Annotated in this window: 47 protein-coding genes; 25 read left to right on the top strand and 22 right to left on the bottom strand. The window is 67.2% G+C overall.

The features are described 5' to 3' along the window. Positions 1 to 15: 15 nt before the first annotated feature. Both ACQKIE_RS07220 and ACQKIE_RS07215 read right to left on the bottom strand, forming a co-directional pair. Positions 16 to 483: a tRNA (cytidine(34)-2'-O)-methyltransferase gene (locus ACQKIE_RS07220; protein ID WP_427457311.1), complete on the bottom strand. Its 468-nt coding sequence runs from the start codon at positions 481 to 483 to the stop codon at positions 16 to 18. Between the two features lie 6 nt (positions 484 to 489). Continuing rightward, positions 490 to 687, bottom strand: coding sequence for a hypothetical protein (locus tag ACQKIE_RS07215; protein WP_427457309.1), 198 nt, complete (start codon positions 685 to 687; stop codon positions 490 to 492). Positions 688 to 930: 243 nt separating this feature from the next. On the opposite strand from ACQKIE_RS07215, the gene ACQKIE_RS07210 reads away from it, so the two are divergent. The 3 genes from ACQKIE_RS07210 to ACQKIE_RS07200 all read left to right on the top strand — a co-directional run bounded on the left by ACQKIE_RS07210 (position 931) and on the right by ACQKIE_RS07200 (position 7214). Beyond that, positions 931 to 3819 (top strand): M16 family metallopeptidase, encoded by a 2889-nt coding sequence (locus ACQKIE_RS07210; protein WP_427457307.1) that lies wholly within the window; start codon positions 931 to 933, stop codon positions 3817 to 3819. 82 nt (positions 3820 to 3901) lie between these two features. Next, positions 3902 to 4309 carry a DUF4156 domain-containing protein gene (locus ACQKIE_RS07205; protein WP_427457305.1) on the top strand — a complete coding sequence of 136 codons (408 nt, stop codon included), beginning with the start codon at positions 3902 to 3904 and terminating at the stop codon, positions 4307 to 4309. 94 nt (positions 4310 to 4403) lie between these two features. Then, positions 4404 to 7214, top strand: coding sequence for a M16 family metallopeptidase (locus ACQKIE_RS07200; RefSeq protein ID WP_427457303.1), 2811 nt, complete (start codon positions 4404 to 4406; stop codon positions 7212 to 7214). A 10-nt stretch (positions 7215 to 7224) separates the two neighbouring features. On the opposite strand, the gene ACQKIE_RS07195 is transcribed toward ACQKIE_RS07200, so the two are convergent. Continuing rightward, entirely contained in the window at positions 7225 to 8118 is an 894-nt protein-coding gene (locus tag ACQKIE_RS07195) for a LysR family transcriptional regulator (protein ID WP_427458409.1), read from the bottom strand. A gap of 136 nt (positions 8119 to 8254) precedes the next feature. Between ACQKIE_RS07195 and ACQKIE_RS07190 the strand changes: the two genes are divergently transcribed. The 6 genes from ACQKIE_RS07190 (at position 8255) to ACQKIE_RS07165 (ending at position 13870) form a co-directional block, all read left to right on the top strand. Beyond that, positions 8255 to 8998, top strand: a complete 744-nt coding sequence (locus ACQKIE_RS07190) for an SDR family oxidoreductase (RefSeq protein ID WP_427457301.1) — start codon at positions 8255 to 8257, stop codon at positions 8996 to 8998. A 28-nt stretch (positions 8999 to 9026) separates the two neighbouring features. Beyond that, complete coding sequence (locus ACQKIE_RS07185; protein WP_427457299.1) at positions 9027 to 9920, top strand: SDR family oxidoreductase; 894 nt, start codon at positions 9027 to 9029, stop codon at positions 9918 to 9920. 97 nt (positions 9921 to 10017) lie between these two features. Continuing rightward, positions 10018 to 10509, top strand: coding sequence for a MarR family winged helix-turn-helix transcriptional regulator (locus ACQKIE_RS07180; protein WP_427457297.1), 492 nt, complete (start codon positions 10018 to 10020; stop codon positions 10507 to 10509). A 16-nt stretch (positions 10510 to 10525) separates the two neighbouring features. After that, positions 10526 to 12652: an FUSC family protein gene (locus tag ACQKIE_RS07175; protein ID WP_427457295.1), complete on the top strand. Its 2127-nt coding sequence runs from the start codon at positions 10526 to 10528 to the stop codon at positions 12650 to 12652. Then, the gene (locus tag ACQKIE_RS07170; protein ID WP_427457293.1) at positions 12642 to 12839 is read left to right on the top strand and encodes a DUF1656 domain-containing protein; all 198 of its coding nucleotides are present in this window, start codon (positions 12642 to 12644) and stop codon (positions 12837 to 12839) included. Before ACQKIE_RS07175 ends, ACQKIE_RS07170 begins: the two co-directional genes overlap by 11 nt. Before the next feature lie 11 nt (positions 12840 to 12850). Next, positions 12851 to 13870 (top strand): biotin/lipoyl-binding protein, encoded by a 1020-nt coding sequence (locus ACQKIE_RS07165; protein ID WP_427457291.1) that lies wholly within the window; start codon positions 12851 to 12853, stop codon positions 13868 to 13870. Between the two features lie 7 nt (positions 13871 to 13877). On the opposite strand, the gene ACQKIE_RS07160 is transcribed toward ACQKIE_RS07165, so the two are convergent. Continuing rightward, positions 13878 to 14474 carry a GNAT family N-acetyltransferase gene (locus tag ACQKIE_RS07160; protein ID WP_427457289.1) on the bottom strand — a complete coding sequence of 199 codons (597 nt, stop codon included), beginning with the start codon at positions 14472 to 14474 and terminating at the stop codon, positions 13878 to 13880. A gap of 7 nt (positions 14475 to 14481) precedes the next feature. After that, the gene (locus ACQKIE_RS07155; protein WP_427457287.1) at positions 14482 to 14688 is read right to left on the bottom strand and encodes a YdcH family protein; all 207 of its coding nucleotides are present in this window, start codon (positions 14686 to 14688) and stop codon (positions 14482 to 14484) included. Positions 14689 to 14783: 95 nt separating this feature from the next. Between ACQKIE_RS07155 and ttcA the strand changes: the two genes are divergently transcribed. The 4 genes from ttcA to ACQKIE_RS07135 all read left to right on the top strand — a co-directional run bounded on the left by ttcA (position 14784) and on the right by ACQKIE_RS07135 (position 18703). Then, positions 14784 to 15656 (top strand): tRNA 2-thiocytidine(32) synthetase TtcA, encoded by an 873-nt coding sequence (gene ttcA / locus ACQKIE_RS07150; protein WP_427457285.1) that lies wholly within the window; start codon positions 14784 to 14786, stop codon positions 15654 to 15656. Positions 15657 to 15692: 36 nt separating this feature from the next. Then, positions 15693 to 16880, top strand: a complete 1188-nt coding sequence (locus ACQKIE_RS07145; RefSeq protein ID WP_427457283.1) for an amino acid aminotransferase — start codon at positions 15693 to 15695, stop codon at positions 16878 to 16880. Between the two features lie 76 nt (positions 16881 to 16956). Then, positions 16957 to 17865 (top strand): recombination-associated protein RdgC, encoded by a 909-nt coding sequence (locus ACQKIE_RS07140; protein ID WP_427457281.1) that lies wholly within the window; start codon positions 16957 to 16959, stop codon positions 17863 to 17865. Between the two features lie 70 nt (positions 17866 to 17935). Then, positions 17936 to 18703, top strand: a complete 768-nt coding sequence (locus ACQKIE_RS07135) for a M48 family metallopeptidase (protein WP_427457279.1) — start codon at positions 17936 to 17938, stop codon at positions 18701 to 18703. Between the two features lie 43 nt (positions 18704 to 18746). Here ACQKIE_RS07135 and ACQKIE_RS07130 read toward each other — a convergent pair whose 3' ends face one another. From ACQKIE_RS07130 to ACQKIE_RS07100, 7 genes are all read right to left on the bottom strand, one after another. Further along, a complete protein-coding gene (locus ACQKIE_RS07130; protein WP_427457277.1) occupies positions 18747 to 19745 on the bottom strand; it encodes an alpha/beta fold hydrolase in 999 nt (332 codons plus the stop codon). Between the two features lie 95 nt (positions 19746 to 19840). Next, complete coding sequence (locus tag ACQKIE_RS07125) at positions 19841 to 21691, bottom strand: M1 family metallopeptidase (RefSeq protein ID WP_427457275.1); 1851 nt, start codon at positions 21689 to 21691, stop codon at positions 19841 to 19843. Between the two features lie 106 nt (positions 21692 to 21797). Next, complete coding sequence (gene ubiE, locus ACQKIE_RS07120) at positions 21798 to 22547, bottom strand: bifunctional demethylmenaquinone methyltransferase/2-methoxy-6-polyprenyl-1,4-benzoquinol methylase UbiE (RefSeq protein ID WP_427457272.1); 750 nt, start codon at positions 22545 to 22547, stop codon at positions 21798 to 21800. A 47-nt stretch (positions 22548 to 22594) separates the two neighbouring features. After that, positions 22595 to 25996 (bottom strand): dermonecrotic toxin domain-containing protein, encoded by a 3402-nt coding sequence (locus ACQKIE_RS07115; protein WP_427457270.1) that lies wholly within the window; start codon positions 25994 to 25996, stop codon positions 22595 to 22597. Between the two features lie 154 nt (positions 25997 to 26150). Continuing rightward, a complete protein-coding gene (gene plsB, locus ACQKIE_RS07110) occupies positions 26151 to 28763 on the bottom strand; it encodes a glycerol-3-phosphate 1-O-acyltransferase PlsB (protein ID WP_427457268.1) in 2613 nt (870 codons plus the stop codon). A 17-nt stretch (positions 28764 to 28780) separates the two neighbouring features. Further along, the gene (locus tag ACQKIE_RS07105; protein ID WP_427457266.1) at positions 28781 to 29764 is read right to left on the bottom strand and encodes a hypothetical protein; all 984 of its coding nucleotides are present in this window, start codon (positions 29762 to 29764) and stop codon (positions 28781 to 28783) included. Between the two features lie 250 nt (positions 29765 to 30014). After that, positions 30015 to 30926 (bottom strand): 5'-nucleotidase, lipoprotein e(P4) family, encoded by a 912-nt coding sequence (locus tag ACQKIE_RS07100; protein WP_427457264.1) that lies wholly within the window; start codon positions 30924 to 30926, stop codon positions 30015 to 30017. Positions 30927 to 31096: 170 nt separating this feature from the next. Here ACQKIE_RS07100 and ACQKIE_RS07095 point away from each other — a divergent pair, with 170 nt between their 5' ends. Together ACQKIE_RS07095 and ACQKIE_RS07090 are read left to right on the top strand one after the other, a co-directional pair. Then, a complete protein-coding gene (locus ACQKIE_RS07095; protein ID WP_427457262.1) occupies positions 31097 to 32116 on the top strand; it encodes an AI-2E family transporter in 1020 nt (339 codons plus the stop codon). Between the two features lie 48 nt (positions 32117 to 32164). Next, complete coding sequence (locus tag ACQKIE_RS07090; RefSeq protein ID WP_427457260.1) at positions 32165 to 33184, top strand: AI-2E family transporter; 1020 nt, start codon at positions 32165 to 32167, stop codon at positions 33182 to 33184. A gap of 4 nt (positions 33185 to 33188) precedes the next feature. On the opposite strand, the gene ACQKIE_RS07085 is transcribed toward ACQKIE_RS07090, so the two are convergent. Continuing rightward, positions 33189 to 35183: a UvrD-helicase domain-containing protein gene (locus ACQKIE_RS07085; protein WP_427457258.1), complete on the bottom strand. Its 1995-nt coding sequence runs from the start codon at positions 35181 to 35183 to the stop codon at positions 33189 to 33191. A 137-nt stretch (positions 35184 to 35320) separates the two neighbouring features. Between ACQKIE_RS07085 and ACQKIE_RS07080 the strand changes: the two genes are divergently transcribed. Further along, complete coding sequence (locus ACQKIE_RS07080) at positions 35321 to 35974, top strand: thymidine kinase (RefSeq protein WP_427457256.1); 654 nt, start codon at positions 35321 to 35323, stop codon at positions 35972 to 35974. Continuing rightward, positions 35971 to 36744, top strand: a complete 774-nt coding sequence (locus ACQKIE_RS07075) for a hypothetical protein (protein ID WP_427457254.1) — start codon at positions 35971 to 35973, stop codon at positions 36742 to 36744. Before ACQKIE_RS07080 ends, ACQKIE_RS07075 begins: the two co-directional genes overlap by 4 nt. A gap of 18 nt (positions 36745 to 36762) precedes the next feature. On the opposite strand, the gene ACQKIE_RS07070 is transcribed toward ACQKIE_RS07075, so the two are convergent. Continuing rightward, a complete protein-coding gene (locus ACQKIE_RS07070; RefSeq protein WP_427457252.1) occupies positions 36763 to 37707 on the bottom strand; it encodes a hypothetical protein in 945 nt (314 codons plus the stop codon). Between the two features lie 213 nt (positions 37708 to 37920). On the opposite strand from ACQKIE_RS07070, the gene ACQKIE_RS07065 reads away from it, so the two are divergent. After that, positions 37921 to 41220 (top strand): dermonecrotic toxin domain-containing protein, encoded by a 3300-nt coding sequence (locus tag ACQKIE_RS07065; protein WP_427457250.1) that lies wholly within the window; start codon positions 37921 to 37923, stop codon positions 41218 to 41220. A 23-nt stretch (positions 41221 to 41243) separates the two neighbouring features. Here the strand turns inward: ACQKIE_RS07065 and mutM are convergent, their stop codons facing one another. The 5 genes from mutM to ACQKIE_RS07040 are packed head-to-tail and all read right to left on the bottom strand — an operon-like array spanning position 41244 to position 45402. Further along, the gene (gene mutM, locus ACQKIE_RS07060) at positions 41244 to 42056 is read right to left on the bottom strand and encodes a bifunctional DNA-formamidopyrimidine glycosylase/DNA-(apurinic or apyrimidinic site) lyase (RefSeq protein WP_427457248.1); all 813 of its coding nucleotides are present in this window, start codon (positions 42054 to 42056) and stop codon (positions 41244 to 41246) included. A gap of 40 nt (positions 42057 to 42096) precedes the next feature. Continuing rightward, positions 42097 to 42570: a hypothetical protein gene (locus ACQKIE_RS07055; RefSeq protein ID WP_427457246.1), complete on the bottom strand. Its 474-nt coding sequence runs from the start codon at positions 42568 to 42570 to the stop codon at positions 42097 to 42099. A 2-nt stretch (positions 42571 to 42572) separates the two neighbouring features. After that, positions 42573 to 43919, bottom strand: a complete 1347-nt coding sequence (locus ACQKIE_RS07050; RefSeq protein ID WP_427457244.1) for a GldG family protein — start codon at positions 43917 to 43919, stop codon at positions 42573 to 42575. After that, the gene (locus ACQKIE_RS07045) at positions 43919 to 44674 is read right to left on the bottom strand and encodes an ABC transporter permease (protein WP_427457242.1); all 756 of its coding nucleotides are present in this window, start codon (positions 44672 to 44674) and stop codon (positions 43919 to 43921) included. Before ACQKIE_RS07045 ends, ACQKIE_RS07050 begins: the two co-directional genes overlap by 1 nt. After that, entirely contained in the window at positions 44671 to 45402 is a 732-nt protein-coding gene (locus tag ACQKIE_RS07040) for an ABC transporter ATP-binding protein (protein WP_427457240.1), read from the bottom strand. Before ACQKIE_RS07040 ends, ACQKIE_RS07045 begins: the two co-directional genes overlap by 4 nt. Before the next feature lie 234 nt (positions 45403 to 45636). On the opposite strand from ACQKIE_RS07040, the gene ACQKIE_RS07035 reads away from it, so the two are divergent. After that, a complete protein-coding gene (locus tag ACQKIE_RS07035; RefSeq protein WP_427457238.1) occupies positions 45637 to 46830 on the top strand; it encodes a DesA family fatty acid desaturase in 1194 nt (397 codons plus the stop codon). 176 nt (positions 46831 to 47006) lie between these two features. Here the strand turns inward: ACQKIE_RS07035 and rpmG are convergent, their stop codons facing one another. Further along, positions 47007 to 47171, bottom strand: coding sequence for a 50S ribosomal protein L33 (rpmG, locus tag ACQKIE_RS07030; protein ID WP_036109728.1), 165 nt, complete (start codon positions 47169 to 47171; stop codon positions 47007 to 47009). Positions 47172 to 47183: 12 nt separating this feature from the next. Beyond that, positions 47184 to 47420 (bottom strand): 50S ribosomal protein L28, encoded by a 237-nt coding sequence (gene rpmB / locus ACQKIE_RS07025; protein ID WP_036109731.1) that lies wholly within the window; start codon positions 47418 to 47420, stop codon positions 47184 to 47186. A 303-nt stretch (positions 47421 to 47723) separates the two neighbouring features. Between rpmB and secB the strand changes: the two genes are divergently transcribed. The 4 genes from secB to ACQKIE_RS07005 all read left to right on the top strand — a co-directional run bounded on the left by secB (position 47724) and on the right by ACQKIE_RS07005 (position 52780). Continuing rightward, positions 47724 to 48215, top strand: coding sequence for a protein-export chaperone SecB (secB, locus tag ACQKIE_RS07020; RefSeq protein WP_427457235.1), 492 nt, complete (start codon positions 47724 to 47726; stop codon positions 48213 to 48215). A 3-nt stretch (positions 48216 to 48218) separates the two neighbouring features. Beyond that, positions 48219 to 49256 carry an NAD(P)H-dependent glycerol-3-phosphate dehydrogenase gene (locus ACQKIE_RS07015; RefSeq protein WP_427457233.1) on the top strand — a complete coding sequence of 346 codons (1038 nt, stop codon included), beginning with the start codon at positions 48219 to 48221 and terminating at the stop codon, positions 49254 to 49256. A gap of 125 nt (positions 49257 to 49381) precedes the next feature. Further along, positions 49382 to 52390: a DEAD/DEAH box helicase gene (locus ACQKIE_RS07010; protein WP_427457231.1), complete on the top strand. Its 3009-nt coding sequence runs from the start codon at positions 49382 to 49384 to the stop codon at positions 52388 to 52390. Between the two features lie 105 nt (positions 52391 to 52495). Next, positions 52496 to 52780 carry an addiction module antidote protein gene (locus ACQKIE_RS07005; protein ID WP_427457229.1) on the top strand — a complete coding sequence of 95 codons (285 nt, stop codon included), beginning with the start codon at positions 52496 to 52498 and terminating at the stop codon, positions 52778 to 52780. Between the two features lie 14 nt (positions 52781 to 52794). Here the strand turns inward: ACQKIE_RS07005 and glk are convergent, their stop codons facing one another. Further along, positions 52795 to 53835, bottom strand: coding sequence for a glucokinase (glk, locus tag ACQKIE_RS07000; protein ID WP_427457227.1), 1041 nt, complete (start codon positions 53833 to 53835; stop codon positions 52795 to 52797). 214 nt (positions 53836 to 54049) lie between these two features. On the opposite strand from glk, the gene ACQKIE_RS06995 reads away from it, so the two are divergent. Together ACQKIE_RS06995 and hemB are read left to right on the top strand one after the other, a co-directional pair. Then, on the top strand, positions 54050 to 55144 hold the full coding sequence (locus ACQKIE_RS06995) for an ABC transporter ATP-binding protein (RefSeq protein ID WP_427457225.1): 1095 nt from the start codon (positions 54050 to 54052) through the stop codon (positions 55142 to 55144). Positions 55145 to 55250: 106 nt separating this feature from the next. Further along, entirely contained in the window at positions 55251 to 56240 is a 990-nt protein-coding gene (hemB, locus tag ACQKIE_RS06990; protein WP_427457223.1) for a porphobilinogen synthase, read from the top strand. Positions 56241 to 56310: the final 70 nt, after the last annotated feature.

Here is a 56310-nt window from a genome sequence, read left to right as displayed (position 1 = left end):
GATTGTAGCTTGGGCTTACGTGGCCGCGCCGTCGAATCCCGTCTGGCGCCACGCCTCGAACACCGCGACGGCGACCGCATTGGAAAGGTTGAGGCTGCGGTTGCCCGGTCGCATCGGCAGGCGGATACGACGCTCTTCCGGCATGGCATCGATCACGGCGTCGGGCAGGCCGGCGGTCTCGCAACCGAACAGCAGCGCGTCGTTCGCTTTGAAGGCCACGTCGGTGTGCAGCCGCCTTCCTCGGGTCGAGAAGGCGAAGACGCGGGGATGGCCGATGGCGACGAGGCAGGCATCGAGGTCGTCGTGGACCGCGACGCGGGCGAACTCGTGGTAATCCAGTCCGGCGCGACGCAGGCGGGTGTCGTCCAGCTCGAAACCAAGCGGTCGCACGAGGTGCAAAGCCGCGCCGGTATTGGCGCAGAGGCGGATCACGTTGCCCGTATTGGGCGGAATCTCAGGTCGGAACAGGATGACGTGGGGCATGCCCCATTATGAGGCCGAGAACGGGCAGACGACGCCGTCGGGAGGCAACGTGCAGCCTGAGGCGGTGACCACCACGTTGCCGGCACCCAGGTTGGCGAGCTGGATGGGTTCGCCGGCGTAGGTGAGCATGTTGCCGAGGATCAGGCCGCAGACGAGCAGCGAGGCCACCAGCAGGCTGCGGAGCATCAGGAGTTCGTGTTTCATGGTTCGGTTCCTTGGATCGGGCAGGACTAGTAACGCAAACCCCGTGCCAGCCTGCGAGAGTGTGCAATCATCTGATTCGCATGAGGTTTGTCAGGTCGGCCTGCGGCGATCGATTGTCCGCGGACAGTGACCACGACCGACCGGACACCGTCCGTGTCCGCAGGCGGGTATGGATTGCGCGCGCGGGACGGCGCGGGCTAGCCTCACGGGAGTCGAGGCCGCGGTGGCCCTGAGGAGCCGTACATGAAGAAACGCTATGCCCTGCTTGTTGCCGGGCTGATGTCCCTTGTTGGTGCTGTATCGGCTACTCCCGCCTCGTCCGACGCCATTCCCGATATCCCCTACACCCGGTTCCAGCTCTCCAACGGGCTGACCGTGGTGGTGCACGAGGATCACAAGGCGCCCGTGGTGGCGGTGAGCATCTGGTACCACGTGGGATCGGGCGACGAGCCGGCAGGCAAGACGGGCTTCGCCCACCTCTTCGAACACCTGATGTTCTCCGGCTCGGAAAACCGCAAGGGCACGTACTTCCAGCCGTTCGAGCTGGCTGGCGCGACCGACATGAACGGCACGACCTGGTTCGACCGCACGAACTATTTCGAGACCGTGCCCACCACGGCGCTCGACATGGCGCTGTGGATGGAGTCCGACCGCATGGGCCACCTGCTCGGTGCCATCGGGCAGAAGGAACTCGACACGCAACGCGGCGTCGTGCAGAACGAGAAGCGCCAGGGCGAAAACCGTCCTTACGGCCGCGTGGACGAGAATATCCTCGTAAACACTTATCCGGCCGACCATCCCTACCACCACGACACGATCGGTTCGATGGCCGACCTCGACGCGGCGTCGCTCGCCGACGTCAAGAAGTGGTTCCACGACTATTACGGCGCGGCGAACACCACGCTCGTGCTCGCCGGCGACATCACCGTCGCGCAGGCGAAAGCCAAGGCCACGAAGTATTTTGGTGACATCCCCGCCGGTCCGCCCGTGCCGCGCCAGCAGCCGTGGATCACGCCTCTCCAGACCTCCACGCGCGGCACCCAGCACGACCAGGTCGCGCAGGTCCGGATCTTGCGCACGTGGATCGTGCCGCAGCTGGGCACCGACGACGCCATCCAGCTCGACCTCGCGACGACGGTCCTCGGTGGTGGCAAGACGTCACGCCTTTACCAGCGGCTCGTCTACCAGGACAAGCTCGCCGACGACGTCAGCGTGGGTATCGCTCCGTTCGCGCTCGCGAGCCAGGTGCAGCTCAGTGTCGACGTACGGAATGGCGTGGACCCCGCCAAGGTCGAAGCCGCCATCGCCGACGTGTGGAAAGAGTTCCTCGCCAGCGGTCCGAGCGACGACGAACTGGCACGCGCCAAGGTCGCCAACAGCGCGGCCTTCATTCGCGGCGTGGAAAAGGTTGGTGGTTCCGGCAAGGCCGCGATCCTCGCCGAGGGCCAGGTGTATCGGAACGACCCGGGCGCCTACAAGAAGGATCTCGCGCGTGCACAGGCCGCGACCGTCGCGTCGGTGCTGACGGCGTCGAAGACCTGGCTTGCCAAGGGCGATTACACGCTCACCGTGCTGCCCGCCGCCCCCGGTTTCGATCCCGCCGCTGAAGACAAGGCCGTCGTGGGCCTCGGCCCATCCGGAAAGAAGCCGGCTCCGATCCTCCCCAAGCCGGGCAATTACACGGTCGCGACATCCGACGTGGACCGCGCGAAGGGCGTGCCGCCGGTGACGAGTTTTCCGGATCTCGTCTTCCCGACCCTTCAGCGGGGCAAGCTGAAGAACGGTGTCGAAGTGGTGCTCGCCGAGCGCCACACCGTTCCCGTGACGCAGGTCCAACTGCTGTTCGACGCAGGCTACGCCGCCGACCAGGGGCGCAAGCTCGGTACGGCGAGCTTCACGTCCACCCTCCTGGAGGAAAGCACGACCTCGCTGGACTCCGTCGAGGTGGCGCGGCGCAAGGAGCGCCTCGGTGCCTTCGTCAACGCGAGTTGCTCGCTGGACACCTGCGCCGTCGGCCTCGACGCGCTCAACGCGCAGCTGAAGCCTTCGCTGGAACTGTTCGCCGATATCGTGCGCCATCCCGCGTTCAAGTCGGACGACATCGAGCGCATCCGCGGCCAGTGGCTGGCGGGCATCGCGCAGGAGAAGACGGAGCCGACGGGGCTGGCATTGCGCACGCTTCCGCCGCTGCTCTACGGGCGAAACCATGCCTACGGCATTCCGTTCACGGGTAGCGGTACCGAAGACGCCATCGCCTCGCTGAAGGCCGATGACCTTAAAGCGTTCCAGCGCGACTACCTGCGTCCGGACAACGTGCGCATCCTCGTCGCGGGCGACACGACGCTGGCGAAGATCCTGCCGCAGCTCGACGCCGTCTTCGGCGACTGGACGCCACCGGCGACGGCGATTCCGAAGAAGAACGTGGGCAAGGTCGCGATCCAGGCGAAGCCGCGCGTTTTCCTCATCAATCGCACCGACGCCCCGCAGTCGCTCATCCTCGCGGGCCTCGTCGCGCCGTCCACCAAGGCCAAGAACGCCCTCGACCTCGGCATCGCCAATGGCGCGTTCGGCGGCACCTTCACCTCTCGCCTCAACATGAACCTGCGCGAGGAGAAGCGCTGGGCGTACGGTGCCGGCAGCATGCTGTCGGATGCCCAGGGGCAACGGCCCATGCTCATCTACGCGCCGGTGCAGACGGACAAGACGGCCGAATCGGCAGAGGAAATCCTCAAGGAAGCGAAGGCCGTCATTGCGGCGAAGCCGCTGACGGACGACGAGGTGGCGAAGATCCGCGCCCAGCGTGTCCGGGCGCTGCCGGGCAGTTTCGAGACCACGGGTGCGGTGCTCGGCGCGATGACCGGTATCGTGGTCTACGACCGGCCCGACGATTATGTGCAGACGCTGAAGTCGCGCATCGAAGGTGTCGATCGCAAGGCGGCCGAGGATGCGCTGTCCGCCGTGATCCACCCCGACGCGCTCACCTGGGTGATCGTCGGTGACCTGCGCAAGATCGAGGCGCCCGTCCGTGCGTTGAACCTGGGCGAGGTGCAGGTGATCGATGCCGACGGCCATCCCGTGAAGGCGGCGTCGGCGGGCAAGGGCAAGCCAGTGGCGGCGAAAGCCGCGCGGTAATCCGGAGGAGGCGCGATCGATGGATCGCGCCTCCACGCTCATCCGGATAGCATAGGCAACGAACGTTCTACCGGAGCCACCCATGCGCAAGATCCTCATCCTTCTCATTCCGCTCGCCCTCTCGGGCTGCGACTGGGGCATCAAGCTCGACGACAGCGCGCGGAACGTGCGCACGGCGTGGAACGGCGACGTCGGCAGCTGCCGCGAACAGGGCAAGGTCACCGTATCGGTCACCAGCCGCGTCGGCCCGGTGGACCGGAGCGACCTGAAGGTGCGTGACGAGCTGGAAGTCATGGCGCGTAACGAAGCCGCGAAGATGGGCGCCGACACGGTGAAGCCGCTGGGCGAACCCCATGACGGTTCGCAGGAGTGGGGCGCCTACACCTGCGGCAGCCGCAACATGGCTCCCGCGCGTGGCAACACGCCACCGCCGCCGCCGGCGAACACGACGCCGCAGGGCGGTTTCGAAACGGTTCCCCTCAAGAACTGACGCCTGAGTCGCACCCGTGTGGGGGGCGCCGGCCGATACGGTCGTCGTCGCCCAACGCCTAACGTCCATGCTCCCCTTGCATGGAGTCATCGGCGTGAACACACCTACCTACGGCGCGGCCCTGTTGCGTGCCGCGCTTCTCGCTTCGCTCGGCGCGCTGTCCGCGTTCCCACTCGCTTCCCACGCGGAAGGCATCGACCAGCGGAGCTTCCGCCTGCCCAACGGCCTGACGGTCGTCGTGCACGAGGACCATAAGGCTCCCATCGTTTCGCTCGCCGTGTGGTACCGCGTCGGTTCCGCCGACGAGCCGGCCGGCCGCACCGGTCTCGCCCACCTGTTCGAACACCTCATGTTCTATGGGTCGAAGCACTACGACGCACCCTTCATGGACGCGGTCAAGGAATTGGGTGGCCGGAACATCAACGGCGAAACCTGGTTCGATCGCACCGCCTACTACGAGACCGTGCCGACGGGTGCGCTGGACAAAGCGTTGTGGCTGGAATCCGATCGGATGGGCCACCTCCTCGATACGCTCGACGAGGGGAAGCTGGAGAGTCAGCGCGCCATCATCCGCAACGAGCACCGCGATACGCTGGAAACACCGTATGCGCGGACACACGCGCATATCCTTCGCCATCTTTTCCCGGCGAACCACCCCTACCACCACGACGCCTACGGAAAGCCGGCGGACCTCGAACGGGCCACGCTCGACGACGCCCGTGCGTGGTTTCGCGATCACTACGGTGCGGCGAACGCCACCGTGGTCATGGCCGGCGACATCACGCCGGAACGCGCGCGGGAAAAAGCCATGGCGTACTTCGGCGACCTCGCGCCAGGGCCGGATCTGGCGCGGCGGCAGCCGTGGGTCGTGCCCTTGGCGGCCCCATCCCGCGGCGTGATGCACGACAAGGCGTCGACGCGCCGTATCGTCCGGGCCTGGCCGGTACCGGAAGCGGGAACGCCTGCCGCGACGGATCTCGACCTGGCCGCCCGCATCCTCGGCGACGGAGCGACCTCCCGGCTGCACACCCGGCTCGTCGGCACCGGGCTCGCCAGCAAGGTCGACGCGGACGTGCACGCGCTCGCCCTCGCGGGCGTTTTCACCATCACCGTGGACGTCGCCGACGCGGCCGACCTTGCCGTCGTCGAATCCGCCCTCGACGACGAACTGCGTCGCTTCATCGCGGACGGTCCCGATAGCGACGAGCTGTCCCTTGCCCAGCTTCGGGACAACACGGCGTTCCTCGCCGGCACGGAACGCATGGATGCCAAGGCGCACCAACTGGCGGACGGCCTGGCGCTGCACGGCGACCCGGCCGCGGCGTGGGCGTTCCAGGAGCGTGTGGGCGAGTCGACCGCCGCCACGGTCCGTCACGCGGCATCCGCCTGGCTGGCGCAGCCGGGCTACACCCTGACCGTGCTGCCTGCGCCGGAGGATTTCGACGCGGCGGCTGAAGATGCGTCGGACGTCGGCCTCGCTCCGCGGGAGGGAGAGCCGGCCGGCAGCCTCGTTTCGACGCGCGACCTTCGTGCCACGCCCGATTGGGCCATCGACCGGACGAGTGTCCCGAGCGTTGCCGACGGCCCCGGCGAATTCTTGTTCCCGGTCGTGAGCCGCTCGCAGCTTCCGAGCGGCGCCAGGCTGGTCTCCACACACCGGACCGGCTCCGGATTCGCCCATGTCCGCTTCCTGTTCGGCGGCGGCAGCGCCGCCGACCACGGACGCTTGGCCGGCACCGCCCGGTTCACCATGGCGATGCTCGACCGGGGTGTCGAGACGAAGGCGGCACGACTCGGTGCCACGTTCGAGACAGGCTGCGAAGCCGACGCGTGCTTCATCGACCTGCGCATACCGCGTGCACGATTGCAGGCAGGGCTCGCACTGGTGGTCGAGGCCGCACGCCACGCCGCGTTCCGCGCGGAAGACATCGACATCCTTCGCACGCAGTCGCTGGCGGCCATCGATGCCGGGCAGATGTCGACGTTCGCCCTGGCGAACAACCTCATCTCGCATCGTCTCTTCGGTGAGCATCATCCCTACGGTGCAGCCGCCTTTGGCCAAGGCACGCGTACGTCGCTCCTTGCGATGAACGTCGAGGCACTACGCGCGTATCGGCGTGACTACCTTCGCCCGGACAACCTGAGCGTCCTGCTGGTAGGCGATGTCGTGCATGAGGACGGCGTCCAGATGTTGAACGAGGCGCTCACTGGCTGGACCGCGCCCGCAACGCCGGTCGTGCTTCCCTCGATCGGCCTCGCTCCTGCCGGCGGCGGCGATGTGGCGTACCTCGTCGATCGTCCGGGTGCGCGGCAAGCGCATGTCGCGTTCGGCGTCGTCGCCCCGCCTGTCGGCGATTCCCTCGATCTCGAGGTCGCCAGCCAGGTCTTCGCCCAACTTCCCGGCTCGCGCCTCAATGCCAACCTGCGCGAAGGAAAAGGATGGAGCTACGGCGTGGTCGGCGGGCTGTCGCGCCAGGGTGGCGTGCGTACGTTGACGGTGCATGCGCCGGTCCAGGCCGATCGTGCGGGGGAGGCCATTGTCGAGATCCGTCGCGAGATCGAAGCGTTCATCGGTGGGGAGTCGCCCCTTGACGACGCGGAAGTCGGCAGCGTCCGAACGGGTCTGGCGCGTTCGCTGGCGGCCGCACTCGAGACCGACGCCGCGGTGCTGACCTATCTCTCCACATCGGCGCGGCTCGGTCGCGGCGACGATTTCTGGCCGAACGCCCTCGCCATGCTCCGCCGGACCAGCGCGGCGAAGGTCGGCGGCGCGTTCGAGGATCTGCTGCGAACGCAGGGCAAGACGTGGGTGATCGTCGGCGACCGGAACCTCATCGAAACGTCACTGCGGGAGCAGTTCCCATCGTTGCGCCTCGTCGATGGCGAAGGTCGCGCCATCGAATGAGCGGCAGGGGTCACGACATCGTGACCCCGTCCCCACCGCGTGCGCGGAACGCGTCGGCCAGCCAGTCGATGAACACGCGCACGCGTGGCGACAGCTGGCGACTGTGCGGATAGAGCAGGGAGACGGGTGAAGGCCTCGGGGGCAGGTCGGGCAGGACCTGCACCAGCGTGCCGGCGGCAAGGTCCGCCGACACGTGGTAGCGAGGCACCTGGGTCAAGCCCAGGCCGAGCAGGGCCAGCGTCGCATTGGTCTCCGCGCCGGAGACGGTGACCACGGACGGCAAGGTCACGTTGCGCAGTTCGCCCCCCTCGATGAATTCCAGGGGGAGGATGCCGCCGGTGGCTGTCGACAGGAAGCCGATGGCGACATGGCCTTCCAGATCGGCCAACGTGCGTGGCGTGCCGTGCCGCGCCAGGTAGTCGGGGCTGGCGCAGGTCACCTCCTCCAGCATGGCGAGGCGTCGTCCCACCATGCTGCTGTCGTGCAGGTCGCCGACGCGCAGCACGCAATCCACGCCCTCGCGCACCAGGTCCACCCAACGATCGCCTTCGCCGATGTGCACGCGCAGACCCGGGTATCGCGCCAGGAAGTCCGGTAGCGCGGGAAGCACGAACGTCCGCGCCAGGGTGCCGTGCATGTCCACGCGCAGCAGGCCCGTCGGGCGAGCGTCGACGAAAGCCGCTTCGGCGTCTTCGATGTCCGCCAGGATCGCGATGCAGCGCCGGTGGTATGCCTCGCCGTCGAGGGTCGGACTGACCTGGCGGGTGGTGCGCTGGAGCAGGCGCACGCCCAGCCGGGTTTCCAGCCGCTTGATGGCCTGGGTCGCCGTCGAACGGGGCAGGTCGAGGTCGTTCGCGGCCAGGGTGAAGCTGCGCCGCTCCACGATTCGCACGAAGAGCCGCATGGTGTCGAAGCGGTCGAGTGCCACGTCGTTTGTTCCGTTGCATGGAATAGTCTTGCCTGATTCTGCAAGATTATCCGGCGTCGAACAACGAGCATGCTTTCTTCGCCCGGCAATCCAGCCGGTAACGGAGAACGACATGAACGCGACTTCCCAGGCCAAGATCGCCCTCGTCACGGGCGCCTCCCGCGGTATCGGTGCCGCCGTTGCCAGGCGCCTCGCACGCGACGGCTTCACGGTGGTGGTGAATTACGCCGGCGGTACCCAGGCGGCGGAGAACGTGGTCCGCGACATCGAGGCAGCCGGCGGCAAGGCCATCACCGCGCAAGCGGATATTTCCAAGGCCGCCGACGTGCGGCGCATGTTCGACACGGTCGAAGAGGTTTACGGCGGCATCGACGTCCTCGTGAACAACGCCGGCGTGATGAACCTCTCGACCATCGCCGACCTGAAGGACGAAGACTTCGACCGGCTTTTCGCCGTCAACGTGAAGGGCAGCTACAACACGATGCGCGAAGCGGCACGCCGCCTGCGCAGCGGCGGGCGAATCATCAACTTCTCCTCGAGCGTCGTCGGCCTGTTGCAGCCGACTTACGCGGCGTACGCCGCCACCAAGGCGGCGATCGAGGCCACCACGACCATCCTCGCCCGCGAACTGCGCGGCCGCGAGATCACCGTGAACGCCATCGCCCCCGGCCCCACCGCCACGGACCTTTTCCTGGACGGCAAGTCGGCGGAACTGGTCGACCACCTCGCCAAGCTGGCTCCGCTCGAGCGTCTCGGCACGCCGGACGACATCGCCGCGGCGGTCGCCTTCCTCGCCGGCCCGGACGGTGCCTGGATCAATGGGCAGGTGCTGCGCGCCAATGGCGGCATCGTCTGATTCCCTCGCCCCTTACCGGAGAAACGCCATGAAACAGATCGTCCTCATCACCGGTGCGTCCAGCGGCTTCGGCCTGATGACCGCGCGCGCCCTTGCCGATGCCGGCCACACCGTCTACGCGAGCATGCGCGATATCGCAGGCAGGAACGCATCGCAGGCCGAGGCCGTCCTCACGGAAGCGAAGGAGCGCAACGTCGACCTGCGCGTCGTCGAACTCGACGTGACCTCCGATGCCTCGGCGGAAGCCGCCATCCAGACGATCCTCCAGCGCGACGGTCGCCTGGACGTGCTGGTCCACAACGCGGGGCACATGGTCTTCGGACCGGCCGAGGCATTCACCGCGGAGCAGTACGCGCAGCTCTATGACGTCAATGTGCTCGGCACCCAACGCGTGAACCGCGCGGCGCTGCCGGCCATGCGCAAGCAGGGGCGCGGCTTGCTCCTCTGGGTGTCGTCGAGCAGCACGCGCGGTGGCACGCCGCCCTTCCTGGCCCCGTACTTCGCCGCGAAAGCGGCCATGGATTCGCTCGCCGTCAGCTACGCGGGCGAACTCACCCGCTGGGGCATCGAGACCTCGATCATGGTCCCGGGCGCCTTCACGAAGGGCACCAACCACTTCGCCCACTCGGGCAAGCCCGCCGACACGGCCCGCGAGGCCGAGTACATGGAAGGCCCCTACGCCGGGATGCCGGACAGAATCCTCAAGGGCCTGGCGGCACTGGAGCCCGCAGACGCCGATCCCGCCGAAGTGGCCCGCAAGATTGTGGAAGTCGTGGACCTGCCGTCCGGCAAACGCCCCTTCCGCGTCCACGTGGATCCGTCGCAAGACGGCGCGGAAATCGTGAACGGCGTCGCCGACAGGGTCCGGCGCGAGCTGTTCTGGCGGGCAGGAATAGAAGACCTGCTGGTGACGAAGGCCTGACGTCACCGGGCAAAGGAGGGCCCCTAGACCCTACATCTATTGAATATACACAAATGAACTATATACTAATGAGGTAACCCAACCGCAGGACCGCCCCGTGCGTGATTTCGCCCCCACCGAAGCCCGTCTCGACGTCACCCAGGCCAAGTACCCCGACTTCCCCCGCGAGCCGGCCGTCCTGGTGCGCCTGATCAAGCACCTGTTCAAGGAAGTGCACGACGAGGCGAACGCGGCCCTGCGGGCCTATGGGCTGAACCACCCCGAATACAACATCCTCATGATGCTGTACGGATCTCCCGACAATCGCATGCACCCCTCGGAGCTGGCCGACGCCGCCGGCGAGAAGTCCGCCAACGTCACCCGCCTCACGACCCAGCTCTGCGAAAAGGGCTACGTGGCCCGCTCGGGCAGCGACGAGGACCGGCGCAAGGTGACCCTCACCCTCACGCCGGCGGGGCTGGAACTTATCGCGCGATTCCTTCCCGACATCGTCACGTTGCTTCACCGGCAGACGCGTAACCTCTCGCGGGGCGAACAGGGCCAGCTCGAAGCCCTGCTCAAGAAGATGCTGGCCGGGTTCGGGGAGTAAGGAGGGAGCACACGCGATGTCCGCTTCCAATCTCTCGACCAGCCCACCCCTCACTCGCCAGGCCGTTGCGGAAACGCTGCGCGAGGAAGCGTCGGTGTGGCTGTTCGTGGCGAAAACGCTCACGGCGTTCTTCCTCACCGGGTGGATCGCGATGCGCCTGGACTTGCCGGCGCCGTCCACCGCGATGTTGACGACGATCATCGTCGCGAACCGCCAGTCGGGCATGGTGCTCGCGAAGAGCTTCTACCGCGCGCTTGGCACGCTCGCCGGCGCGACGGTCGCGGTCGGCATCGTTGCGTCGTTCCCGCAGCAACGCGACCTTTTCCTGCTGGTGCTTTCGCTGTGGATCGGCCTCTGTGCCGGCGGCGCCACGCTTTATCGCAACTTCAAGTCGTATGCCTTCGTGCTTGGCGGCTATACCGCGGCCATCGTCGCCATTCCCGTCATCGAGAATCCGCTGGGCGTCTTCGACTCCGCGACGGCGCGCATCAGTGAAGTGCTGCTCGGCCTGCTGGTCAGCGGCGCGGTCAACGACGTCGTGTTCCCCAGCCGCGTTCGCGACGTACTGCGCCGCGCGGCGCGCGAGCAGTTCGCGCATTTCGTCGGTTTCATTCGTGACAGTACGGGTGGCGCCATCCCCCGCGATGCAATGGAAAAGGCGCACCTGCGCTTCGTCCGCAATGCGGTGACGCTGGAAGACCTGCGTAGCTCGGTCATCTTCGAAGATGCCGAGGCGCGTGCGCGAAGCAACCACCTTCGCTTGTTCAACCAGCGCTTCATGGCGACGTCGACGACGTTCCAGTCGCTGCACCATCTCATCAACCGGCTGGTTCGCGCGCACCGCGACGTGGCGGCGAAGACTCTGATCCGCCTGTACGCACCGATAGGCGATGCGCTGGATGCGCCCATCGAGGCGGGCGCCGCCGCGCGCGTGCTGCTGCCGCGGCTTGCGGCGGCGCGCGAGACGATGCGCGGCTCGGTGGACACGCTGCGCGCCACGCTCGACGACCCGCAGGACCGGCGCGATGTCGACACCGGCTCCTCGCTGCTGGTCCGCTTCGTCGACGAGCTGCACGACTACGTCGATGCCGCCGCCATGCTGCAGGCCCCGCGCGTCACCGGAGGCTCCGCGGAGCGCGTGCATTTCGGGCGCGGCAACGACTACCTCGGCGCTGGCATCGCCACCGTGCGCACCACCCTCACGATGCTGGTGCTCGGGGCCTTCTGGATCGCAAGTGCGTGGCCGATGGGGTCGAGCGCGATGTTGCTGGCGACGATCTTCGCGGGCCTGTTCGCCACGACGCCCAACCCCACGCGGGTGACGTGGATCGTGATGCTCGGCTACCTGGGGGGCATGGTCGCGGGATTCGTGTGCGAGTTCTTCGTGCTGACCCAGCTCGACGGTTATGGCCTGCTCGTCATGGGCGTGGCGCCGTTCCTGACCGTCGGACTCGTCATGATGATGACGCCGTCGCTCGCCTCGTTCGGACTGGGCTGGGCCATGGGGTTCGCCTACATCCTCGCGCTGAAGAACCTCCAGACGTACGACCCGGCACACTTCATCAACGACGCCATCGCGCAGGTGGTCGGCCTGGGCGCGGCCGCGGTTTCCTTCCTCGTCATCCCGCCCGCGATCGGCAGTGCATGGCTGCGCCGGCGCCAGCTCGCGCGCCTGCGTGCCCAGGTGGCGCTCGCGGCGGAAGCGCCGTTGCCTGGCCTGCGCCATCGCTTCGAGAGCGTGAACCACGACCTCGTGAGCCAGGTGGTCGCGCAGACCGAGCCCGGCAGCGCCGACTCCCGCGCCCTCATCGCCTGGGCGCTGGCGGTGCACGAGACGGGGCGGGCGCTCATCGAACTCCGCCACGACATGGCACGGCAGACCCTGCCGTCGACGCTTCGTCCTTATCTCGAAGGCGCGCTGCGCACGCTTGCGCGCTTCTACGAGCACCCCGATGTCGCCGGCTACCTCCTCGCGCGCGACGCGGTCGCCACGGCGATCGCGAGCGTCGGCGAGCACGAAGGCGCGGGTCACCTCCTCGACCACCTCCATCTCGTCCGCATGGCGCTGCTCGACGGTGAATCCGTCCTTGCCGCGTACATGCCGGACGCGCCTATCTCCAAGGTGATTGCCCATGCCCCGTGAAATCGCATTCGGCGACGCCCTCGTTCCCGGGCTGCTCGTCTTCTTCCTCCTGGCGCTGCTGGCGCTGTGGCTGCTCGACATCGTGGCCGGCCGCCTCGGCTTCTATCGCCTCGTCTGGCATCCCGCGCTGTTCCGGCTTGCCGTTTTCGTCTGTGTCTTCGGCGCTTTCGCGCTGTTCCTGTACTGAGTGATGCCGTCATGAAACTCGCCACCCTCGTCCGCTTCGCCGTCACCGCCGTCGTCGTGCTCGTCGCCGCCTTCGTCGGGCATGCCTTGTGGAAGCACTACATGTATTCGCCCTGGACCCGCGACGGACGCGTGCGCGCCGAGATCGTGCGCATCGCGCCGGACGTCGCCGGCATCGTCACCGACGTGCGCGTCGTGGACAACCAGGCGGTGAAGAAGGGCGACCTGCTCTTCGTCGTCGACCAGGCGCGTTACCGGAACGCCGTGGCACAAGCGAAGGCCAACCTCGAAGCGGCCGAAGCGGCGGCCCGTGCCGCGGGCGCGAACATCAACGCCGCCTCCGCCGGTGCCCAGCAGAGTCGCTCCAATTACGAGATGTACGAGGCGCAGTCCGAACGCCGGCAGAAGCTGATCAACAACGTCATCTCGGCCGAGGACAAAGCCAATGCGATGGCCGCGGCGAACGCCGCGCGCGCCGGCTGGCAGCAGGCGCAGGCCAGCACGAAGCAGGCGAGCGCGGCGCAGCAGCAGGCGCTTGCCGCCGTGGCCCAGGCCCAGGTGGAACTCGCTTCCGCGCAGTTGAACCTCGACCGCACGCAGGTGCTTGCGCCCGTGGACGGTTACGTCACCAACCTCGACGTCCGCGTGGGCGACTATGCCAGCGCCGGCAACGCACGCCTTGCGCTCATCGACAGTGGCTCGTACTGGATCTACGGCTATTTCGAGGAGACGAAGCTCCCCGGGCTGCGCGTGGGCGATCCCGTCGACATCCGGCTGATGAGCGGCGGCGTGCACCTGAAAGGCACGGTCGAGAGCATCGCGCACGGCATCACCGATGCGGACAACCCCACAGGCAACGACCTGCTGGCCGACGTGAACCCGACCTTCAACTGGGTGCGCCTGGCGCAACGTGTGCCGGTACGCGTGAAGATCGACACCGCGCACCTGCCCCCGGGCACGGTGCTGTCGGCAGGCATGACGGCGACGCTGATCGTGCGGCCGACGCACGGCGACGCCGTAGCGACCCGCTGATACCGACCTACAGGGCAGGCGGCGCCAGGCGCATCAGTCGCAGCTGCAACCACTTGTCCACGTCGGGCCATTCGGTGGCGAGGATGCTGTAACAGACGGTGTCGCGCAGGGAGCCATCCGGGCGGCGCTTGTGCGCGCGGAGGATGCCCTCGCGTTTCGCTCCCAGCTTTTCGATCGCCCGCTGGGAATCCTGGTTGTAGGCATCGGTGTGGAACTCCACGGCGACCGCACCGACGTTCTGGAACGCGTTGGACAGCAGCAGGTGCTTGCAGGCCGTGTTCACGTGGCTGCGCTGCCAGCGGCGCGCATACCAGGTGTAGCCGATCGCGACGCGGGACGGATCGGGCACGATGTCGTAATAGCGCGTGGACCCGACGATCTGGCCACTGCCGTTCTCGCGGATGGCCCAGGGGGACATGCGGTCCTCGTCCTGGCCGCGCAGGGCGGCTTCCACATACTCCGCCATGCGGCCGGGTGCCGGCACCGACGTGAACCACAGGTTCCAGAGGTTGCCGTCCGCCGCGGCGGTTTCCAGCGGGCCCACATGGTCCAGCGTCAGCGGTTCGAGGGTGACGTGGGCGTTTTCCAGGCGGACGGGGGTCATGGGGGCCTCAGGCGTCGAGATCGGGGATCAGGCGGCTTTCGATGCGCGCGATCGCGTCCTTCAGGAGCAGCTTGCGCTTCTTCAGGCGGGTGAGCTGGAGCTCGTCGCGGCCGATCGCGGCCGCCAGCTGCTCGATCGCCGCATCGAGGTCGCGGTGCTCCACCTTCAGTTCGGCGAGGTGCTGGGAAAGCTGTACGGGATCCTGGACCTGCATCGCGTTCGGCCGGCGGTGAGGAAGGGTCGATTGTAACCCCGGGCGCGCCGCGCCGCAGCGGCTACAATAGGGGCTTCCCTCCGGATTCCCGCAGCATGTCCGCCACCCCCGACGCCACCCGCAAGCAGAGCTACGAAGCCGGCAAGCTGGCCAAGCGCCTGCGCCGCCAGGTCGGCCAGGCGATCGCCGACTACGGCATGATCCAAGAGGGCGACAAGGTGATGGTCTGCCTCTCGGGCGGCAAGGACTCCTACACGCTGCTCGACATGCTGCTCTCGCTGCAGGCGAAGGCGCCGGTGCGCTTCGACCTCGTCGCGGTCAATCTCGACCAGAAGCAGCCGGATTTCCCGGAGCACGTGCTGCCCGAATACCTCACCGCGCGCGGCGTGCCGTTCCACATCATCGAGCAGGACACCTACAGCGTCGTCACGCGCGTCATCCCGCAGGGCAAGACGATGTGCAGCCTCTGCTCGCGCATGCGCCGCGGGGCCCTGTACCAATGGGCGGCGGCGAATGGCGTGACGCGGATCGCCCTTGGGCACCATCGCGACGACATCCTCGGTACGTTCTTCCTGAACATGTTCTACCAGGGCAGCCTGAAGGCCATGCCGCCGAAGCTCCTGTCCGACGACGGCCGCCATGTGGTCATCCGTCCGCTCGCATACTGCCGCGAGGACGACATCGCGGCCTATGCGGAAGCGCGTGCGTTCCCCATCATTCCCTGCAACCTGTGCGGCTCGCAGGAGAACATGCAGCGCAAGGTGGTGAAGCGCATGCTCGCGGATTGGGAAAAGGCGCATCCCGGCCGCAGCGAGACGATCTTCCGTGCAATGGGCAACATCGCGCCCTCGCAATTGACCGATCGCCACCTTTTCGACTTCGCGTCACTCGGCGCCCGCGACGACGCGCCGCGCGCGGACGCGCACGCATGGCTCGCCGGTGGCGACGCCGTCGACGATAACGACTGACCCCTCCCCATTCACACGTTCCAAGGCCTGCCGATCATGACCCTGTTCTCCTCCGTTGAACTCGCCCCGCGTGATCCGATCCTCGGCCTCAACGAGGCGTTCGGTGCCGACAGCCGCACCGACAAGGTCAACCTGGGCGTCGGCGTGTACTACGACGAAAACGGCCACGTGCCGCTGCTGCGGGCCGTGCGCGAAGCGGAGAAGGCGCGCGTGGACGCGCAACTGCCGCGCGGCTACCTGCCGATCGACGGCATCGCGCTTTACGACATGGCGGTGCAGAAGCTGCTATTCGGCGCCGGCTCGCCGCTGCTCGCCGACCGCCGCGTCGTTACCGCGCAGTCGCTCGGCGGCACCGGTGCGCTGAAAGTCGGCGCGGACTTCCTCAAGCGCCTGAACCCCAACGTGCCGGTGGCGATCAGCAATCCCAGCTGGGAGAACCATCGCGCGCTGTTCGAAGGCGCGGGCTTCTCCGTGGTGGACTACCCGTACTACGACGCCGCCACGCACGGTGTCGACGTGGAAGGCATGCTCGGCGGATTGGCGGCGTTGCCCGCCGGTGCGATCGTCGTACTGCATGCCTGCTGCCACAATCCGACCGGCGTCGATCTCGGCATCGAGGACTGGAAGCGCGTGGTCGACACGGTGCGCGACCGCGGCCTCGTGCCTTTCCTCGACATCGCCTACCAGGGCTTCGGCGATGGCATCGAGCCGGACGCCGCGGCGGTGCGCCTGTTCGCCGAGGCAGGGGTGGCTTTCCTCGTCGCGAGTTCCTTCTCCAAGTCGTTCTCGCTTTACGGCGAGCGCGTGGGCGCGCTGTCCATCGTCACCGCCTCGCACGATGAGGCGCTCCGCGTGCAGTCGCAGTTGAAGCGCGTCATCCGCACCAACTATTCGAACCCGCCGACGCACGGTGCCGCCGTGGTGTCCGCCGTGCTCAATCACGACGACCTGCGCGCGACGTGGGAAACCGAATTGGGCGAGATGCGCGATCGCATTCGCGCCATGCGCCGCGGCCTGACCGAGCGCCTGTCGAAAGTCGGCGACTTCGCCTTCATCGAGCGGCAGCGTGGCATGTTCTCGTACTCCGGCCTGTCGGCCGCACAGGTGGAACTCCTGCGCGCGGAATTCGGCATCTACGCGGTAAGTACCGGGCGCATCTGCGTGGCGGCGCTCAACGAGGGCAACATCGACCGCGTCGCCGACGCCATCGCCCGCGTCGTCTGAGCATCCTTCCCGCTTTTACGCCGGCGGCCGCACCGCGGCCGCCATGGCCTTCCCTTTCCATGAGACTTCCCGATACATGTTCTTTCGCAACCTGACGCTTTTCCGTTTTTCCGAACCCGTCGCCGCCGACCTGGAACGCCTCGATGAGGCCCTGCCCGAGCACCGGTTGCGTCCGGTCGGGCCCATGGAGATGTCGACGCGCGGCTTCGTATCGCCGCTGGGCCGCAACGAGGAAGGCCTGACCCACGTAGTGGGTCGCAACACGATGGTCACGGTGGGAAGCGAAGATAAGCTCCTGCCGTCGTCGGTGGTGAACGACGAGCTCGCCAACCGCGTGCAGAAGATCGCGGAGGAGGAGGGCCGCAAGGTGAGCGGTCGCGAGCGCAAGAAGATCAAGGACGACGTCATGAACGAACTGCTGCCACGCGCCTTCGTGCGCAGCTCCCGCATGAAGGCCTATGCGGACCGGAAGAACGGGTGGCTGGTCCTGGACACCTCCAGCCGGAAGTCGGCCGAGAACACCCTGAGCCAGATCCGCGAGGCCCTGGGCAGCTTCCCTGCCGTCCCGCTGGCACCGGAGGAGTCCCCCCGGGTCCTGATGACCCATTGGGTGGCGACGGGCGAGCTCCCTGGGGGGCTGGCGCTGGGTGACGAGTGCGAGCTTCGCGACCCTGCCACGGCCTCCGGCGCCATCGCGCGCTGCCGGCGGCAGGATCTCGACACTGATGAGATTCGGGAGCACCTGCGCACGGGCAAGCAGGTCTTCCAGTTGGGTTTGGTCTTCGACGACCGCATTTCCTTTGTACTCGGCGAGGACCTGATCCTGCGTAAGATCAAGTTCACCGACGTGGTGCTGGACGAACAGGCCGACAGCCCGGAGTCCGCCGCGGCGGAAATGGACGCGAATTTCGCCCTCATGGCGCTGGAATACGAGCGCCTGCTGGGCAAGCTGGAAGAATGGTTCAAACTGCCCCGGCCAGAGTGACGGGCGGGGCGTCGCAAGCATTGATACGGGTTCGTGGGACGTTCGTCGGGATCGGTACGAGACTCGCGACATGGCATCGGACAACGGCGACTGGCTGGAACTGGCAACCCCCACCGGGGGCACCATACGGGTGCTGAAGGCGGCGCATCCGCGTGCCCGCCGCCTGCGCCTCACCGTCACGCCGAAGGGCGCCCGGCTCACCTACCCGAACGGCACGCACGTGGCGCAGATGACGGCCTTCCTGCGCCACCACGCCGATTGGCTGGAACAGAAGCTGGATGAGTTCCACCTCGACGCCGAGCCCCTGCCGCCGCTACGCGTGGGGGTGCCCACCACGTTTCCTTTCCGCGGCGAGGACGTCGTGCTCGATTGGGCGGAGGGTCCATACCCGCGCGTGGACCATGAGCCGGGCGGCCTGGTGCTCAGCATCCCGCGTCCGCACACCCGTGCGCTGCTCGTGGCCCGGGGCCTGCTTGCCACGCATTTCGAAGCGCAGATCCGTCGCGACGTCTCGCGCTGGCTTCCCGCCTACATCCCGCAGATCAACGCCGCGCCGACCGCGCTGCGCATTCGGCCCCTGAAGAGCCTGTGGGGCAGCCTCGACACGCGCGACAGGATCAACCTCGACCTGGCGCTCGCCCTCGCCCCGCCCGCGGCCCTGCGCTATGTGCTCGTCCACGAACTCTGCCACCTGAAGGTGCGTAATCATTCGCCGCGCTTCTGGCATTGGGTGGAAAGCGTGTTTCCGGATTACAAGGAACAACGCGCCTGGCTGCGCACGAACGGGAGTGCCCTGAAACGCCAGCTCGATCGGCTGATCGCCGACGTGGCCGACTGAGGCAAGCTCCCATCGCCGACAGGGTCGGCGATTCAAGCTCGCCTCAGTGCGCCAGTGCGAAGCCCGTGATGATGCGCGCGGTTTCCACCGGCTTCTCCAGCATCGGCATGTGATTGCAGCCGTTCATCACGGTCGCACCGATCGAGGGAGAACTCTTCAATCCCGCGCGTAGCGTATCCAGCGCCGAGACGTCGATGATCTTGTCGTCGTGGCACCACACGCCCAGCACCGGCATCGACAGCTTGCCGATGACCGGATCGAGCGAGAACGCCTGCGCGGGCTGCTTGAGCTGGTCGAACGTGCGCTCGATGAAGGCATGGTCCTTCTCGTTGCGCGTGACCAATGCATCCTCGAGGCGGCCGGGAATGTGCGGCGGCGTGAGGAAGATGCGTGCGAGCAGCGCCTCCAGTCCGGCGCGGTCGTGGTAGATGAAGGGATTGACCCCCGACTTCACTTCGCGCGCGAAGTCGTTTTCCTTGAAGGTGAGCCCGAGCGAGCCCATCAGCACCAGGCTGGCGACGCGCTCGGGATGCTTGTCCGCGTAGACGCCGGCGATCGCGCCGCCCATGGACTGGCCCACCAGCAGGAACCGCTGCGCCCCGATGGCGGCGGCGAAACCTTCCAGGCGATCGGCCTGCGCGTCGATGCCATAGTCCCCATCGTCATGGCGCGATGATTCGCCCCAGCCGGGCAGGTCGGGAATCACCACGTGGAAATGGTCGGTGAGGCCCTTGGCCATCTCCAGCCAGGTTTCCTTGTTCGCCGCGAATCCGTGCAGGAGGACGATGGTCGGACCGTCGCCACCCTCGTAATACGACCACGACGTATCGCCAACGGCGACTGTCTTTTTCTCGAGGTGCGCGGCCATCGCCTGGCGCGCCACGTCCGCCTTGAGCAGTAGCGACGGCGCGAAGGCGTAAATGAGGCCGGCGCCGAGGCCGAGTACCACCGCCACCACGACCAGGAACTTCAGCCTGCGTAGCAGCAGCCTTTGCCACAGGGGGCGCTGGTCGGGAGTGGCGAGTTGGGGAGTCTTGGCCATGGAAGGGACCCGTAACATAAGGACGCCCCGCAAGATGCGGGGCGTCGCGGAAGGATGCAAGCCTGCGGACCCGCGAAGGCCCGCAGGAACCTGCGTCAATGCTTCTTGGACTTGCCGGCGAGGATGCCTTCCACCGCCTGCTGCGTCATCGGATGGTAGCCACTCTTCGCCTTCGCATACGTCGTCTTCGCGAAGGCGAGGCCTTCGGGCGTGCGTGCGAAGGCGCGGTACACCGGCGTGGTGAGGTAAAGGCGACCGATACGCGTCATGTGCTCGGCGGCCGCCGTCCACACGTCCTTGTCGCCCGCGGCGATGGCATGGGCGTACCAGCGCATGCCGATCTCGGCGTTGGGCGTGCCGGTGAGGTGCCAGGCCGCGTCGATTTCCTTGATCTTCGGCAGCGGCGTCACGTCGGGCAGGCGATCGAGGAAGTACATCCACTCCTGCGTGTTCCAGCCCTTCGCGTCGAGCTTGTCGGCGGCGAGCTTGCCGGCCAGGAAGTCGGTGCGCTCGCGGTCGATGGCGTCGAATCGCGGCGACGAGGGCAGCGGCGCGTCCTTCGGGATACCCGGCTGCCAGATCCACGCACGCGCCTCGGCCTCGCTCATCTTGCCCGGATACTTGTCCAGAAGATTGGCCTTGAGGTACGCGAACATCGTGTCGGTGTCGATGCTCTGGAACGCGAAGTGGGCGAAATACCCCTTGAGGTAGGTGTCGAAGTTCGCGCGGCCGAAACGCTGCTCCAGCGTACGCAGGAACCACGAGCCCTTGTCATAGGCAACGTCCGAGAGCGCATCGTCGGCACCGATGCCGCGCGGATCGGGCGTCAGCTTCTGCGCGTTCGCCGGCATGTCGCCGATGCTCTTTTGCAGCGCGCGCGCCGACAGCAGGGCTTCCTCGTCGGCGAGCGCCTTGCCATAGACGGCCTCGGTGATGCGACCCTGCACGTAGGTGGTGAAGCCTTCGTTCAACCAGATGTCGCGCCATGCGGCGCTGGTCACGAGGTTGCCCGACCAGGAATGCGCGAGCTCGTGCGACACGAGCGAGACAAGGCTCTTGTCACCGACGAGCACGGTCGGCGTGGCGAAGGTCATGTTCGGATTTTCCATGCCACCGAACGGGAACGACGGCGGCAGCACGAGGATGTCGTAACGACCCCATGCGTAGGGACCGTAGAGCTTCTCGGTGGTGGCGATCAGCTTCTCGGTATCCTCGAACTCGTGCGCCGCCTTGCCGACCACGCTCGGCTCGGCATAGACGGCACTGCGCGGTCCCGTCTCCTTGACCGCGATATCGCCCGCGGCGATCGCCAGCAGGTACGACGGAATCGGATGCGGCTGGTCGAAGGAGAAGTCGCCGTCCAACGGATGCTTCGCATCGTTGATGGCGCTCATCACGACGCGCACGTCCTTCGGTGCGCTCACGTGCGCGTCGTAGGTGAAGCGGATGGCCGGCGAATCCTGCAGCGGCACCCAGGAGCGCGCGTGGATGGATTCCGACTGCGAGAACATGAAGGGCTGCTTCTTGTCCGCCGTCTGCTCCGGCGTGAGCCACTGCAGGCCCGAGGCCTCCGGTACGGTGGCATAGGCGATCCGCACCGCGGCCGGATGGGTCGGCGCGGCGATGGTCAGCTTCGAACCCAGTTCCTTGTCGCGCGGCGCGAGGGCGAACGTCAGCGGCGTGCCCTTGCCGGAGGCGTCGACGGCTTCCACGCTCGCGATCTTCAGGTCGCGCGTGTCGAGGACGAGGTCTTTCGCCTTGGCGTCCTTCCAGTCGAGCTTCAGCGTGGCCTTGCCCGCCAGCTCCCGCTTGCCGAAGTCCAGCTTCAGGTCGAGGTCGAGATGGGTGACGCGAACGGCGTCCGGCTGGGCGTAGGAGTGCGGGTCGGCCGCGTAGGCCACCACGGGGAAGGCCATGGTGAGGGCAAGGACGGGGAGCAGACGCATTGCGTAGTTCCGGTGGAAGGAAGTCACCAGTATGCCACCGCTGGGAACGCGGCCACCCTGCCATCGGACCCAGGCGCCAACTTTCGCAGGCGCCGGTCGGTGCCGCCTAGAGCTTGTAGGCGCGATGGATCGCGACGATGCCGTTGCTGAGGTTGCGCACCTCCACGTGCCCGAAGCCCGCGCCGAGCATCATGCCCTTCAGGGTTTCCTGGTCCGGATGCTTGCGGATCGATTCGGCGAGGTACTGGTAGCTGTCGGCGTCGTTGGCGAACAGGCGGCCCAGGCGGGGCAGGATCTTGAACGAGTGCACGTCGTAAAGCTTGGACAGCACGGGGCTCTGCACCTTCGAGAACTCCAGCACCAGGGCACGCCCACCCGGCTTCAGGATGCGGTGCATGTCGGCCAGCGCCTTGTCCTTGTCCGTGACGTTGCGCAGGCCGAAGGCGATGGTCACGGCGTCGAAGCTGTTGTCGGGAAACGGCAGCATCTCCGCGTTCATCTGCGCCCAACGCAGGCCGGAGACGAGACCGCGGTCCGTAAGGCGATCGCGGCCGACGCCCAGCATGGCCGCGTTGATGTCGCCGACCACCACCTCGCCTTCCTCACCCACGACCGGCTTCAGCAGCGCGGCGATGTCGCCCGTGCCGCCGGCGAGGTCCAGCACGCGGTCCCCGCGACGCACGCCGCTGACGGCCACGAAATGGCGTTTCCACAGGCGATGGATCCCGAACGACATGAGGTCGTTCATCAGGTCGTAGTTACGCGCCACCGACGTGAACACCTGGCCGACGAGCTTTTGCTTGTCGGCCAGGGGCACGTCGCGGAAGCCGAAGTGGGTGGTTTTTTCGTTTTCCATGCGGCGATGGTACCCGTGTCGGCATCCGGACGCATGTGCGGCCGGCGTCAGGGGGTGTGGAAGCCCACCTCGAATTCCGGCTGCATGAGCGTCACCGGCTCCTTGCTGAAGACCGCGGGTCGGCCGCCCTGCGATTGCTCGACGGGGCGCAGGAAATAACCCGTGCCGTGGGTTTCCGGAATCTTGAAGAGGCGGAATGGGTAGTGTCCGCGGCCCTGGCGGCGACCCAGCAGCATTTGCATGTTGACGCGGACCCAGGCTCCGTAATTACTGCCCACGGTGGATCCTGTCGCCGGCGCGATGGTACGGGGGAGAAGGCTATTTTCACCGGGCATGACGGCGTGCCAAGGGGTTTCCGGGGGCAGTACCGTGATGGCGATGCCTTGCACACGCCCCGCGAGGGCCACCTGTGGCAACGAGATGCTGTTCGGGCCCGACGCGCGCGCGATGACATTTGGCGGAAGGTAGATATAGCCCACGTCCGGCCAATCGCGCACCGCGACCTGGGAACTCCGGGACTGGGTGGGCAAAGGCGTGAGGGACGGCCCGGTGATGTGCACGGCGGGGCCGGTACCTTCCGCAGCCGGAAGTCGACTGCTGGCAGGTTGCGCATGGGACGGGCCGGGAATGGCGGCCTCCGCCACGTCCAACGGCTCGAGGCTCGACAGCCATTCCGTCAACGTCGGCGTTCTCGTGGCGGGGGGAGTGGCCTGCGCGACACGCAGTGCTTCGTCCCAGGCCTCCAGGGCACGAGCACCGGGCATGAGGTAGGGATGCGGTCTCATATCGATTTTGGCCCGGAGGGTACTGACGAACTCGGTGAGCGGAAGTCGCTGGCGCAACGACTCGATCAGGAAGACGCGTTGGGCGTCCGTCAGTGCGGCGACCTGTGGCGTGATGTGCGTGTCGGCATCGAGCATCTCTTTCACTTCTTCCATGAGGCGCGCGAAGATGGAACCACGCCCGGAGCCCCCGGCTAATCCGACGCGGCGGAAATGCCACTGCCCATCCGCGAGACGCTCGATGGCTGGTCCGGGGAAGCGCGCATCGAGTGCACCGGGGCGGTTGAGGCGCCAGCCGGCGGTGCTCGAGTCGAATTGCACGTGGTACATCTTCCCGCCTTGCCTGATGTACCGGTTGCCGTCGATGGTGAAGACGCCGGAGCTGGGTGGCTTACCGGACGGCGCAGCAACGCCACGGGCGAGGAACCGCTTCTCGAACAGCGTGTCGGGCGCGGGCACCGTGCGATGGGTCGGTGCGAGCGTGCGCGAGCCCGGAGCGGCCCGCATGCGGGTGCCCGCGGACGAGGGCACTTGCGTGTAGAGCGGCAGGACGTTCAACGCCGAGGTGTAGCCGTCGACAAAGGCGAGGTACGCGCCCAGGCCGTCGCCTGACTTGACTTCGTCGTAGAAGCGCCAGCCCGATTGTGCCGCACGCGGGACGCTCTGCACCGTGCCGACAACCAGCTCCTTCGCCAGGTGAAAGGGCACGTTCCAGCCCCAAATGTCGAACACGCTGTCCCAGTCGGTCGCCGCGGTCGAACGGGTGAGGTCGTTGGCGTTGCGCTTGGCGAGGTTCAGGGCCGTGTCGTAAGCCGCGTCGAGGAAGGAACCGGCCACTTCGCGCTCCTCGAACCGTTCCTCGAGCTGGGTGCAGCGGGCGCGAGACTCGCAGCCGTCGATGCCGAAGACCCACTGCCAGTCACGTCCACCATTGATGAGCGGCACCTTGAAATGCCGCTGGCCGTAGCCGTCGATGGCGGCGAACGCGGCGGGGAGGCGGTCGAGGAGGTAGGCCTCGAAGCGCGGGTCGAGGAGGAAGTCGCGCGTCAGCTCGGCACGGTCGCCGAATTCGCGGAAGGCCCTGCCATCGGGCGCGTCCGGCGTGTAGAGGACGACGCGGCGTACCGCGCCAGCCTGCCGCGCCGTGATCATGAAGACGCCCGCAAGCGGTGCGCCCTTGTAGGTTAGCTGGTAGACGACGATCCGGTGACCGTCGATCGTTCGGCGCGCCACCGGCGCGGGGTCGTCCAGCACCGCCTCGACCCACTGGAACCCGCGCTCCTGGTGGTCATCCTGGAACGAGCGCGGTTCGCTGGCATCGTAATAGGCCAGACGCGCGTCGGCGGCTTCGAAGCGCATGCGTGCTTGCAGCAGGCGGTGATGCGCCGAGCGTCGCTCCCGCCCTGCCGGCGAATTGCCGAGCGCCTGGTCCAGGTGCCGCGCATACGCGTTGGGAAGGTCGAGGTCGCGGACGATGTCACGTAGCGCCTCCACGGGCACGTTGCTCCTCGCTGAACCGTCCGCGGCGAAAACCTCGAGGTGTTCGGTCGGCAGGCTGCCCAGGTTGCGGTAGGCCAGCGCCGCCAGGGAGAGGTCCTCGTGCGGGAACCCGGAGATGGCATGCGACAGGGGCGCGTCCGGCACCCGGCGCGTGAGGCGCACGGTGAGGTCGTGCGGCGCCGCATCGATGCCCCGCGCGCGCAGCGAATCGCCCAGCGCCGTCTCCGCGAAGGAGCCCAGCGAAGGAAGCAGGACGTCCCCGCCGTCGAGCCGCCAGCGGTCGCGATATTCGAGGGCCGCCTGTTGCCAATGGCCGCGCACACGCGCCGGCTGCACAGCCAGGCGCTCTTCGTCCCGTCGCGCCGCCAGGGCGAGGTCGCGCTGGCGCACGATCGCGTGCACATCGAGCAAGGAAGCCGGGTCGAGCGAGAGGTGCAGGCGGTCGCGCCAATCATCCGCCGCAGCGAACGCCGCCATGACCTGCTCGCGCTGGCGCGCAACGAGGCGCGCGGTCAACGTCTCGAATACGTCCCCCTCGATGGCGCGGGTGCCGAGGAAATGGGTGTCGAGCACACGCTGCAAATCGTCCGCGGCGATTCCGGGGAGTTCGTCGAGGCTGACCATCTGCGCGCGCATGCGCCATTCGACATCGCGGTACAGCGCGTCGAGCGAGTCGAAAATCTGCCAGCCTTCCTTGCCAGTGAAGAGCAACACGCGTCCGGGCTCGCGGTCGTTGGACAGCACGAGGGCACCCGCGTACGGCACCTCGCCCACGAGCAACTCCCGTGCGTGCAGGTAAGCGGGCAACGGGCCACCACCGTGCAGCGCGATGGTCGAGACGGTTTCTATCGCGTCGTCGGGGAAGGTGCCGTCATTGCGGCGCAGTGACGCGTCGTCTCGCGTTGCCTGGGCAAGGCGCAAGGCGAAGGCCCGACGCCGCGGCATCGCCGGCGTGCCCGGCGCGTGGTCGACCAGGGCGGCCCAGAAGGCGTCGAGATCGGCGAGGAGGAGATCGCGAACCTCCTTCGTCGCCGGTGGCGCGGGAAGCGCGTCCTGCTGTGCGACGAGCCATGCCTGCGTCTCGGCCAGGCGCTGGAGCGTGTCGAGGGCGGCTTGGTTGGCTTGTGCGACGTGTGCAGGCGGTGCCTGCGGCGGGAGCATGTCCATGGGCAATCCTTGGCGTTGGGAGCGCCAAGGTTAGGAGCGACGGTTCAGCGCGTCTGTCCGTGGGCCGCGAGGACGCGGCGTAGGACCTCCCGTGATCGCGTCGCGGGGCGACACCTACATCCGATCGCGGGACCGCAGGCAGCCCAGTGTCGCCTCAGGGGTGTTTCTCGTGCCTCTCGCGCTCGTTCGCCACGTGCCGGTCGTGCAGCGATTCGGCGGCGGAACCATCGTCGGGGTCCACCGGCGGGCGAGCGTCGAAGTCGCGGTCGTTCTCGCCACCCGGGGTGATCTTCAGGATCGAATGGCGGACTTCGCGCGCAAGGATCACGCGCGCGTCCCGCACCATGTCTTCGAGCGCGTCGCTGAAGTCCAGCTTGCCCGCCGGATCGGTCCACACCACTTTCGCCTCGCGCAGCTTCTGGATGAAGCCGCGGAACAGCGCCTTGTCGAAGAACTCCGGCGCCGACAGCTCGTTGAGCAGGCTCAGGCGCTGCGCCGTGAGCGTGCACGCGGTTTCCAGTTCGCCGGAACTCATCGTGTGCGGGCCGTTCTTCACCAGCGCCGCGATGGCGATGTAGTAGCGCTCGAACGCCTGCAGCATGCTGCGTGCGATCACGCGAAGCTGGTAGGCGCCATCGTCCTGGCCCGGACCGCGTTCGAGCACGCGGCCTTCCGCGCTGGCCTCGAGGATGCCGCGGCGGACGAAGAACTCGATGGTGTCCTGGACCTGCGCGGCGAAACCCTCCTCGTCCCAGGGAAGGAACAACTCGCCCTGGATGAAGGGATAGATGATGCGTCCGAGGCGCAGCACCGAGGAGCGCGACATGCGCCGGTTGTTGAGGAAGCAGGCCGCCACCCAGGCCGCGGCGGCATTGAGGTGGAGGACGTTGTTGCGGAAATAGGACAGCAGGACCGCCTGTTCGCCATCGGTCACCAGCACGTCGCCGAGCGGGTGGCGCACGCGGCGGATCCAGCCCATCTGCTCGCCGTACGCGATGATGCCCTGCGGGTTCATCGGCGTGATGGTCACGCGGTCGGAATAGGGCAGTTCCTGGAACAGCGCCTTGCTCAGTTCGAGCTGCGCGAGCAGGTCGTTCTCGGCCATCGCGTGCTTGGGCGTTGCCAGCAGCGCGAGGGCGAGGAGGTTGATCGGATTCACGTCCGCCGCGCGGTTGATGTTCACCTGGATGCGTTCGGCCAGGTCGTCGACCACGCTGCTCATCCATTCCGGCTTCACGTCGGGATCGGCCGTGGTCTCGCGCCAATTGGGCGCCGCCGCATCGAGCATCGGCGTCAGCAGGATGGGCTCGCCGAAGTTCAGGGTGACGTGGCCGTAGCGCTGGCGCAGTACCTTCAGTCCGCGGAGGAGGCCCAGGAGCGATTCCTTCTCCTTCGGCTTGCCGGACAGCTCGCCGATGTACGACTTGCCTTCCATCAGTTTCTCGTAGCCGATGTAGACCGGCTGGAACATCACCGGTCGTCGCGGTGCGCGCAGGAAGGCGCGCAAGGTCATCGCCAACATGCCGGCACGCGGCGCCAGCAGGCGGCCCGTGCGCGAGCGGCCACCCTCGATGAAGTATTCCAGCGGCACGCCACGGTCCACGAGTTGCGCGAGGTATTCGTTGAACACCACCGAATACAACGCGTTGCCCTTGAAGCTGCGACGCAGGAAGAAGGCGCCACCGCGGCGGAGGATCGGTCCCACCACCGGCAGGTTGAGGTTGACGCCCGCCGCGATGTGCGGAGGCACCACGCCGGAATGGTGCAGCTGGTAGGACAGCAGCAGGTAATCGGTATGGCTGCGGTGACAGGGCACGTACACCACTTCGTGTCCAGGCGCGGCGGCGCGCGCCTTGTCGAAGTGGTGCATGGCGATGCCGTCGTAGAGCTTGTTCCAGAAGTTCGACAGGAGAAACGACGTGGAACGCACGACCGGATGCGAGTAGTCGGCGGAAATCTCGAGGGCGAAGTCGCGCGCACGGCGCTGCGCCTTCGCCAGCGTGATGTTTTCCTTGCTCGCCGTGGCGGCGATGGCATCGCGCACGGGTTCGGTGTTGAGCACCGCGTCGACGACGGTGCGGCGATGGGAAAGATCGGGCCCGATCACCGCGGCACGGATGCGGCGGAAGTGCGTGCGCAGCACGCGGGCGATCTTGCGCGTGAGCCGCTCCGGCGTCAGGCCGCGCGACTCCTCCAGCACGTTGCGCAACGACACCGGCGCCGAGAAATGCACGACGGTGTCGCGGCCATTGAGCAGCAGCGCAAGCATGCGGCGGAAGCGACCGACCACCAGCCAGTTCTCGGCGAAGAGCACGCTGAACCAGCCGCTTTCGCGGTTCGGCGCGCGGCCGACGTAGATCGATACCGGCACGACCTGGATGTCCCGCGAGGGATCGTCCTCGATGGCGCGGATGAGCTGGCCGATGGGTTCGCGCGGTCCCCGGGCATCCGTACGCCCGAAGAGCCAGCCGTGACGGCGGCTGAGGGAGAACACGGAGCGCCGGCGGCGGCCGGGCAGGTCGAGCAACTGCATCGGGCTGGGTAGCCCCGCCTCGCGGCAGGCGCGCTCCAGGATGAGCGCGTCGGACGTGCCGTCGCGCTCGATGGCGTAGCAGACGGCGGCGCCACTGTTGAGCAGGGCGGCGGGTTCGGCGGGATCGCGCTTGATCCGCACCCAGGGTTCGAGCATGCGACCCAGCAGCTTGAACCACCAGGGTGAGCGGGCGACGTGGACGTGCGGATCCGCACTCATCGGAAATTCGGACATCGTGCGATTGTACGGCCTCAGCGGCCCTTGGCGTCCGCCCCCGGCGCGCCGGGGGCACCGGCCCGGGGCGACGGCGCGGCAGGCAACGGCGCGGCGCTCGAGGGAACCGCCGGCACGCTGGCCGCGGGCGCCGGTGGCGCCAGTCGGGCGTGTTCGTCGCGTACCCGTTGCAGCAAGTCGCTGTCGTACCAACGGCCGTCGAGGAGTACCAGGGTGGCGTCGGTCTGGATCGGCTTGTCCAGCAACGTATAGGTGATCTTCACGTGCGCCGAGCCGCCATTGCTCTCGATGGTATCGATGCTCACGGAGTCGAAGCTCTTGTCGATCGAGAGGCCGTAGACGTCGAGGAGGCGCTTCAAGCCGAGCCAGGCCGTGGACCAGGTGGCCATGGATTGCTCGAAGGTCATCGCGTGCAAGGCTTCGGACGTGGAGAGCTTCGCCTTGCGGGCCGTGTCAACGACGATCCCGATGGCCTCTTTCGCCTTGGCCTGGTCGCCCCAGGGCACGCCTTGCGTCCAGGGCGCGACCACGTTCACCGCTTCGCGCAGTTGCCGCTTCTGCGAGAGCGTGAGGTCTTTGTCCTGCTCGATGGCGGTCAATGCCATCGACTGGCCGATGCCGGCCATGAGCGGCATCTGGTCCTTGTAATCGCGATCGAAGCGGACAAGCGTGGGGCGCAGCTCCGCGAAGAGTTTCTTCTCCGCATCCGGCTCCGTGAGCCGCTTCACGCCAGCCTCGAACTTCGCTTCGTCATCGGGATTGACCGGCGCGCGGGCGGCGTTGCGACGCGGCCAGTCGGCGCGCAGCGTGGCGAAATCCGCGGGCGGCAGCGCGTGTTTCCAGAACAGCTCGAACTTCCCGTCGCGCAGGAGCGTCAGCGATTCGCGGGTGGCGTCTTCCGGGGAACCGCCGCCGGGTGTGCCTGGTGCCTCCTTCTGCCGGTTGCAGGCGGTGAGCAGCAAGATGGCCAGCAGGACCAAGAGGGCGTGGGGGCGGCGCATGGCGAGTCGGTTCGGCGGCGGGTCGGCGCGGGAGGTGGAGGATACACGGCCCCCGGCAGCGCGCGGGGCAGACCCCGGATAAGAAAAAACCCCGCGGACCAGGGGTCTCGCGGGGTTATCCAGCCCGAAGCCGGAAAGGGAAATGGCCTTGCCTGCATAGCTTTGGGCGCTACAGGTTTCGGCGAGGAGAATGATAGTTGCCTGACATTGCTAAGGCAATACGTCAGGTTATGCCTCCTAACCTACTGATTTACTTGACGCGCAGGGACTCGATCTTCTTCTGGCGACGTTCCGCGCGCGGCAGCGCGTAGTCATTGTCGAACAACGCGCTCTCCCAGGCGCCATAGGTCGGGTTCGGCAACACGAACCAGCGCTCGCCGATCCACGCCGCATAAGGCGCCATCGACGCTTCGCGACCTTGTGCGGTGTTGCCGGCGATGTTGGCGAAGTCGCCGATCTGGTCGCCGAACTGCATGAGTACGCGGTAGTCCCTTGCCACCCGCTGGCGCCGGCAGCCTTTTTCGCTGCCCGATTGTTCACAGCCTTCGACGAAGGTGCCGAGGCCCAGGAACGATGCCTTGCCGGCGACGGGGAAGCCAGCCGAGCGGAGGTTGGCGAGCGTGGCTTCGTCCAGGTCTTTTGCCCGGTTCGAGATGTAGATCACCGCGATGCCATGGGCCGCGGCGAATTGAGTGAACGCCAGCGCGCCGGGCAGGGGCCGGGCGATCGCTTCCTTGCACCACGCGGCCCAGTCGGCCTCGTTGAACTCGCCGCCGGAGCGGATAAGACGCGCCTGGTAGGGCGAGTTGTCCAGAACGGTTTCGTCGATGTCCAGGATGACGGCCGGCTTGAGTCCCTTGAGGGACGCATGCGCCACGCGGTCGTCTTTCGGCAACGCGTCCCAGCTCGGATCCTTCTTCGCCTCGAGCAGTTTCTCCTGCGCGTTGCGGTACGTCTGCAGGTAGATGAAGTCGTGCTCGCTGGCGTTCTGGGACCAGGCGACGGCGTTGAGATTGTCGTCCGGACCGACGCCGGCGGAGGCGGTCGCTGGGGCCTCGGTCTGCGGCGTGGCAGCGGGCGCCGGCGCGGCCGTTCGTGGCGCATGGGCGCAGCCGGCGAGGAACAGGACGGCCGCGCATGCGACCGGAACGAACTTCATCATGGTACCCCTTGGATGACGCATCGCGCCGAGGGCGGCGATTCTCGGACGAGTTTACGACACTGTGACGTCGGGAGCCCCACCGATCACTGTCGTCGTGCCTTTGCGAAGCGCGCTTCCCACAGCCCCCTGCGTCCTGACAGACTGCGCGCTCATCCACCACGGGACCGTCCATGGAAGCCGACAACTCGCGGACACGCGCCGTGCGCATTGCCAGCTATATCGCCGCGGCCCTCGGGCTGTTCCTCGTCCTCTACCTGCGCCTGCTGCCCGCCCTGCTGGCCGGCTTGCTGGTGTACGAGGTCGTGGTGTCGACGGCACCGTTGATGGGCCGGCGCCTGTCGGGCGACCGCGCACGCGTGCTGGCCGTGGCGCTGGTCGGGGTCATCGTGGTGGGGTTGCTGACCCTCCTCGTGCTCGGCGGCATCAGCTTCTTCCGCACCGAAATCGGCAATCCGGAAGACCTCTGGCAGAACCGGCTCATGCCGCTCGTCGAGCGTGCGCGCCAGCAGCTGCCGCCGGCCGTCGTCGACCGGCTCCCCGAGAGCGTGGACGCCCTGCGCATCACCGCGATGGATTGGGCGCGCTCGCATGCGGTGACCCTGCAATTGGCCGGCAAGGAAGCCGCCCGCGTCGTGGTCCACATCATCATCGGGCTCGTGCTCGGGGCCATCGTCGCCCTCAGTCGCGCGCGGCCCACGCACCAGGTGGGCCCGTTCGCCGCCGAGCTGAGCCTGCGCAGCGCCCGCCTCGCCGATGCCTTCCATAACATCGTCTTCGCGCAGATCAAGATCTCGCTGTTCAACACGCTATTCACCGCCATCTACCTGCTCTGCATCCTGCCGTTATTCGGCGTGCACCTGCCGCTGACCAAGACGCTCATCGTCATCACCTTCATCGTGGGCCTCCTGCCGGTCATCGGGAACCTCCTGTCGAACACGGCCATCACGATCGTCGGCCTTTCCGTGTCGTTGTACGTGGGCCTCGGCGCGCTGGCCTTCCTCATCGTCATCCACAAGTTCGAGTACTTCCTCAACGCGCGGATCGTCGGCAGCCAGATCCGTGCCCGGGCGTGGGAACTGCTGGTGGCGATGCTCCTGTTCGAGGCGGCCTTCGGGCTTCCCGGCGTCGTCGCCGCGCCGATCTTCTACGCCTACCTCAAGGCTGAACTGGAAGCCGGGCACTTGATCTAGCGTTCATCCGCCGGCTGCTGGAATCGCGCATCCTCGAGGAGTTCCCGCATGGTCGGTACCGCGCACGACACCCGCACGCTCCGCATCGCCACCTATGTGCTGGCGGCGGTAGCCCTGTGGGCGGTCCTCTGGCTGCACCTCATCTCGGCGCTGCTGGCGGGCCTGCTGGTGTACGAGGTGGTGGAAAGCCTCACACCCCTGATCCGCCGGATCGCTCCCGGCGAGCGTGCCAGGCCGATCGCCGTCGCGATCGTGACGGTTGTCGTCGTGGGCGCCATCATCCTGCTGGTCGTCGCCACGCTGACCTTCTACCGACGCGACATCGGCGATCCGCGCGAGCTGTGGGATACGAAGCTGCTCCCGTTGTTGAGCAAGGCGCACGAACAACTGCCCGCGTGGCTGACCACGAACATTCCCGACAGCTTCGCCGACTTCCGAGAGCAGGGCATGGGGTGGGTGCACGACCACGGGGCCGACCTGCGGCTGGTCGGAACGACGGCGGCGCGGGTTTTCGTGCACATCATTATCGGCCTGGTGCTCGGTGCCATCATCGCGGTGTCGCATGGCGCCGGTGGCCGGGCCGCGCGGCCCCTGTCCTTCGAGTTGTCCACGCGGGCGATGCGGCTCGCCCACGCGTTCCACAACATCATCTTCGCGCAGCTGAAAATTTCCGCGATCAACACGGCGCTGGCCGCGCTGTTCCTGCTGGTCGCCTTGCCGTCGTTCGGCGTGCACGTGCCCTTGGCGAAGACGCTGGTGATCGTCACCTTCGTCACCGGCCTCCTGCCGGTCGTGGGCAACCTGGTATCGAACGTGTTGATCACGATCGCCGGGCTGTCGGTTTCGTTATGGGTGGGCGTCGCCGCCCTCGGTTTCCTGATCGTGGTGCACAAGCTCGAGTACTTCCTCAACGCCCGAATCGTTGGCGGACAGATCCGCGCACGCACCTGGGAGCTGCTCGTGGCGATGCTGGCGATGGAAGCGGCCTTCGGTCTCCCGGGCCTGGTGGCGGCGCCGATCTACTACGCCTACCTGAAAAGCGAGCTGGAAGCGGAACGGCTGATCTGACGCCTCAGGCGCCGCCCGCGAGCATCGCGCGGATGCGCGCCATGTGCGTCTCGGCGGTTTCCTTCTTCACCTCGGCGTCCGCATCGGGGTCCTTGCCATCCCAGTGCAGGTCTTCCTGGGGCAGTTCCTCGAGGAAACGGCTGGGGTCGTTGGAGAGGATCTCGCCGTATTTCCGCGACCTCGCCGCGAACGAGAGCGTCAGCGACTCTTTCGCGCGAGTGATGCCGACGTACATCAGGCGGCGCTCCTCGTCGAGGCGGCCCTCGTCGATGGCGCCTTCATGCGGCAGCGTGCCGTCCTCGCAGCCGACGATGAAGACGAAGCGGAACTCGAGGCCTTTCGCCGAATGCAACGTCATCATGCGAAGTGCGTTGCCGGGATCGTCGCGGTCGGCATGACTCAACAAGGCGAGTTGCGCGGCGATGTCGCCCGTGCGGCCGCCATCCTTGCCCATGGCGCGGAACCAATCGATCAGCTCGCGCAGGTTGCCCAGACGGCGTTCGCGCAAGGTTTCGTCAGGCGTGGATGCTGCGATGTGCGCGCCGTACCCGGATTTCTCGATGACCGACGTCACCAGGTCCGCCGCGCTCTCGTGCACCGCGTGGCTGCGCAGTTCGTCCATCAGGCGAGCGAACCCGGCCAGTGCCGACGCGGGGCGCGGCGAAAGGGTCTTGAGCGCGGCGTCGCTCCGCGCGGCGTCCAGCAACGACGCGTTGCGCGACTGGGCGATCTGGCCGAGTTTTTCGAGCGAAGTGGCGCCGATCTCGCGCTTCGGCACGTTGACCACGCGCAGGAAGGCCGCGTCGTCGGTCGGATTCGTGAGCAGTCGGAGGTAGCAGAGGATGTCTTTCACTTCCGCGCGATCGAGGAAGGAAAGTGCACCGCTCAGGTGGTACGGCACGCGCGCCACGCGCAGGGCCTTTTCCAGCGCACGCGCCTGGAAGTTGCCGCGGTAGAGGATGCAGAAGTCGTCCCAGCGGACGCCCTTGTCCTTGTACTTCTCATGCAAGTTTGCCGCGATGGCGGCGATACGCTCCGCCTCGTGATCGTTGTCCTTGCATTCAAGCACGCGAATCGGCGGCCCTTCGAGATGATCGCTCCAGAGCTTCTTCTCGTGGACGTGCGGGTTGTTCGCGATGAGTTTGTTCGCCGCGCGCAGGATGCGCTTGGCGCAGCGGTAGTTCTGCTCGAGCTTGATGACGCGCAGCTGCGGAAAGTCGCGGCCCAACTGGTCGATGTTCTCGGGATTCGCGCCACGCCAGGCGTAGATGCTCTGGTCGTCGTCGCCGACGCAGGTGAAACGCGCCTTCGACCCCGCGATGGCTTTCAGCAGGCGGTATTGTGCGTCGTTGGTGTCCTGGTACTCGTCGACCAGGAGGTACCGAAGGCGCTCCTGCCAGATCGCCCGCGCATCGTCGTCGGTCTCCAGGATACGCAGCGGCAGGCGGATGAGGTCGTCGAAATCCACCGCGTTGAAGGCCGCGAGACGCTGTTGATAGAGGTCGTAGATCGTCGCCGCCTCGATCTCGCGCGGGCTCCGCGCGGCGGCCATGGCTTCCTCCGGCGTCATGCCGGCGTTCTTGGCACGGCCAACGAGGTTGCGGATGCCCGCGATCACCTCCGGTTTCACGCCCTTGGGCGACAGCTCCTTGATCATGTTGGCGCTGTCGTCCGCGTCGAGCACGGAAAAGCCGCGCCGCAGGCGCGCGCGATCGTGCTCGATCTGCAGGAACTTGAGACCGAGGGCGTGGAAGGTGCAGACGGTGAGCGCCTTGGCGGCATCGTCCGAGATCAGCTTCCCCACGCGCTCGCGCATCTCCTTCGCCGCCTTGTTGGTGAAGGTGATAGCCGCGATCTTCTCCGCCGCGAGGTGCCGCCGCGAAATGAGGTGCGAGATTTTTTCGGTGATGACGCGGGTCTTGCCGGAGCCGGCGCCGGCCAGCACCAGCAAGGGACCGTCGCAGTATTCGACGGCCGCGTGTTGTTGGGCATTGAGCATGGGGTCGACCGGGACGGGCGAGGCCACGCATGGTAACAGGTGCGGGGCAGGGGCCGAAGGCGCCCCTGTGAACCCGTGCGGGCGGCCCTTACCGGGATTTCGCTACCATATCCCGTCACGACCCGATCGAGGCCCGCATGGCCAAGCTGTACTTCTATTACTCGGCAATGAATGCCGGCAAGACGACGACCCTGCTGCAGAGCGCGCACAACTACCACGAGCGCGGCATGCGCACGCTCATCCTCACGCCAGCCCTGGACGACCGTTACGGCGAGGGCGTCGTGGCGTCGCGGATCGGCCTGCAGGCCCGCGCCATGCGCTTCGCCGCGGAGGAAGACATCCTGGCCATTGTCGAGGACGACATCCGGAAGCGCGGCCCCTTGCATTGCGTGCTGGTCGACGAGGCGCAGTTCATGAGCAAGGCGCAGGTCTGGCAGCTGTCGGACGTCGTGGACCGCCTGGGCATCCCCGTGCTGGCCTATGGCCTGCGCACCGATTTCCGTGGCGAACTCTTCGAAGGCAGCAAGTACCTCCTGGCCTGGGCCGACAACCTGGATGAGATCAAGACCATCTGCCACTCGGGGAAGAAGGCCACCATGGTCGTGCGCGTGGACGAGCACGGGCGCGCGGTGACCCAGGGGCCGCAGGTTGAGATCGGTGGCAACGACCGCTATGTCTCCGTGAGCCGTGCCGAGTTCAAGAGCATCACCGGTGGCGGCGGACGAATCGAGCTGCAGCAACCGATGCTGCCGCTCGGCGAGAGCGATCCCGACGAAGGAAATCCCGCGTGACCGAGACGACGCCCATCGCCGCCGAATGGCCGCGCCCCTACTGGCAGCCGAGTGAAGAGCAGGCCGTGCTGCTGTTCTTCGTGTTCGGCTCCTTTTCCGAAGACCTCGCCATCCCGGCCGCGCGATACGGTAGCCCGGGGCTTCCCGAGGGCGTGGAGCTCCAGCGCTTCCAGAACGCGGTGCTCGCCCGTTGGGAGGGCTATCCCCTCTCCGGTGCCCTTGGGGAGCTGCTGCGCGAGGACAACCCCGAGGCTTATGCCGAGGCGAAATCGGCACCGCACGTCGTCGCCATCCGTGGTCGCTTCCCCGACCGCCAAAACCTCGACTACCTGCGCGACACGCTCGGTGTGGTCGCGGCGCTGACCGACGTCGGCGGCAAGGCCGTGGTGGACCCGCAAATCCTCACCTTGTTCGACGCCGCTGGCTGGCGTGAGCACTATCTCGTGCAGGGCGGTGCTCCCCCGCGCCATCACGTGCTGATCCTTTGCAGCCCGGAGGAAACCAAGGGTCGCTCATGGGTCCGCACGCGCGGCATGCGCAAGTTCGGCCGGCCCGACGTTAGCCTGACCAACGTGCCCGACAGGGAAATCGACCGCGCCGGCGCGCTGGCCGAACGTTTCGTGGAACTCGGTGCGCTCGGCGCGCATTTCGATCCGGCGCAGGCGATCGAGGTCGACGGCGTGGCGGGCGGGCTCGCCGTGACGCTGTCCGGCGACGAGGAAGATCCGCGGTTCAACAACAGCCACGCGGCGATGCGCTGGCCCGACTGAGCCGGCGCGCGCGTCCGATCAGGGAGCGGCCGCGCCGACGTGGCGTGGCCCTTCCGGCTGTGTGTCCAGCCAGTCGACGAAGGCGTGGACCCCTCCCAGTTCATGGAAATCGACGGCGACGTAGTTCGGCTTGCGACCCGCCGCGGGCTGGCAGTAGTTCGCGTAGCGGTCCTGCAGGGCCGCGAGCGAGTTGTCGTTCGGTGCGTGCGACTCCGAGGGCAGCCCGTGGAACTGGTTCATCGTGAACAGCGGACGCCAGCCGGGCTTGCTCTCGATGTCATTCCGCCACAGTGGCCGCGTCTCACCCCAGCGGCTGTGACACCGGTAGTCATGCCAAAGCGTGGTGGTTCCGAGGCTCCAGTAGTTCTCTACCGTGAAATCTTCGCTCGGCATGATGTGCACCGCGCCACGGGGTGTCATGAACACGCCGCTCTGGTCGCGATTGAGGCTGAAGATCAGGATGCGCTGTCCGCGACGCACGATCTCGTCGTACGCCGGCCATGCTTCCGTCGACCAGCTGTACGGATCGAAGGTCTTGCCGACGAGGGCGGGAGCCAGCTCGAGTTCTGCAAGGAGCTCGTCGCGGTCGGTGAAGTCCTCCAGGTGTAGCGTGACGATGCTGTCCGGCGACCGCTCGAGGAAGGGCAGGAGTGTGGCGTTGACGAAGTCGGCGAACGGCTCGGACGAGGATCCCCTGCAACGGTTATGGCAGAGCCGCACCCGCCCGTCGTCGGGGTGCAGGTCCAGCATGAAGGCCCTCACCCCCGCGTCGAGCTGTTCCGCGATGGTCTGGCTCTGGTTGGGAAACAGCCCGTTGCTGGTGAACGCATTGTGGGTCGTGACCCAGCTGTAGCGATCGAACGGCAAGGTTTTGTCGTCGGCATCCTTTGCCATGGCGGTCTGGGTGAGGATAGCGATGGCGAGCAGGGCGCTGGCTCGTGTTATGTGACGCGTGAGCTTCATAAGCCGCCTTCCGTGGGAGGAAGGCACAGTCTAGGAGTCCGCGCCCTTGCGTCGCCGTAGGGTAAGTCTGATGGGCGTCGTAATCGTTGCGCCTCGGCATCACCGGACGCAACCGCAAGGAATAGGACGACGCGCTGTAGTCTGTGCCCACGTACAGATCACCTGTCCACGGGCTCCTACTCTGGCGTTCCGATCACGCCAAGGAATGCCCGCATGGACATGCTTCCGCCCGAAGCCCCGCCTGCACAGGTTGCGCACGCCAACCAGTCCGCCATCGCCGCGCTAGAGCGCATGCGCGACACACAGCAATGGCTAGTCACCCTGAAGGACGCGTTGCCCGAGATGGTGGCAGGACGAGAGGGGCGGGATGCCTTCCTCGCGGACCTCGACGCCTTCTGGGACGTTCTCGTGGCGGACGCGCCGGGTATGCCTGCCATACCGCGCCGCCAGGCGCTGGCGCGGCGCCTGGCCCAGGCGACCCGTGACGATGCCTCGCTGCGCCGCAACGACGGCACGTTCCCGGACGAGGCGATGGCATGGGTTTCCCTTGTCGCCCTGTCGTCGGCCGGTTCCTTGCCCAACGAGGTGCGCGCGGAAGAATTGCTCGTGGGCGACATGCCGTATGCGGGGGCGCTGGTGCTGCGGAGCGACCGGGACCCGAGTCGCGTCTTGCTCTTCATGAGCGACGGCGGCTGGCAGGCTTTCGACTCGCTCGACGCCCTTTATCGCGATGTCGAGTGGACTATGCGGACCCGGTTGGTCGGTCGCGACGACTTGCCCGGCATCGGTACGAACGACCTCCTGCCGGTACTAGGTACGCGCTTCCTCCGTGTGCGCGCCATCGAAGACGACGTCTTCGAGACGCTGGCCCGTCGCCTCGTCGCGCGCCAGCGAGAGCGGGTGGTGACGGCGTTCGATGAGGGCAACACGTCGACGGCCCTGAACGATCGCCTGTATGCCGCGATGGAGCCCGGTGCCATGCTGGACATGCATGCCATCGTGCGGCAGCGCGATCTTGCCTTTGCGGAGCGCCGGGACGAGGAACGTTTGATCGCCCAGCCCACACGCGTACGTGACCACTGGCGACAGATGGCGCTCGCCTATCGCGACCGCTGGCGGTTGGACGGCGGAGACCTGCGCATCCCATCGCTCGCGTCGTTCGCTGAAAACGTGTTGGGCAAGGCGCTTCGGGCGCATGGCATCGACGCTCCGCCGCACGACCTAAGAGTGCGCTTGACCCGGCGGGTGCCAGACGCGCCCTTGGGGAACGCCATTTCCGGCTTCCCGCACGAGGACCTGTCGTTGCTCGCACTGGCGTACCGCAACGTCGGTAGCCTTCCGACCGAGCACCTGGAAATCATGGGCGCCGATGGTGCGACTAGGAATGACGTGCCGGCGGAAACGGTGCGCCAGATCGTTCGCGGCCTGGACCTTCCCGACCTTTACGCACGGCACCTCGACGATGCCTTCGGAACCACGGACACTGGCCGCCAACGTCGCACGTCGCACAACGAGTGGCTGGAGGCGCGCATGCGTTTCGAGGCGGCCGATGCGCGGCTGGCCTATTACGACGCCAGCGAACCACGCTCCTTCCAAGACGACCACCAGGAGCGCGGATTCCAATGGGTGCAGGCGGTCCTGGACGGTTCCTCACCGGCGACGCGCCGCACGATCGATGGTCACGCCATCGTCGTCTACCAACTGACCTACAAGGGCGCTCCGCTCGCAGGCGTCTTCATGGTCACCGCACGCCAGGCGGCCGCCGTCCGGCGGGTCGTCCTGTACACGCCGGACGCGCCCGACGGGCGAGCATTTCGCGAGTTTGGCAGCCGTGCCGAGATGACGCGCGACTTCCTCCTCGAGCCTCGCTTCGAGACGTATCTCCTCGATCGACTGCCTACCGTGTTTACCGCATTCGATGCCCGTGGCAGGCGCCACTTCAAGCGCCCCCTCATCAATGGCGGGCGTGACTGGCACTGGGTGTTCGGCATCGAGGAGTGCAAGTCGCGCGACGGGTGCACGGGGTTGGAGGAACGGTTCCAGGAGCGCGAGGTGACGGGCTCCTTCCTTGACGCCGCCTTCGACGCGAACCTGAACCTCGCAAAGCGCAACGCGAACGACATCGCCCGTTCGACCGCGGTGGCCGATTGGGACGGCGTGTTCGACATCTGGGGCTGGAACGTGCCTTTCCAATTGGCGAAGGAGTTTGTCGTCGGCACCGTCCAGAGCGTGCCGCACACCGCCCAGGCGGGCTGGCGCTTCTACGACGATGTCAAATCCGGCGATGCCCTTGGCGCTTACCTTGCCTTCGTCGAAGGCTACACGTCGGCATTGAACATCCTGCCGCTCTACACGCAGGTTCCGCGTTCCGTCGGCGCGAGCATGCGTGCAACTCCGGGCTCGCGCGCCATCGTGCCGAGCCACCGAGGTGTGCCGGCGGCCGACACGTTGTTCGAGAAGCGTTTCCTTGCTCGCGGCGTCGCGCTGCCCGAGGGCAGGCCGTCCGCCGCCGGTGTCTTCACCATCGATGGCAACAGGTACGTCAGGCAAGGCGGGGAGATGTACCACGTGCGGTTCGATCCCGACATCGGCGGCTGGCGCCTGAACCGCCCGGGGGCCCTCGACGCCCGTTTCTCGGGGCCGGCCATTGAATGGCGTCCGGACGGCCAGTGGCACTTCCGGCGCATTGGCCTTGCCGGTGGCTATGGAGGAGCGCCGACGCTTTCCGCCATGTTGGAGGACGTGAAGCCGTTGCTGGCGGATCCGGCACTCCTGAGTGCGGACGCTGCGGCATTGACGGACCCCCAGCGCGCGGTGTTGATCGACGCGCTTTACCGACGCCTGCCACCGCGTGACTTCGTCCTGACGTTGCAGATCAGACTGGACCGCGCGCGCGACGCGGTCGTCTTGACCCACGAACAGCAGCAGGCGTGGAACGAAGCGCTGCGGACGGCGCGGGCGGCAAGGGCGGCGGCCGCGGAGGTGCAGCCATTCCTGGATCCGGACGCCATGGGATGGATGCTGCCGGGACTCCCGCAACAGCATCGCGTGCCCCTGCACGCCTGGCCGTCCGCGGTGTACGCGTACTTGCCGCCGCACGCACTGGCGCGCGCGCGAGGGCCGACCAGCATCTCGCTGTCCCAGCTGCGCATCGAGGAAGTCGCGTCGGGCGTTCCGGTCACCACTCTTCCGCCTTCGACACCGCTAGCCGAGGTGGCCGCCAACATGCTGCCCTTGCTGCCCCGTGAAGTGACGGCGCGCAACGGTGCCACCCTCGGAAGCGCAGCCGGCGGCTGGGTCCGTATCGACCTGCAGGTCCTGCGCTCGAAGGAAGCCCTCGCCCGCCAGGGATACCACTTGTATCCGGTGCGAGGAACGAATGGAGATGGCTTCCTGCTGCGTCCGCTATCGAAGGTCGCAGGAGATGGCACAGGCCGCAAGAGTGTCGTGTTCAGCGATTCGCCGGCCACGCTCGGTGGGTTGGAATTCCAGGTGGAATACCCAGCGCCATGAACGCCACGGCACGAGCCATGGCGTCAGCGCTGACAGGCAGGACAGTAGAACGACGCGCGTCCGCCCAGCGTGACCACCCGGATCGCCGAGCCGCAAACCTTGCACGGCTCACCGGCACGACCGTAGGCGAACAGTTCCTGGAAGAAATAGCCGGGCGCGCCATCCGGCGCAAGGAAGTCACGCAGGGTGGTGCCGCCTCGCTCGATGGCATGCGCGAGGATGCGTTTCACTTCGAGGGCGAGCTTCGCGTAACGCTCGCGCGATACCTTTCCCGCCGCCCTGCGCGGATCGATGCCGGCGGCGAACAAGGCTTCGCTGGCGTAGATGTTACCGACGCCCACGACAACGGCATTGTCCATCAGGAACGTCTTCACGGCGGCCGATCGTCCACGCGAGACGCGCCAGAGCACGTCGCCGTCGAACGCATCGGTAAGTGGCTCCGGCCCGATGCCGTGCAGGAGGTCGTGCGTTTCCCCGGGCATCTGCCAGAGCAGCGCACCGAAACGCCGCGGATCCGTGAAGCGCAGCACCTGTCCGGAGTCCAGCACGATGTCCACGTGGTCGTGCTTGCCGATAGGCGTGTTAGCCGGCAGGACGCGAAGCACGCCGGTCATGCCGAGGTGGAGCAGGGCGGTGCCGACGTCGGTTTGCAACAGCAGGTATTTGGCCCGCCGCTCGACGGTATCGATCACGTGCCCGGGCAGCAGCGTCGACACCTCCGGCGGTATCGGCCAGCGCAGGTCGGGCCGACGGAGCACGACGCCGGTCACGCGACGTCCCTCCACGTGGGGTGCGATGCCGCGGCGAGTGGTTTCGACTTCGGGCAGTTCGGGCATGGGGGAAAGATGGGGCGCGCCGCCGCGGGAGGCAAGCAGCCTACCGCGTCGGGAGCGGCGTCGTGCGGGGTGGGCGGGGCAGCGCCTCGGCGGGAACGATCGCGATGCGCTTGCCGACGCGGACATAGCGCTGCTTGCCCAGCGCCGTCATCTCGCCGAATTCCATGCGCACGCCATCCAGCACCAGGACGGCGAGCGGCGGGACGAGTCCGATCCTTGCCGCATCGAAGTCGGCGGCGGAACGCCAGGACGCCACGGGCGTGGCCGCCAGCGAGGCAAGGTCTTCGGCGCGCCCTTCGTCCGCGTGCGAGGCACCCGCGGTCCACTGACCGTCGCGCCGTTCGAAGTGCTGGTCCGGCAGGCCGTGCAGGTCGACGTCGATGCGCCGTACCTCGGAGGGGTCGAGGCCCGTGAGCGTGTGCGCGCGGAGGTCGGCTTCGTCCGCATGCCATTGCCACGCCACGCCGATGACAAGGCCGGTCAGCAGCAGCGCGCCCAGGTACCGGGGCTTCATCGTCAACGCCGTCTCCGCCGCCACGCGATCCCGACGCCGAGGCCGAGGAGGACCAGCGGCAGGAACACGAGGAACGCGAAGGTCACGAGGTTGAGTCCGTCCTGCGACAGCGAGATCACGCGATCGGGCGCGCCACGGGAGGGCAGGTCGACGAGCACGTCGTCGCCGAGCAGCCAGTCGAGGATGCGCTCGCCCATCGCGCGGTTTCCGCCGTTGCCGACATACGTGTTCGACAGGAAGTCGCCGTCGCCGATGATGACGGCGCGCTGCTCGCTTTTGGCCGGGCTGGGCGACAGGCGGTTGAGCGCGAAGCCGAAATCGAGGGGACCCTTCAATTCGCCCGCCTCGGGATGGAAGGCGATGGTCGAAGGCTTGTCGTTGTCGATGCCGCCGAACGCCGTCCAGCTGCGTTCGCCTGAGCGCAGGAAGGGTACGACCGCCCACTCGTGGGCCGAGACCTGGGCCAGTGCCGAGACCTGCGGGAAAAGCGTCGTGTCGCGAAAGCCGCGAGTGATCGCATGGAAGGGATAGTCGCCGATGACGACGATGCGCGGATCGCTCACGTTGAGCGTGCTGCCCTGTCCGTCCACGAGGACGCCGGGTAGCACGCGCACGCCGAGCACGTCGGCGAGCGCGCCGGTGCCGAGGTCTTCGTTCGTTGGCTCGGCAAGCCATAGCAGGTTGCCGCCGCCGCGCACGTAATCGACCAGCGCCGCGATGCTCGCGGCAGGCAGGGGCGCCGCGGGACTGGCGAGCACGACGAGGTCCGTGTGCTCGGGCACGCCCTGGGTCTGGCTGAAGTTCAATGGCACGGCGCGTATGCCGCGTCGCTCCACCTGGGCCATGAAGGTGCCGAGGTCGGCATTCGCATGGCCGTCGGCTTGCCGCTCGCCATCGCCGGTGACGAAGGCGACGATGCGCTGGCCGCCACGGGCCAGCCGTTCCAGCGCGTTCGACAGGTTGCGCTCGTTGATCGGGCTTTCCACGCGCTCCTCGCGCCCCTGGTAGCGCACCAGGAGCGCACCGTCGCCGGCGATGCCCAGTTGGCGCGACGCGGCGGGATCGAGGTCGGGATCCACGAAGGAAAGACGGAGGTCCTTCTTCGCGCGCACGTAGCGCTCCATCACCGCGGCGATCTGCTCGCGCAGCGGGCCGGTCGGCGAGATGTATCCCACGACGTCCACCGGACCACGGAGTGTGTCGAGCACGGCCACGCTCTCAGGTGCCAGGCTCGCGCGCGCGCCGCGCGTCCAGTCGAAGGTCCACGCATGGCGCGAACTGAGGAAGCCGATGCAGCCGGTGGCGAGGATGAGGCCGAACAGCACGAACCATCGATCGAAGCGACGCATCACTGGCGCTCCCTGTCGGCGTCGAGGCGACGGACGGCGAGGCAGAGGGACAGCGCGATCGCCAACGCGAACCATGCCAGGTCGCTGGTGACGACCAGCCCGCGCAAAAGGTTCTGCAGGTGCGTCGCCATCGTGAGCCATTCGAGGAACCCGCCGGTCACCCCGGCGGCCTGGGCACCGCGGTCGATGGTCCAGAGGACGAGGGTCACGATCAACGCCATGGCGGCGGCGATCGCGGGGAACGAGGTGGCCGCGGAACAGGCCAGGCCGATCGCGGCCAGCGTGGCGAGCAGCAGGGCGGTGCCGAGCGTCGCCGCGGCGAGCTTGCCCCAGTCGGCCGTGGACTCGGCGCCGATGGCGAGTGGCATCGCCAGGGTCGCCAGGAGCCACAGCCCGAGCCATGCGAGCACCGCCAGGTACTTGCCCGCCACGATGCGCCAGGGCGCCAGGCCCGTGGAGGCGAGCAGGGCTAGCGTGCCGGCGCGGCGTTCGCCGGCGATCTGCGTCATGGTCATCAGGGGGACGACGAGGAACGCGAGTTTCGCCAGTTCGGCCAGCAGCGGAATGGCCACCAGGTCGGTGAAGCCGGGGGCATCCGCCAGGGCGGCTAGCTTCACCTGCGCGCCGAGGAACTGGCCCAGGCCCAGGACGAAGGTCCAGGCCAGCCACGCGATCGTGAGGGCAGCGAGCGCCCAGGCCAGCGGCCGGACGGCGAGGCGGCGGAGTTCGAGGGCGGCCACGGCGGCAACGGTCATGCGGCGGCTCCCGTGGCGACGGCGAAGAAGGTGGCTTCCAAAGCTGCGCCTCCCTCGTTGCCGCCGAGCGCCGCGTCGTGGCGGAGCCGTCCCTCGTGCAGGATCGCCACCCGATCGCAGACGGCGACTACTTCGGCCAGTACATGGGTGGACAGCACCACGGCCGCGCCCGCGGCGGCGCGCTCGCGGATGAGCTTGCGCAGCTCGCCGACCTGGACAGGGTCCAGGGCATTGGCGGGTTCATCCAGGATCACGAGGGCCGGGTCGTGCACCAGCGCGCAGGCGAGTCCCAGGCGTTGGCGCTGCCCCTGGGAGAGGACGCCGGCAAGCCGGCGGCGCAGATCGCCGAGTTGCAGCCGGCCGATGATGGCGTCCGCGGCGCGGCGCGCGGCCTGGCGCGTCGCCCCGCGCAGGCGCGCGAATGCCTGCAGGTGTTCCTCGACCGAAAGCTCCGGCCAGGACGGCGCGTTCTCGGGCAACCACCCCACCAGCCGGCGCGCAAGCTCGGGATGGGCCACGAAATCGTCGCCCGCCAGATGAATACGCCCCTGGTCGGGCCGAAGGGCACCGGAAAGCATGGAAAGCGTCGTGGACTTCCCGGCACCGTTGATGCCCAGGAGGCCCATGACTTCACCGCCGTTCAGGGAAAAAGACACGTCGGTCACGGCGGCGCGTCCCGCCCGGCGGCGGGAAACGCCTTCGACGTTCAGCAATAAGGCCGCATTCATGCGGTTACGTCGGCGATCGACGGGTTACGCCGGCCATCGTGAGCGCATCGTGCGAGGGGGTACCGACAGGGCTGAACGGACGGGGTCATTGTCATCCCCGGATTGTGCGCAATGGGCTCGCGATCCCACAACAACCCTCTTCACAATTTGCCGATATCCATGCTGGTGGGTATGGCGCGTGCTCGCTAGACTGCTGCTGCAAGACTCCTTAACTACCCGTGCGGTAACGACACGATGCTCGACACCCTGCTCGATTTCCTGACCAACGGACTCACCCGCGCAAGCTGGGGCGAGATGCTGGTCTACGTGCTCGTGGTCACCCAGCTCACCATCTTCACCGTGACGCTGTACTACCACCGTAGCGCCACCCACCGCGGCGTGGATTTCCACTGGACGCTCAACGGCTTCTTCCGTTTCTGGGGTTGGCTGACCACCGGCATGGTCGTGAAGGAGTGGGTCGCCATCCATCGCAAGCACCACGCGAAGGTGGAAACCGAGGAAGATCCGCACAGCCCGCAGGTCTTCGGCATCAAGAAGGTCTTCCTCGATGGCGTGTCGCTCTACCGCGACGCCAGCGAGAACAAGGAAGACATGGAAAAGTACGGCCGCGGCACGCCGGACGACTGGTTCGAGCGCACGCTGTTCGGTCGTCACCCGTACTGGGGTCCGACACTGATGGCGATCATCGACATCTCGCTGTTCGGCGTGATCGGCCTTGCGATTTGGGCCGTGCAGATGGTGTGGATCCCGTTCTGGGCCGCCGGCTTCGTCAACGGTATCGGCCACTGGTGGGGTTACCGCAACTTCGAGAGCTCGGACACCGCGACGAACATCTCGCCGTGGGGCTTCTGGATCGGCGGTGAGGAACTGCACAACAACCACCACGCGTTCCCGAGCTCGGCGAAGTTCGCCCTGCGCAAGTGGGAGTTCGACATTGGTTGGGCCGCAATCTGCGGCTTGCGCGTGCTGCGCCTCGCCAAGGTCCTGCGCGTGGCCCCCACGTTGAATATTCGCCCGAACGTGCACCTGCCCGACGCGGAAACGCTGAAGGGCGTGCTCACCCTGCGCTTCCAGGCCACGACGGACTACTACCGCAACGTGATCCTGCCGACGATGCGCGAGGAAATGGGCCAGGCCGGTGACAGCATCAAGTCGGTGCCGCGTCGCCTGCGCCGTGCGTTGGCCGACGGTGGCCGCTGGCTCGACAACGACGCCCGCGAACGCTTGCAGGCGGCCCTGGCGAATCGCCCGGCCCTGAAGACGGTCTGCGATTTCCGCGCCCGCCTCGTCGCGCTGATGGAAGAACGCGGTGCCGAGAAGTCGCTGAAGGCCCTGCAGCAGTGGATCGTCGAAGCGGAGCAAAGCGGTATCCGCTCGCTCCAGCAGTTCGCCCAGCGGCTGAAGGGCTACTCGGCGGTTGGCGCGTAACACCCACCGCTACTGCTTGAAGCACGAAACCCGCCGTCGAAAGACGGCGGGTTTTTTTATCCGGTCAATGTGGAGACCTGGCGCGCCGGACACTCGTAGCTCGATGGGAGCGGCTTCCGCCGGGCAAAAAAAACCCGCCTTGCGGCGGGTTTTCGAAGATCCGAAGCGCCAGGCGCTTACTTGATCTTGCCTTCCTTGTATTCCACGTGCTTCCGGACGACGGGGTCATACTTCATGAAGACCATCTTTTCCGGCGTGTTCTTCTTGTTCTTCGTGGTCGTGTAGAAGTGACCGGTGCCCGCGGTGGAAATCAGGCGGTGCTTATCGCGCTTGCTTGCCATGGTTCGATCTCCTTAGATCTTTTCGCCGCGGGAACGGAGGTCGGCCAGCACAGCCTCGATGCCGTTCTTGTCGATGGTGCGCAGCGCGTGGTTGGAAACGCGGAGCTTCACCCAGCGGTTCTCGCTGGCGACCCAGAAACGACGCTCGTGCAGGTTCGGCAGCCAGCGGCGACGGGTCTTGTTGTTCGCGTGCGAGACGTTGTTGCCGCTCTGCACGCCCTTGTTGGTGACTTGGCATCTACGGGCCATGGGGGCCTCCTTTAGATTCATTGGACCGCCCTTTGGCCAGGACGGCATCGGCCCAGCGGCACGCCATAAGGGGCGCCACGCGATGGCTGGAGGATGGAGCGCTTCCGCCAGTGAGAAGCCCGCATCGCGTCACGGACTTTCCCGACGTATCGGGCTGGCATAGGGAAGCCGGGCATTCTCTCAGAAGCCGGGACCTTCATGCAAGCCGGACTGTGCGGCGTGCCGGGTTGTGTGAAACAATCCCATCCTTTCGTGCCAGCGGCACGCAATCAGCCCACACGACGCCTTTTCGAGGACCACGCAATGGCAGAAATCACCGCCAATGGCCAGGCCGGCCAGCCGCAGCTCGTGCTGCAGAAGATCTACGTGAAGGATGCCTCCTTCGAAGCCCCGAACGCCCCGCAGGTGTTCCAGGAAATGGGCGAAACCGAAGCCCAGCCGCAGGTCCAGCTCAACCTGGGCCACAAGGCCGTCGACCTCGGCAACGACATGTTCGAAGTGGTGCTGAGCCTCACCCTCACCTGCAACCTGGGTGAGCGCACCGCCTATCTCGCCGAAGTCCACCAGGCCGGCATCTTCGGTATCGCCGGCTTCTCGGGCGACGACCGCGACGGCATCCTCGGCTCGTACTGCCCGAACCTGCTCTTCCCCTATGCGCGCCAGATGGTGTCGTCGCTGGTCCAGGAAGGCGGCTTCCCGCCGTTCCTGCTCCAGCCGATCAACTTCGACGCCCTCTATGCCGAGCAGCAGCGCCAGCAGGTCGAAGGCGCAGGTGCCCATTCGCTCAACAGCTGAGTCATGAGCGCCACCTCCCGACCCACCGTCGCCGTCCTCGGCGCCGGGTCATGGGGCACCGCACTGGCAGCCTTGCTGGCGCGCAACGACGTCCCCACGCGCCTGTGGGGGCGCGATGCCGACGCGCTCGCGGAAATGGCCGCGGCGCGCCGCAACCTGCGCTACCTGCCGGATCTGGACCTTCCACCGGAGCTCCGCTACGAGGCTGACCTGGCTACCGTGCTGCGCGGGGCGGACATCATCCTTCTCGTGGTGCCGAGCCACGCGTTCGCCGCGTTGCTGGACCAGATCGTCCCGTTGCTCGACGCCGGGGCCCGGATCTCCTGGGCCACCAAGGGTTTCGAGACCGGCACGGGCCGTTTCCTGCACGAGCTGGTGAACGAGAAGCTGCCCGGCCGTCCGGCGGCCGTCGTCACCGGTCCGTCGTTCGCCCGCGAAGTCACCGCCGGCCTGCCCAGCGCGGTGACGGTGCACGGCACGGACGAGGCGTTCGCCAAGGAACTGGCCGTGCTGCTGCATGCGCCCAACTTCCGCGCCTACACGGGCAACGACATCCTCGGTGCCGAGCTCGGTGGCGCGATGAAGAACGTCCTCGCCGTGGCGACGGGCGTCGCCGATGGCATGGAGCTGGGGCTCAACGCCCGCGCCGGCCTCATTACCCGCGGCATGAACGAGATGCTGCGCCTGGGCGTCGCCTTGGGCGCGCGCGCGGAAACCCTGATGGGCCTCGCCGGACTGGGCGACCTGGTGCTCACCTGCACCGGCGACCTCTCGCGCAACCGCCGCCTGGGCCTGGCGCTCGGCCGGGGCATCCCGCTGACCGAGGCGGTCCGCCAGATCGGCCAGGTGGTGGAAAGCGTCGTCACCGCCGACGAGGTCGCGCGCCTCGCCGGGTTCCACGGCCTGGACCTGCCGATCTCGGCTGCCGTGCGCGCCGTGCTGCATGGCGAGGTAACGCCCGAGGAAGGGCTGCGCACGTTGATGGGGCGCGAGCAGAAGGCGGAGTATCCCGTCGACCTCTTTCCCCATCGCCGCGGCTAGGCGCCGGCGTCGGCGCCTCCCGGCTGGCTGAACCGGTCCGGTCCACTGGGTAAAAAGTCCTACGGGTAACGCATCGTGGCTTTGCTAAGCTTCCTGTTTTGGTCGCGCGGGCAGGATCGCTACGGATGCATCAACCGGACGACAAGCGCAGGCGGGACTATGCCGTCGACGTGCTGCCACAGGCGTGGCAGCGGGCACTGGGCAGCACGACGCGCCCGGTGGCGTCCGAGCGTGCCGTGTTGGGCTTCTTCCTTGAAGGCATCAATGACGATCACGAGCCGGCGGCTCGCCTCGACGTCGCTCCCGTCCTTCTGACGCTGGGGCCCGACGGGCGCTATTCGCGTCCGCTACCCCTCGACAGCCGGCACCTCGCGGACACGGCGCTGACCGTCGTCGAGAAGCGCCTCGCCGCGACGCTGCTGGGCCTGCCCCAGACCTTGCGCAAGAGCCGCAGCTACGCGCGTTTCACCGGCGAGCTGGGCGACCAGCTCCTGGCCGAGGTGCTCGAGAGCGCCCCGTGCTTCTTCGGCGGCGTTGCCGGCCTGCAACTTTCTCGCGGCAAGCCGCAACCGCTGCGCTGGCGCTGGAACCTGGAAAAGGACGGTAGCCAGAAGCTCCTTCCCGACGTGCCCGCCAGCCAGCGCCTGTTCCGGGTGGGTTCGCTGTGGTTCCTCGACGCGGAGCACGCCGAAGTCGGCCTCCTCGAGGGTGACGCGGAAGAGAGCGGCTGGCTCGACCTGCCGCCACTGCCGCCGGAAAACACCCCGGCGTTCCGCGCCGGGCTCGAGGCGACGCGCATGGGCCCCCGTGTGCCGGAGCCGCAGGTTTTCGGAGAGGTGCGTCGCGCCGAGGTGTCGCCGCGCCCGGTGCTCGTGCTGCATGCCCTGACGCGTCACGCCCGGCTGGCTGCTGGCACGCCGCCACTTGCTTATGGACGTCTGGCCTTCGATTACGCCGGCGAGCGCCTTCCCGGCCGCGGCGGCGAGCCCCTGGTTCGCCGCGTGCGCAACGGTGCGTTGCTCGAAATCACCCGTCGCCGCGCCGAAGAACTGGCGACGATGGAGACCCTCGAGACGGCCGGCCTCAACCCGGCGGTGGATACCGAGGGTTTGCCCTGGGACATGGCCGACACGCTGCCTGACGACGCGTGGCTGTTCCCCGGCAAGGGGTATGCAGGCGCGCTCGAGGTGAATACCCCGGCGCGCTGGCTGGCGCTGCGGCCCAAGCTCGAAGCCGACGGCTTCCAGCTCGAGTACGCACCGAGTTTCCCGTTCGAGGTACTGGAAGGCCCCGTGCGCTGGTACGGCCAGGCCCACGAGGATGACGCCGATCGTGCCTTCGACCTGGAGATCGGCATCGAGGTCGAAGGCAAGCGCGTGAACCTGCTGCCCGCGGTCGCGCAGGCGCTCGCCGAGCACCAGTTGAGCCTCAGCCCGATGCCGGGCGAGGCCGAGGATTCGGTCTGGTACGCCCCCGTCGACGAGCGACGTCGCGTGCCGGTCCGGCTGAAGGAATTGCGCGGCCTGCTCGCGCCCCTCGCGGAATACCTGGAGAAGCCGCGCCAGCAGTTGCACCTGCCGCGCGTGCAGGCCGGTCGCCTCGAGGAACTCGCCCAGGCCTTGCCCAGCGGCGGTTCGTTCGAAGCGCCCGAACGTCTGCGCGGCTTCACCCGCCGCCTGCGCGAGGCGGCCGAGCGCGCCAGCGATGCGATACCCGACGGCCTGCGTGCCGAACTGCGCGGCTACCAGCGCGATGGCTTGCGCTGGATGAACGCGCTCGCCGAAGCCGGCACGGGTGGCGTGCTTGCGGACGACATGGGCCTCGGCAAGACGCTGCAGCTGATCACCCACCTGCTTGCGCTGAAGGAAAGCGGCAACCTCACGTCGCCCGCGCTGGTGGTCGTGCCGACCAGCCTCGTGCCGAACTGGATTTCCGAGGTCGCGCGCTTCGCGCCGGGCCTGACGTTGCTCGCCCTGCATGGGCCGCAACGCGCGGAAACCTTCGCGCGCATTCCCGAGCACGACGTCATCCTCACCACCTACGCGCTCTTGCCTCGCGACGTCGACACGCTGAAGAAACAGGACTTCGCGCTGGTCGTGCTGGACGAAGCGCAGCAGGTCAAGAACCCGCGCACGCAGGCGCGCCGCGCGCTGCTCACGTTGAAGGTGCCGCGCTGCCTCTGCCTCACCGGCACGCCGCTGGAAAACCACCTCGGCGAACTGTGGTCGCAGATCGACCTCGCCGTGCCGGGCCTGCTGGGCGACGAGGGCGCGTTCCGCCGCCATTACCGCCTTCCGATCGAGAAACACCAGGACCTGGAATGCCAGGAGCGGCTCAATCGCCGCATCGCCCCCTTCATCCTGCGCCGCACGAAGGCACAGGTGGCGTCTGAATTGCCGGCGAAGACGGAAATCACCCGTCGCGTGGTGATGGAGCCGAGGCAGCGCGACCTCTATGAAAGCCTGCGCCTTTCACTGGCGGAGGAGTTGCGCGAGGTCATCGCACAGCGCGGTATCGCGCACAGCGGCATCGTGGTGCTGGACGCGCTGCTGAAGCTGCGCCAGGTCTGTTGCGATCCGCGCCTGGTGAAACTGGAAGCGGCACGCGGCGTGCGTGAATCGGCGAAGTTCGAACTGTTGATGGACATGCTTCCCGCGCTGCTCGCGGAGGGCAGGCGGGTGCTGCTCTTCAGTCAGTTCACCGAGATGCTGAAGCTCATTGCCGCCGAACTCGATCGCCGTCGCATCAGCTACGTCACCCTCACCGGCGAAACGCGCGACCGCGCCGAACCCGTGCAGCGATTCCAGGAAGGCGAAGTGCCGCTGTTCCTCCTCTCCCTGAAGGCCGGTGGCGTCGGCCTCAACCTCACCAGCGCGGACACGGTCATCCATTACGACCCGTGGTGGAATCCTGCCGCCGAAGCCCAGGCGAGCGATCGCGCGCACCGCATCGGCCAGGACAAGCCGGTCTTCGTCTACCGCCTGATCACCGCCGGCACGGTGGAAGAGCGCATCGAGGAGCTGAAGGCACGCAAGGCGGAACTCGCCGACGCCGTCCTCGAAGGTGGCGGCAGCCGCGAACGCCTCAGCTTCGACGAAAGCGATCTGGATGCCTTGCTGGCGCCGTCCGCCTGAGCTACGCCCAGCGTCGCGCGTGAGCGCTTTGGATCGGCACCCTTCGCGACCGTCTTGCGATGGCGCGCATGCGATCACCATAGCGAATGCATGGGACACGAAGGCATGAAAGAGAAATTCACCCGCTGGGACGCCGTCGACCATGTGCGTACCGAGGCAGACCAGACGGCTTACCTCAATGCGTGCCTGGACGACGATCCCGGTGACGGCAGCTTGGTTCGGGCGGCCCTTGGAGATATCGCGCGTGCGCGTGGGATGAGCAGCGTGGCGAGAGCCACGGGTATCTCCCGCGAAGGGCTCTATCGAGCCCTCTCATCGGAAGGCAATCCGGAATTCGCAACCGTGATGCGCGTCATGCGCGCGTTAGGAGTGCATTTGCGCGCTGCATGACACGGCGTCTTTGATCAACGCCTGAGCGGCGTACCACCCGCTTCGACGATCGCCAGCGCCGTGCCGCCGATGAGGCCGGGCTCCGGGTTCATGATCGCCTGCGTGGGCACTGCTTCCATCGTGTCGCGGAAGCGACCCTTGGCCTCGAAGCGCTCGCGGAAGTGGCCCTTCTGGATCCACGGCAGGAGGATCGGCGTCATGCCGCCGGTGAGATAGACGCCGTCCCACGCGCCCAGCGTCAGCACAAGGTCGCCGGCGACGCTGCCGAAGATGCCGGCGAAGGTTTCCACGGCACGGCCGCACATGGCGCAGGTTTCGTCCGTGGCGCGGCGGGTGATCTCTTCGGGCGTGATCGTCTCGTCAGGCTTCTGCCCGGCGATCTCGCAGATGGCCGTGTAGAGGTTCACGAGGCCGGCGCCGCTGATGAGGCGCTCGTTCGACACGCGCCCGTAACGCAGGTTGAGCACCTTGAGGATCTCGATGTCTTCCGCGCTGTGCGCGGCAAAGCCGGCGTGGCCGCCTTCGGTCTGCAGCACGCTCACTTTGTCGCCGCGGATCAGGAGGCCGCCGACGCCGAGACCGGTACCCGGCCCGACGACGACGAAGGTCTGTTCTTCCTTGCTGCCGATCTTCGGGATCGGCGAGTGGCCGACCTGGACCAGGTCGACGTGGCCCTCGGCGTCCGGCTTGTCGCTCATCAGCATCACCGCCATCGACTGGGCGGCGAAGTCGTTGACGAGGTGGACCCACTCGAGGCCGAGTTCCTTGGTGAGGTTCTTTGCCGAGATGGCCCAGGGATTATTGGTGACCTTGACGGTCTCGCCGTTGTCGATGCGGCCCGCGGCGGCGATGATCGCGCGCTGCGCCTGGTGGCCGGTTTCCTTGAAGTACTGTTGGGCCGCGTCGCCCAGGGAGGCGTAGTCCTTGACGTGGTAGCGCCGGATGCTTTCCTGGATGAGCGGTTCGTCCTCATCCGGATGGGCGATGCCGAAGCGCACGTTGGTGCCGCCGAGGTCGGCGAGCAGGGTCGGCGCCGGGGCGCTAACGTTGGCCATGTTGGAGAACCTGTCGTGTCACGGAAGCACGCAAGGGTGCCTCGCGCGGGGGCTGACGTCTAGTGAAGGCTTACTCTGGACCCGGCGGAGGCCTACAGAGACACGGGTCCAGGCCGAGGCTTTGATGTAAACGATTACGTCGGCAGAATACCTTATTGCCCGGGGCAATGGCAGGCTCTTGCCTGACAGCCCCGGACGCCAACGGAGAGATGTGATGGCAGCGGTTCGCCTCGACAAGGTGCGCAAGGTTTATCCCAACGGGCACGTGGCACTGAAGGAGGCGACCTTCGAGATCGCCGATGGCGAGCTCCTGGTGCTGGTGGGGCCCTCCGGCTGCGGCAAGACCACACTCCTGCGCATGATCGCCGGGCTGGAATCGATCTCCGGCGGCACCATGAGCATCGGTGGCCGCGTGGTCAACGACGTGGCACCGAAGGACCGCGACATTGCGATGGTGTTCCAGAACTACGCGCTGTACCCGCATATGACGGTCCGCGAAAACCTCGGTTTCGGCCTGCGCCTGCGCGGCGTGGCGCGAGAGGAGATCGATAAGCGCGTGGCCGTTGCGTCGGACATGCTGGGCCTGAACGAACGGCTGGACCATCGCCCGGCAGCGCTCTCGGGCGGGCAGCGGCAGCGCGTGGCGCTCGGCCGCGCGCTGGTTCGCGATCCTTCGGTGTTCCTGCTCGACGAGCCCCTGTCGAACCTCGACGCGAAATTGCGCCTGTCCACCCGCGTCGAGATCGCGCGCATCCACCGGCGCCTCGGTGCGACCATGGTCTACGTCACCCACGACCAGATCGAGGCCATGACGCTCGGCCAGCGCATCGTCGTGCTCAATGGTGGGGTGGTGCAGCAGCTCGACACGCCGATGAACCTCTACAACACGCCGGCGAACCTGTTCGTGGCGGGGTTCCTGGGCAGCCCGGCGATGAACCTCTTCCACGGCACGCTGCGCCGCTCGGACGGCCTGCGCCTGGAGATGAAAGACCAGGCGATCGCACTCGCGGCCGACGCACCGGGTCTTGCGGCGTACGTGGACAAGCCGATCATCGTGGGCCTCCGTCCGGAAGACCTGCTCACCGTGGACGACCATGCAGGCGTGGAGGAGCGCCTCCGTGCGCATGTCGAGGTCGTCGAGCCGGTCGGTAACGAGGTCTTCCTCAACATGCGCCACGGCGACGCGGAACTGGTCGCGCGCGTGCCGCCGCATTCGAGCATCCGTCCGGATACCGCCGTCGGCCTGGGCTTCCACCCGGAACGACTGCACTTCTTCGATCCGGAGAGCACGGCGCGCATCGACGCCTGAGCCGGCGGGCGTCGCCGCGGCTTCCGACCACCTGCGACGCCTTGTCCCCCGACGACGCGGCCGCGGGGAGTAAAATGGGTGGATCGCCAATGAACAGGCTCGTCCCATGACCTTTCCTGCCGTTCGCATGCGTCGCATGCGCCGCGACGCCTTCTCCCGCGCGCTGATGCGCGAGACCGTCCTGACCGTGTCCGACCTCATCATGGTCGCCTTCGTGGTGGACGGCGAAGGCGTGCGCCAGCCGGTGCCGTCGATGCCGGGCGTGGAGCGCCTGTCGATCGACGAGCTCGTGAAACTGGCCGCGGAATGCGTCGCCTTGGGCATTCCGGCGCTGGCCTTGTTCCCTTCCGTGGATGCATCGGTCAAGACCGAAGACGCGCGCGAAGCCTGGAACCCGGAGGGCCTGTTCCAGCGCGCCACCCGCGAGCTGAAGCGCCGTTTCCCGGAGCTGGGCCTCATCGGCGACGTGGCCCTGGATCCGTACACGACGCACGGCCAGGACGGCCTTATCGACGCCGACGGTTACGTGATGAACGACCCGACGGTCGAAGCCTTGATCAAGATGTCGCTGGCGCAGGCCGAGGCGGGCATGGATTTCATCGCCCCCTCCGACATGATGGACGGCCGAATCGGCGCCATCCGCGAAGCGCTGGAAGAGGCGGGCCACATCCACACTCGCATCCTCGCGTATTCCGCGAAATACGCGTCCAGCTTCTATGGACCCTTCCGCGACGCGGTGGGTTCCTCCGCCAACCTCGGCAAGGGCAACAAGCACACCTACCAGATGGACGTCGGCAACAGTGACGAAGCCCTGCGCGAGGTGGAGCTCGACCTCGCCGAGGGCGCCGACGCCGTGATGGTGAAGCCGGGCCTGCCTTACCTCGACATCCTGCGCCGCGTGAAGGACACCTTCGGCGCGCCGACCTTCGTCTACCAGGTGAGCGGCGAGTACGCGATGATCAAGGCCGCCGCGCAGAACGGCTGGGTGGACGAGAAGGCCGTGGTGATGGAATCGCTGCTGTCGATGAAGCGCGCCGGTGCCGATGCGATCCTCACGTATTTCGCGATCGACGTGGCGCGCTGGCTGAAGGGATAGCTCCCACAGGAATCGCCAAAACCCGCGCTCCTCCCCATGACATAATCCGGACGATACTTCGGGAGTCGGG

This window comes from Luteibacter sp. NPDC031894, assembly GCF_050273135.1.
Taxonomy (GTDB): Bacteria; Pseudomonadota; Gammaproteobacteria; order Xanthomonadales; family Rhodanobacteraceae; genus Luteibacter.
This window is presented reverse-complemented; position numbering and strand designations above follow the sequence as displayed.

What these genes read in the sequence shown, in the direction of transcription:
- ACQKIE_RS07055 (WP_427457246.1), bottom strand. Translation starts at nt 42,570, where the DNA reads ATGAAGCCCCGGTACCTGGGCGCGCTGCTGCTGACCGGCCTTGTCATC.
- ACQKIE_RS07010 (WP_427457231.1), top strand. Translation starts at nt 49,382, where the DNA reads ATGCATCAACCGGACGACAAGCGCAGGCGGGACTATGCCGTCGACGTG.
- ACQKIE_RS07165 (WP_427457291.1), top strand. Translation starts at nt 12,851, where the DNA reads ATGAAACTCGCCACCCTCGTCCGCTTCGCCGTCACCGCCGTCGTCGTG.
- ACQKIE_RS07035 (WP_427457238.1), top strand. Translation starts at nt 45,637, where the DNA reads ATGCTCGACACCCTGCTCGATTTCCTGACCAACGGACTCACCCGCGCA.
- ACQKIE_RS07005 (WP_427457229.1), top strand. Translation starts at nt 52,496, where the DNA reads ATGAAAGAGAAATTCACCCGCTGGGACGCCGTCGACCATGTGCGTACC.
- ACQKIE_RS07130 (WP_427457277.1), bottom strand. Translation starts at nt 19,745, where the DNA reads ATGGCCAAGACTCCCCAACTCGCCACTCCCGACCAGCGCCCCCTGTGG.
- ACQKIE_RS07195 (WP_427458409.1), bottom strand. Translation starts at nt 8,118, where the DNA reads ATGCGGCTCTTCGTGCGAATCGTGGAGCGGCGCAGCTTCACCCTGGCC.
- ACQKIE_RS07115 (WP_427457270.1), bottom strand. Translation starts at nt 25,996, where the DNA reads ATGGACATGCTCCCGCCGCAGGCACCGCCTGCACACGTCGCACAAGCC.
- ACQKIE_RS07170 (WP_427457293.1), top strand. Translation starts at nt 12,642, where the DNA reads ATGCCCCGTGAAATCGCATTCGGCGACGCCCTCGTTCCCGGGCTGCTC.
- rpmG (WP_036109728.1), bottom strand. Translation starts at nt 47,171, where the DNA reads ATGGCAAGCAAGCGCGATAAGCACCGCCTGATTTCCACCGCGGGCACC.
- ACQKIE_RS07045 (WP_427457242.1), bottom strand. Translation starts at nt 44,674, where the DNA reads ATGACCGTTGCCGCCGTGGCCGCCCTCGAACTCCGCCGCCTCGCCGTC.
- ACQKIE_RS07050 (WP_427457244.1), bottom strand. Translation starts at nt 43,919, where the DNA reads ATGCGTCGCTTCGATCGATGGTTCGTGCTGTTCGGCCTCATCCTCGCC.
- ACQKIE_RS07205 (WP_427457305.1), top strand. Translation starts at nt 3,902, where the DNA reads ATGCGCAAGATCCTCATCCTTCTCATTCCGCTCGCCCTCTCGGGCTGC.
- secB (WP_427457235.1), top strand. Translation starts at nt 47,724, where the DNA reads ATGGCAGAAATCACCGCCAATGGCCAGGCCGGCCAGCCGCAGCTCGTG.
- ACQKIE_RS07175 (WP_427457295.1), top strand. Translation starts at nt 10,526, where the DNA reads ATGTCCGCTTCCAATCTCTCGACCAGCCCACCCCTCACTCGCCAGGCC.
- ACQKIE_RS07160 (WP_427457289.1), bottom strand. Translation starts at nt 14,474, where the DNA reads ATGACCCCCGTCCGCCTGGAAAACGCCCACGTCACCCTCGAACCGCTG.
- ACQKIE_RS07065 (WP_427457250.1), top strand. Translation starts at nt 37,921, where the DNA reads ATGGACATGCTTCCGCCCGAAGCCCCGCCTGCACAGGTTGCGCACGCC.
- ttcA (WP_427457285.1), top strand. Translation starts at nt 14,784, where the DNA reads ATGTCCGCCACCCCCGACGCCACCCGCAAGCAGAGCTACGAAGCCGGC.
- ACQKIE_RS07085 (WP_427457258.1), bottom strand. Translation starts at nt 35,183, where the DNA reads ATGCTCAATGCCCAACAACACGCGGCCGTCGAATACTGCGACGGTCCC.
- rpmB (WP_036109731.1), bottom strand. Translation starts at nt 47,420, where the DNA reads ATGGCCCGTAGATGCCAAGTCACCAACAAGGGCGTGCAGAGCGGCAAC.
- ACQKIE_RS07015 (WP_427457233.1), top strand. Translation starts at nt 48,219, where the DNA reads ATGAGCGCCACCTCCCGACCCACCGTCGCCGTCCTCGGCGCCGGGTCA.
- ACQKIE_RS07105 (WP_427457266.1), bottom strand. Translation starts at nt 29,764, where the DNA reads ATGCGCCGCCCCCACGCCCTCTTGGTCCTGCTGGCCATCTTGCTGCTC.
- ACQKIE_RS07040 (WP_427457240.1), bottom strand. Translation starts at nt 45,402, where the DNA reads ATGAATGCGGCCTTATTGCTGAACGTCGAAGGCGTTTCCCGCCGCCGG.
- ACQKIE_RS06995 (WP_427457225.1), top strand. Translation starts at nt 54,050, where the DNA reads ATGGCAGCGGTTCGCCTCGACAAGGTGCGCAAGGTTTATCCCAACGGG.
- ubiE (WP_427457272.1), bottom strand. Translation starts at nt 22,547, where the DNA reads ATGGAAAACGAAAAAACCACCCACTTCGGCTTCCGCGACGTGCCCCTG.
- ACQKIE_RS07220 (WP_427457311.1), bottom strand. Translation starts at nt 483, where the DNA reads ATGCCCCACGTCATCCTGTTCCGACCTGAGATTCCGCCCAATACGGGC.
- hemB (WP_427457223.1), top strand. Translation starts at nt 55,251, where the DNA reads ATGACCTTTCCTGCCGTTCGCATGCGTCGCATGCGCCGCGACGCCTTC.
- glk (WP_427457227.1), bottom strand. Translation starts at nt 53,835, where the DNA reads ATGGCCAACGTTAGCGCCCCGGCGCCGACCCTGCTCGCCGACCTCGGC.
- ACQKIE_RS07090 (WP_427457260.1), top strand. Translation starts at nt 32,165, where the DNA reads ATGGTCGGTACCGCGCACGACACCCGCACGCTCCGCATCGCCACCTAT.
- plsB (WP_427457268.1), bottom strand. Translation starts at nt 28,763, where the DNA reads ATGTCCGAATTTCCGATGAGTGCGGATCCGCACGTCCACGTCGCCCGC.
- ACQKIE_RS07140 (WP_427457281.1), top strand. Translation starts at nt 16,957, where the DNA reads ATGTTCTTTCGCAACCTGACGCTTTTCCGTTTTTCCGAACCCGTCGCC.
- ACQKIE_RS07095 (WP_427457262.1), top strand. Translation starts at nt 31,097, where the DNA reads ATGGAAGCCGACAACTCGCGGACACGCGCCGTGCGCATTGCCAGCTAT.
- ACQKIE_RS07135 (WP_427457279.1), top strand. Translation starts at nt 17,936, where the DNA reads ATGGCATCGGACAACGGCGACTGGCTGGAACTGGCAACCCCCACCGGG.
- ACQKIE_RS07125 (WP_427457275.1), bottom strand. Translation starts at nt 21,691, where the DNA reads ATGCGTCTGCTCCCCGTCCTTGCCCTCACCATGGCCTTCCCCGTGGTG.
- mutM (WP_427457248.1), bottom strand. Translation starts at nt 42,056, where the DNA reads ATGCCCGAACTGCCCGAAGTCGAAACCACTCGCCGCGGCATCGCACCC.
- ACQKIE_RS07190 (WP_427457301.1), top strand. Translation starts at nt 8,255, where the DNA reads ATGAACGCGACTTCCCAGGCCAAGATCGCCCTCGTCACGGGCGCCTCC.
- ACQKIE_RS07210 (WP_427457307.1), top strand. Translation starts at nt 931, where the DNA reads ATGAAGAAACGCTATGCCCTGCTTGTTGCCGGGCTGATGTCCCTTGTT.
- ACQKIE_RS07185 (WP_427457299.1), top strand. Translation starts at nt 9,027, where the DNA reads ATGAAACAGATCGTCCTCATCACCGGTGCGTCCAGCGGCTTCGGCCTG.
- ACQKIE_RS07070 (WP_427457252.1), bottom strand. Translation starts at nt 37,707, where the DNA reads ATGAAGCTCACGCGTCACATAACACGAGCCAGCGCCCTGCTCGCCATC.
- ACQKIE_RS07080 (WP_427457256.1), top strand. Translation starts at nt 35,321, where the DNA reads ATGGCCAAGCTGTACTTCTATTACTCGGCAATGAATGCCGGCAAGACG.
- ACQKIE_RS07215 (WP_427457309.1), bottom strand. Translation starts at nt 687, where the DNA reads ATGAAACACGAACTCCTGATGCTCCGCAGCCTGCTGGTGGCCTCGCTG.
- ACQKIE_RS07155 (WP_427457287.1), bottom strand. Translation starts at nt 14,688, where the DNA reads ATGCAGGTCCAGGATCCCGTACAGCTTTCCCAGCACCTCGCCGAACTG.
- ACQKIE_RS07100 (WP_427457264.1), bottom strand. Translation starts at nt 30,926, where the DNA reads ATGATGAAGTTCGTTCCGGTCGCATGCGCGGCCGTCCTGTTCCTCGCC.
- ACQKIE_RS07145 (WP_427457283.1), top strand. Translation starts at nt 15,693, where the DNA reads ATGACCCTGTTCTCCTCCGTTGAACTCGCCCCGCGTGATCCGATCCTC.